At 50.8% G+C, this 48313-nt stretch carries 39 protein-coding genes; 19 read left to right on the forward strand and 20 right to left on the reverse strand.

Annotated elements, in window-relative coordinates; genetic code table 11:
• Positions 1-706: HAMP domain-containing histidine kinase (locus HOK28_12340; GenBank protein ID MBT6433879.1), on the forward strand; the 706-nt coding region annotated here is incomplete at its 5' end.
• Positions 707-710: 4 nt separating this feature from the next.
• Here HOK28_12340 and HOK28_12345 read toward each other — a convergent pair.
• The 3 genes from HOK28_12345 to HOK28_12355 are packed head-to-tail and all read right to left on the reverse strand — an operon-like array spanning position 711 to position 2497.
• Positions 711-1241, reverse strand: a complete 531-nt coding sequence (locus HOK28_12345; GenBank protein ID MBT6433880.1) for a hypothetical protein — start codon at positions 1239-1241, stop codon at positions 711-713.
• Positions 1238-1990 carry a hypothetical protein gene (locus HOK28_12350; GenBank protein MBT6433881.1) on the reverse strand — a complete coding sequence of 251 codons (753 nt, stop codon included), beginning with the start codon at positions 1988-1990 and terminating at the stop codon, positions 1238-1240. The genes HOK28_12345 and HOK28_12350 overlap by 4 nt, the downstream gene beginning before the upstream one ends.
• A 27-nt stretch (positions 1991-2017) precedes the next feature.
• A complete protein-coding gene (locus tag HOK28_12355) occupies positions 2018-2497 on the reverse strand; it encodes a PspC domain-containing protein (GenBank protein MBT6433882.1) in 480 nt (159 codons plus the stop codon).
• A gap of 139 nt (positions 2498-2636) precedes the next feature.
• Between HOK28_12355 and HOK28_12360 the strand changes: the two genes are divergently transcribed.
• The 5 genes from HOK28_12360 (at position 2637) to HOK28_12380 (ending at position 9338) form a co-directional block, all read left to right on the forward strand.
• Complete coding sequence (locus HOK28_12360; GenBank protein MBT6433883.1) at positions 2637-2954, forward strand: hypothetical protein; 318 nt, start codon at positions 2637-2639, stop codon at positions 2952-2954.
• Positions 2955-3148: 194 nt separating this feature from the next.
• Positions 3149-5254 carry a dehydrogenase gene (locus tag HOK28_12365; GenBank protein MBT6433884.1) on the forward strand — a complete coding sequence of 702 codons (2106 nt, stop codon included), beginning with the start codon at positions 3149-3151 and terminating at the stop codon, positions 5252-5254.
• Positions 5255-5457: 203 nt separating this feature from the next.
• Entirely contained in the window at positions 5458-7485 is a 2028-nt protein-coding gene (locus HOK28_12370; protein MBT6433885.1) for a serine protein kinase, read from the forward strand.
• Positions 7486-7543: 58 nt separating this feature from the next.
• Positions 7544-8209, forward strand: coding sequence for a hypothetical protein (locus HOK28_12375; protein ID MBT6433886.1), 666 nt, complete (start codon positions 7544-7546; stop codon positions 8207-8209).
• A 16-nt stretch (positions 8210-8225) separates the two neighbouring features.
• A complete protein-coding gene (locus HOK28_12380) occupies positions 8226-9338 on the forward strand; it encodes a DUF444 family protein (protein MBT6433887.1) in 1113 nt (370 codons plus the stop codon).
• 31 nt (positions 9339-9369) lie between these two features.
• Here the strand turns inward: HOK28_12380 and HOK28_12385 are convergent, their stop codons facing one another.
• From HOK28_12385 to HOK28_12415, 7 genes are all read right to left on the reverse strand, one after another.
• Entirely contained in the window at positions 9370-11079 is a 1710-nt protein-coding gene (locus HOK28_12385; GenBank protein MBT6433888.1) for an aldehyde dehydrogenase family protein, read from the reverse strand.
• A 201-nt stretch (positions 11080-11280) separates the two neighbouring features.
• The gene (locus tag HOK28_12390; GenBank protein MBT6433889.1) at positions 11281-12054 is read right to left on the reverse strand and encodes a hypothetical protein; all 774 of its coding nucleotides are present in this window, start codon (positions 12052-12054) and stop codon (positions 11281-11283) included.
• A gap of 9 nt (positions 12055-12063) precedes the next feature.
• A complete protein-coding gene (locus HOK28_12395; GenBank protein ID MBT6433890.1) occupies positions 12064-13644 on the reverse strand; it encodes a LysM peptidoglycan-binding domain-containing protein in 1581 nt (526 codons plus the stop codon).
• A gap of 40 nt (positions 13645-13684) precedes the next feature.
• Positions 13685-15058, reverse strand: a complete 1374-nt coding sequence (gene rsmB / locus HOK28_12400) for a 16S rRNA (cytosine(967)-C(5))-methyltransferase RsmB (GenBank protein ID MBT6433891.1) — start codon at positions 15056-15058, stop codon at positions 13685-13687.
• Positions 15059-15095: 37 nt separating this feature from the next.
• The gene (gene pnp, locus HOK28_12405; protein MBT6433892.1) at positions 15096-17255 is read right to left on the reverse strand and encodes a polyribonucleotide nucleotidyltransferase; all 2160 of its coding nucleotides are present in this window, start codon (positions 17253-17255) and stop codon (positions 15096-15098) included.
• A 188-nt stretch (positions 17256-17443) separates the two neighbouring features.
• Complete coding sequence (gene rpsO, locus HOK28_12410; protein MBT6433893.1) at positions 17444-17713, reverse strand: 30S ribosomal protein S15; 270 nt, start codon at positions 17711-17713, stop codon at positions 17444-17446.
• 157 nt (positions 17714-17870) lie between these two features.
• Complete coding sequence (locus HOK28_12415; protein ID MBT6433894.1) at positions 17871-18692, reverse strand: hypothetical protein; 822 nt, start codon at positions 18690-18692, stop codon at positions 17871-17873.
• Positions 18693-18798: 106 nt separating this feature from the next.
• Between HOK28_12415 and HOK28_12420 the strand changes: the two genes are divergently transcribed.
• Both HOK28_12420 and HOK28_12425 read left to right on the forward strand, forming a co-directional pair.
• Entirely contained in the window at positions 18799-20226 is a 1428-nt protein-coding gene (locus HOK28_12420; GenBank protein ID MBT6433895.1) for an aldehyde dehydrogenase family protein, read from the forward strand.
• Positions 20227-20234: 8 nt separating this feature from the next.
• Positions 20235-22508 (forward strand): NADP-dependent malic enzyme, encoded by a 2274-nt coding sequence (locus HOK28_12425; protein MBT6433896.1) that lies wholly within the window; start codon positions 20235-20237, stop codon positions 22506-22508.
• Here the strand turns inward: HOK28_12425 and HOK28_12430 are convergent.
• A complete protein-coding gene (locus tag HOK28_12430; GenBank protein MBT6433897.1) occupies positions 22505-23953 on the reverse strand; it encodes a DUF2083 domain-containing protein in 1449 nt (482 codons plus the stop codon). The genes HOK28_12425 and HOK28_12430 overlap by 4 nt on opposite strands.
• A 161-nt stretch (positions 23954-24114) precedes the next feature.
• Between HOK28_12430 and aceB the strand changes: the two genes are divergently transcribed.
• Both aceB and aceA read left to right on the forward strand, forming a co-directional pair.
• A complete protein-coding gene (aceB, locus tag HOK28_12435) occupies positions 24115-25743 on the forward strand; it encodes a malate synthase A (GenBank protein MBT6433898.1) in 1629 nt (542 codons plus the stop codon).
• 43 nt (positions 25744-25786) lie between these two features.
• The gene (gene aceA, locus HOK28_12440; protein MBT6433899.1) at positions 25787-27061 is read left to right on the forward strand and encodes an isocitrate lyase; all 1275 of its coding nucleotides are present in this window, start codon (positions 25787-25789) and stop codon (positions 27059-27061) included.
• A gap of 92 nt (positions 27062-27153) precedes the next feature.
• Here the strand turns inward: aceA and HOK28_12445 are convergent, their stop codons facing one another.
• Entirely contained in the window at positions 27154-27687 is a 534-nt protein-coding gene (locus tag HOK28_12445) for a hypothetical protein (GenBank protein MBT6433900.1), read from the reverse strand.
• A gap of 175 nt (positions 27688-27862) precedes the next feature.
• Positions 27863-28843, reverse strand: coding sequence for a radical SAM/Cys-rich domain protein (locus tag HOK28_12450; GenBank protein ID MBT6433901.1), 981 nt, complete (start codon positions 28841-28843; stop codon positions 27863-27865).
• A gap of 145 nt (positions 28844-28988) precedes the next feature.
• Here HOK28_12450 and HOK28_12455 point away from each other — a divergent pair, with 145 nt between their 5' ends.
• Positions 28989-30650 (forward strand): mechanosensitive ion channel family protein, encoded by a 1662-nt coding sequence (locus tag HOK28_12455; GenBank protein MBT6433902.1) that lies wholly within the window; start codon positions 28989-28991, stop codon positions 30648-30650.
• Here the strand turns inward: HOK28_12455 and HOK28_12460 are convergent.
• Genes HOK28_12460 through HOK28_12485 form a run of 6 tightly spaced genes read right to left on the reverse strand, consistent with a single transcriptional unit; the run spans position 30647 to position 37176 of the window.
• Positions 30647-31786, reverse strand: a complete 1140-nt coding sequence (locus HOK28_12460) for a S41 family peptidase (protein ID MBT6433903.1) — start codon at positions 31784-31786, stop codon at positions 30647-30649. The genes HOK28_12455 and HOK28_12460 overlap by 4 nt on opposite strands.
• 6 nt (positions 31787-31792) lie before the next feature.
• Complete coding sequence (locus HOK28_12465; protein MBT6433904.1) at positions 31793-32830, reverse strand: peptidoglycan DD-metalloendopeptidase family protein; 1038 nt, start codon at positions 32828-32830, stop codon at positions 31793-31795.
• A complete protein-coding gene (locus tag HOK28_12470) occupies positions 32827-33729 on the reverse strand; it encodes an ABC transporter permease (GenBank protein ID MBT6433905.1) in 903 nt (300 codons plus the stop codon). The genes HOK28_12465 and HOK28_12470 overlap by 4 nt, the downstream gene beginning before the upstream one ends.
• Positions 33726-34382: a cell division ATP-binding protein FtsE gene (gene ftsE, locus HOK28_12475; protein MBT6433906.1), complete on the reverse strand. Its 657-nt coding sequence runs from the start codon at positions 34380-34382 to the stop codon at positions 33726-33728. The genes HOK28_12470 and ftsE overlap by 4 nt, the downstream gene beginning before the upstream one ends.
• Positions 34383-34410: 28 nt before the next feature.
• Positions 34411-35892, reverse strand: a complete 1482-nt coding sequence (locus tag HOK28_12480) for a hypothetical protein (protein MBT6433907.1) — start codon at positions 35890-35892, stop codon at positions 34411-34413.
• A 36-nt stretch (positions 35893-35928) separates the two neighbouring features.
• The gene (locus HOK28_12485; GenBank protein ID MBT6433908.1) at positions 35929-37176 is read right to left on the reverse strand and encodes a glycosyltransferase; all 1248 of its coding nucleotides are present in this window, start codon (positions 37174-37176) and stop codon (positions 35929-35931) included.
• Positions 37177-37261: 85 nt separating this feature from the next.
• Here HOK28_12485 and HOK28_12490 point away from each other — a divergent pair, with 85 nt between their 5' ends.
• Genes HOK28_12490 through asnB form a run of 5 tightly spaced genes read left to right on the forward strand, consistent with a single transcriptional unit; the run spans position 37262 to position 44048 of the window.
• Positions 37262-38080 carry an ABC transporter permease gene (locus tag HOK28_12490; protein ID MBT6433909.1) on the forward strand — a complete coding sequence of 273 codons (819 nt, stop codon included), beginning with the start codon at positions 37262-37264 and terminating at the stop codon, positions 38078-38080.
• An 8-nt stretch (positions 38081-38088) separates the two neighbouring features.
• Entirely contained in the window at positions 38089-39282 is a 1194-nt protein-coding gene (locus HOK28_12495; protein MBT6433910.1) for an ABC transporter ATP-binding protein, read from the forward strand.
• Positions 39279-40481 carry a glycosyltransferase family 4 protein gene (locus HOK28_12500; protein ID MBT6433911.1) on the forward strand — a complete coding sequence of 401 codons (1203 nt, stop codon included), beginning with the start codon at positions 39279-39281 and terminating at the stop codon, positions 40479-40481. The genes HOK28_12495 and HOK28_12500 overlap by 4 nt, the downstream gene beginning before the upstream one ends.
• The gene (locus HOK28_12505) at positions 40453-42147 is read left to right on the forward strand and encodes a glycosyltransferase (protein MBT6433912.1); all 1695 of its coding nucleotides are present in this window, start codon (positions 40453-40455) and stop codon (positions 42145-42147) included. Before HOK28_12500 ends, HOK28_12505 begins: the two co-directional genes overlap by 29 nt.
• A complete protein-coding gene (asnB, locus tag HOK28_12510) occupies positions 42147-44048 on the forward strand; it encodes an asparagine synthase (glutamine-hydrolyzing) (protein ID MBT6433913.1) in 1902 nt (633 codons plus the stop codon). Before HOK28_12505 ends, asnB begins: the two co-directional genes overlap by 1 nt.
• Positions 44049-44064: 16 nt before the next feature.
• Here asnB and HOK28_12515 read toward each other — a convergent pair whose 3' ends face one another.
• Positions 44065-45222 (reverse strand): glycosyltransferase family 4 protein, encoded by a 1158-nt coding sequence (locus HOK28_12515; GenBank protein MBT6433914.1) that lies wholly within the window; start codon positions 45220-45222, stop codon positions 44065-44067.
• A gap of 140 nt (positions 45223-45362) precedes the next feature.
• Between HOK28_12515 and HOK28_12520 the strand changes: the two genes are divergently transcribed.
• The 3 genes from HOK28_12520 to HOK28_12530 all read left to right on the forward strand — a co-directional run.
• Entirely contained in the window at positions 45363-46058 is a 696-nt protein-coding gene (locus HOK28_12520; GenBank protein MBT6433915.1) for a glycosyltransferase family 2 protein, read from the forward strand.
• On the forward strand, positions 46055-47356 hold the full coding sequence (locus tag HOK28_12525) for a DUF2029 domain-containing protein (protein ID MBT6433916.1): 1302 nt from the start codon (positions 46055-46057) through the stop codon (positions 47354-47356). The genes HOK28_12520 and HOK28_12525 overlap by 4 nt, the downstream gene beginning before the upstream one ends.
• Before the next feature lie 5 nt (positions 47357-47361).
• Positions 47362-48313, forward strand: a 952-nt coding sequence (locus tag HOK28_12530; protein MBT6433917.1) for an acyl-CoA dehydrogenase, incomplete at its 3' end; no start/stop codon positions are given.

Below are 48313 nucleotides of genomic sequence, written 5' to 3' on the forward strand. Positions count from 1 at the left end.
GAGTATTATCGGTTACGCCGAAATGCTACTTGATGGCCTCGCTGGAGATCTCAATCAAGACCAAGGCAAGTATGTTTCAACTGTTTTGGAAAAAGGCGAGAGCTTATTAGGGCTGATTGGCCAAGTTTTAGATTTATCGCGGATTGAGTCAGGAAATGTGGTTCTCAAGCGCGAGGTCAGCGATCCGCGGGAGATCATTGAGCGCAGTGTTTCTGATGTATTGCCGCAATCTAAAAAACGCGATTTGGATATTGCGCTGGAAATCGATGAATCAGTCTTGCCGGTTAATGTGGATAAAGACAAAGTCCGCCGTGTGGTAACAAATCTCTTGGGCAATGCTGTTAAATTTTCAAAGCAAGGCAGTACCATTGTGGTTCGCGCGCGCTCCTGTGAATTGGAGGATGCAGCCCAACCTTTTGACGTCTTTGAGCCCGAGCGAAATAGAGCCTTAGAGATATCCGTGACGGATGAAGGCATGGGTATCGCGAAAGATGCATTAGAGAGAATCTTTGATTCATTTTACCAAGTAGACAATACCTCAACGCGTGAATTTGGCGGAACCGGATTGGGCTTGGCGATTGTTCGCAACTTTATGCGCGCTCACGCAGGTGATGTGGAAGTGAGAAGTGAAGTTGGAGTGGGAACTACATTTACCATTCGCCTACCTTACAATCAGGAAGAGGCCGGCACTGTGGCCGGCGCATAAGGTTTTAAAGCTTATAGTTCTTGGCGCTTGAAGACGCGTTCGCTTCTGCTTGAGACGCCCAAATGATTTCACATTCTTTACGAAGCCGGTTTAGAAGATCTTCCTGAGGTTTAGACCCCGTTGCCTGAAGCTCGGGCAATGAGGCTATGAGTAACTCCAATTCTTGGTTGCTGTTTTTGTCTTGGTTGGTTTCAATTGCCATCCATGCTTGGCTCCAGATTTCTTGGCTCAGAACGGGATCGCCTCCTAGTTCCTCAAGTCGCCTTGTATATTTTAGCAATTGCATCAACTGTTTCTGCTCTTTCGTGTTGAGCTTTCTCTTGATGCCGTGATGCCTCTTTTCCTTTCTTAGAAAGAGTCTTTCTTCGGCATCAGGCGTTTTGTCGACGAATTGAATCGCTCGATAAATTCCATAGAGAACCAGTGCAACACCCAGCCCTAAGTAAACAGGGCGTAGAATGAACCAAAGTCCGACTCCAAGAGAAGTCAAAGTGGCAGGGCGCATCAGCGCGTATTGCCAAAGCTGGGCTCTCATGAGTGTACCTCTTGAAGCTGAATGCCCAGAGGCGTCTTAAAGGCCGGTGCAACCAGGAGCTTTGCGTTTTCTTGAGCTTGCATGGCCCGAAACTCTTCTTTGGCCTTCTCTTTATCTTGCTCTTTTCGAAGCGCCGAGATGGACAAAGATTCTACGGGCTCATGGATTGGCTCTTCAATAAGACCAGCCTTTGCCTCGAGCTCGTCAACGGCGTCGCGAACTCGTCCTAAAGCCGTTTCATCGATTCCCACTTTCATCTGGCCCTGCAGGGCTTGGGATGCCTGAATGCGGGCTTGAGCGTGCTTGCGCCGCGCCTCTATTTTAGCCTGTTCGGATTTTAGTTCCGTAATACTTTTGGCCAATTGTTGAAGCCCCTCTTTGGCTGAATCAATTTGCTGTGTGAAGCCGCGGCTTTCAACAGAGCTTGCCTGGATCCCACTTTGCAACGTGGTGCGTTTATCAAGCAATTCGATGCCTCTTTCCTCGTCGCCAGTTTTGGCGGCGGTCTTTAAGGCTGCCTCGACAACACTTAAATCTTCTTGAAGCGATAGACCGCGTGTGTCCGCTTTATTACGAAGAATAATGAGGCGACTCAGGGCAGTCTTTAAATCGTGGTGTTGTTTAACGCGGTCACGAATAGCGTTGTGATAAACAACATCTGTTCGACCAATTTCGGTTTGGTTCATTTTGACACCGAATAAACCTTGGCAATAACGGATTAGCCTTTGCATGATATTTCCTTCTTTCATGTCTCTTCTCCTTCTTTTTTTCTTTGTTTAAAGTTCGATTGGGTTTGCGTACTGACCGCTTTGCTCAAGAAGCCGGTCAGACGATGGGATAAAAATTGCAGCTGTTAAGTAGGCCATGAGCGCCAAGGGTCCCGTGAGGACGACCAGGCTCAAAGCACTTAAGCGGACAATGGTTGGATCCAGTTCCCAGCGTCTGGCGAGACCGCCACAGACGCCCAGAAATTTTCGGTCCACATCAGTACGCGCGAGCGGAGGATGCTTTTGGCCGTTGGGTCCGTCTATCCAAATCGTTGGTTCGAAGCTTGCGTCGTCGCTGCGTGGAAGAAGCCACCAAAGTGCAAGATAGAGCAGTGCCCCTGTTCCGAAAACGAGAGTGGAAACCAACCAGCCAAGCCGCAGGAGATTAGGTTCGATTGAGAATCTCTGACCAAGACCCTCACAAACCCCGCCGAGATAACCGTGGGATGAACGCGCGAGGCGTTGATTACTGAGAGCATTGTGAGTCATGGTGTGCGTCCTTTGTGTTTTGTTGTGTACTTATACACATGATGACACATCTATGCGGTTCGTCAAGGGTAATCATGGTGTTTACTTTCAATTTTGGATCAAAAGTGTGTATAAGTAGGGCGAGATAAGGAGTGTGCAAATGGAAGGTGGTTATAAGCGAGTCAATGTGATGATAGGCGAGGAGCAGTACCGAACCTTGAGCGAGCAAGGCCTGAATGTAAGCGGTTTAATTAGGGATTTGATTGGCGACCATCTCTCAGAGAACGTGATTACTCTTCAGGTGACAGAGGAAACCAAGCAAATTTATGACACTGTCATTTCGAATACTGGATCGGATGATCAGGAGCTGGAATCCCATTTGAGAGTTGCGCTGGCGAGCCTACTGGAAGAGAAAATCGCTGATATGCGGGCTCTTCATCAGAGGTTGGTCGTTGAGGGGAAAACCCCTGACGAATGATCAAAAATGTACGTACAAATCAAGGAATTGGTAACTCCAATTGTTGAGATTCTCCAAGCCCCTGACATCTAAGGCGCAATGGGGACGGTCACCTGAAAAATTCTTTATTGGCACTGCGTTGCGTCACATAATAGGCGCCGAATCGTGTTGTTTTACGCTAGCCCAGAGGACACCATAGAAGGTATGGAGCGCCCATGAGTAGCGTAAAATCAATCAAGCCGGTAACTGAGGGACTAACGGATGCTGAAAGACTCAGCTTATTCCGAACAATGCTCCTTAGCCGTCGCCTAGACGACGTAGAAATTCAACTAAAACGACAAAATGCCGTATATTTTCAGATCTCGGGCGCTGGACACGAAGCGACCCAGACTGCGGCAGCCATGACTATGCGTTCTGGCCACGATTGGTTTTTTACCTATTACCGTGATCGAGCTCTTTGTCTTGGGTTGGGTGTCACTGCGGAAGAAATGCTTTTCCAAAGCGTGGGCGCAGCGGCAGATCCAGCTTCTGGCGGACGTCAGATGCCGAGCCACTGGGGACACAAAGACCACAATATTGTGTCTTCCTCGAGCCCTACCGGTACGCAGTTCTTGAACGCAGTCGGTTGTGCTGAAGGCTTCGTAAAGATGCGTGACTTGGATCTCGGCGAAACACATGGCGACGAAGTCGTTTATGTTTCATCCGGTGAAGGCACGACCAGCCAAGGTGAGTTCTACGAAGCGATGAACACAGCTTGTCAGGATAAGCTCCCGGTCATTTTTCATATCCAGGATAATGGCTATGCGATCAGTGTACCTGTTGAGTTTCAAACAGCAGGTGGCTCTATCTCCAAGCTTTTCCGCGGTTATCCAAACCTCTTGGTATTGGAATTCGATGGCTGTGATCCAGAAGCAAGTTACGAGAACTGGCGTGAAGCGGTAGCCTATGCGCGAGAGCGTAAAGGTCCAGTATTGCTGCACTCTCACGTGACGCGACCTTATTCGCACTCTATGAGTGATGATGAGCGTTTGTACCGCAGTAAAGAAGAGATTGCTGAGCAGGCTGCGGCTGACCCGATTACGGTCTATCGCAAGCAACTCGTTCAGGACTTTGGCATCGATGATAACCAGCTACGAACCATCGAAGATGAGATCGAAGCGATTGTAACTGAGGCTAAAGAATCAGCGTTGGCAGCAGAGCCGCCGTCACCTGACACGGTTATGGATTACGTGTACTCGCACGATGCAGACCCGACCACTGATGATTTCGATACAGAAGACGAAGCTGATTTTACCGGCGATCCACGCACGATGGTCGATTTGATCAACGACTGCTTGCACACCGAGATGGAACGAAACCCGGGAATCGTTATCTTTGGCGAAGACGTAGCGGATGTTTCTCGTGACGAGAACATTGAGAACGTTAAAGGCAAAGGCGGCGTTTTTAAGGTTACAGCTGGTTTACAGCGTAAGTTCGGTTCGAACCGTGTTTTCAACTCTCCGCTGGCGGAAGCTAATATTATTGGCCGAGCAGTGGGTATGGCGGTTCGCGGACTCAAGCCCGTCGTTGAGATTCAGTTCTTCGATTATATCTACCCCGCGATGATGCAAATCAGAAGCGAGTTGGCGTTGATGCGCTGGCGCTCAAACAACAACTTTGACTGCCCCGTTGTTATTCGTACCACTTACGGTGGCTACTTAAAGGGCGGCGCTGTTTATCACTCGCAAACCGGTGAATCGATTTTCACACATATCCCAGGCTTACGCGTATGTTTGCCTTCGAATGCACTGGACGCCAATGGCCTTCTGCGCACGGCGATTCGTTGTGAAGATCCTGTCTTGTTCCTCGAGCACAAGCACCTTTACCGTCAGACCTACAATCGTGCTCCTAACCCGGGCGACGATTTTATGATTCCATTCGGCAAGGCCAAGCGCCTGCGCGAAGGTAAGCATCTTACTCTGATTACTTACGGTGCCTTGGTTAAGCGTTCGTTAGACGCAGTTAACCAGGCGGCTAAAATGGGTATCGAAGTTGAAGTGCTCGACCTAAGAACGATCAGCCCTTACGACTGGGAAGCTATCTCTGAGAGCGTGGCGAAAACCGGTAAAGCGTTGGTTGTTTATGAAGACTCATTGAGCTGGGGTTCAGGCTCCGAAATCGCTGCGCGTATCGGTGATGAACTCTTTGATTATCTTGATGGACCGGTACAGCGCGTTGCGTCGATGGATACTTTCGTAGGTTACCATCCAGGCCTTGAGGACGCGATTCTGCCACAAGTTCGCGACGTTTTAGCAGGCATCGAAAAACTCCACAGCTACTGAGTTTGATTCAGTTCCCCGACATGACAAAATCTTTGTGATCTCCTAGGATTACATTGCTTGCATCTACCTCTGATTGGCGGCACCGTAGTGTATGGGCCCGTGAGGGTAGGATAGTGTGCGCTGTGTCGGTAAGCGGATGTTGTTGTCCACCTTGTTGACCAGTGTTACCTTGAATATGTGCTAAGATGCACGATGGAGGGGTGATGGCTTCGCTGGTAGAAAAAATTGCTAAGTTTCACGATATGCAAGAGTTTCGGTCCCACCATTGGTCCGGCTCTTTTGAAGAGTATCTCGAACTCGTAAAAGAAGATCCCAAGATCACTCGCAACGCGTACGAGCGTATGTTCGATATGATTATGGGTTACGGCCGAGAAGAGTACATCGACGCCAAGAAGAAGCTTGTTCATTACCCCTTCTTTGATGATCCAGACAACGACGGCGAAGACGGCGTATACGGCCTCGATATTCCTCTTATGAGACTGGTAAATGTCTTTAAGAGTGCGGCCTATGGTTATGGTACTGAGAAGCGTGTCATTTTACTACACGGCCCGGTCGGAAGCTCCAAGTCTACAATCGCACGCCTTCTAAAAAAAGGCCTTGAAGCATATTCCAAGAAGGATGAAGGCGCACTCTACACTTACGATTGGGTTGACCTTCCGTTTGAACATGAAGATGTGATTCCATCTCCCATTAATCAAGAGCCTCTACATTTGATCCCGATCGCCTGGCGAGATGAAGCTCTTAAAGGGATTGGAATTGATCCCACAACGGTGAAAACCCGCGGTGAGCTGAACCCGGCATGTCGTTTCATTATGAAAATGCTCATGGAGCATTACGACGGCGATTTTAATTCTGTGTTGAAGCACATTAAAGTACGACGGTTGATTCTTTCTGAAAAAGACCGCGTCGGCATTGGTACCTTCCAACCTAAAGACGAGAAGAACCAGGACTCCACAGAGCTGACGGGTGATATCAACTATCGCAAGATTGCCGTTTACGGCTCTGAATCCGATCCGCGCGCATTTAACTTTGACGGTGAATTTCAAGTTGCCAACCGCGGCATCATCGAATTTATCGAAATGCTCAAGCTTGATGTAGCGTTCTTGTATGACCTTTTGGGTGCATCACAAGAGCACAAAATTAAGCCGAAGAAATTTGCTCAGACAGATATTGATGAAGTCATCATTGGCCACACCAACGAAGCTGAATATCAGAAGCTTGTGAACAACGAGTTCATGGAAGCTCTGCGGGATAGAACGGTCAAAATTGATATCCCGTACATCACGCGATTAAGTGAAGAGCAGAAGATTTACACGAAGAGCTTTTCAAAAGACCGCGTTCGCGACATTCACATCGCACCGCACACGCTTGAGATGGCAGCGATGTGGGCCGTGGCTACTCGCCTTGATAAGCCAACGAAGCAAAACCTTACACTTGTACAAAAGCTTAAGCTCTACAACGGGAAGACTCTTCCTGGCTATACAGAGGACAGCGTTATTGAGCTTCGTAAGAACAGCGTCGATGAAGGCATGAAGGGTATCAGTCCGCGTTATATTCAGGACAAGATTTCAAATTGCCTTGTTTCGGATAAGGCTGAAGGCTGTATCAACCCGTTTCTTCTCTTGAACGAGTTGGAGGCAGGTTTGTCATCGCACTCTTTGGTGAGCAAGGATAAGCACAAGGAAGAGTATAAAGAGATTATTGGTCATGTGAAACAAGAGTACGAAGACATCGTGAAGAGCGAAGTTCAGCGTGCGATTTCAGCAGACGAAGAAGCTCTTACAAAGCTATGCGCCAACTACATCGACAACGTGAAGGCTTACACTCAAAAAGAACGTGTGAAGAATAAATATACGGGACAATTTGAAGAGCCTGATGAGCGTTTGATGCGCTCGATTGAAAGCAAGATAGACATTGCAGAAAGTCGTAAAGACGATTTTCGCCGGGAGATTATGAACTACATTGGGGCGTTGGCAGTTGAGGGTAAAACCTTTGATTACCGAACCAATGAGCGCTTGCATAAGGCGCTTGAATTGAAGCTTTTTGAAGATCAGAAAGACTCAATCAAGTTAAGCACGCTTGTCTCCAACGTGGTCGACCGAGAAACTCAGGAAAAAATTGATATTGTGAAGCAACGGATGATTCGAAATTACGGATACGACGAAGTTTCAGCTACAGATGTTCTAAATTTTGTAGCGTCGATTTTCGCCCGAGGCGATGCAAAAGAATAACCCCATGAGGGTGCGGATTCGTTTGTAGATCCGATGAAGAGCAGCGCAGGAGCTTTGCGTGTCTCAGGTGAGTTTTCAGCCGGGGCGTCCCTCGGACAGCCTTGATGTTCTGCGCATGTATGCGATTGCGTCCAGAGTTGTCTGCGCTGAGCCCGGGAGTATGGAACTTGTTACCCGGTCTTTGGCCGCTATGGCCAGCCATTTGGTTCCGCCGGAGTCACTGGCGGCTGTGGATTGCCAAGACCTTTGGCGCGTTTTTGCCCGAGTGGCGAGTCACCCGAAACCGTTTTTACGTCAGGAAGCCAGCAAGGCGTTGTACCGTGACCTCGATAGTATCGGTCAGCGGCTGCACTTGGCCCCTTTGCCTCCATGGAGTCAGTTACCTCAAGAGTATGTTGAAGCAGGTGCTGCGGATTCCGAGGATACCCAAGTCGAAGGGATGTCTTTGGCGGCGATTTCAGAAGAGGCGCGGCGCTTACATCAAGGGTTGGGTGCCGGTGAAAGTTTAGAGGGCAAACAAGTCTTGGGGCTTTTGTCGCAGCTCCATGGTGCCGATATGGCTCAGCTATTGCGATTTCTACAGTCATCTGGACGGGTTAATCGAGGCGAGTTGAGCATGCTGGAACGAGCACGGGCGACTGGGCACCAGCTTTCTTCTGAGGATGAAATCTTAATTGAGGTATTGGAGCGCGTTGGGGTGTGGCTGGTTCAGCACACATCGTGATAGCATTTAGATAGATATGGCATTGAAGATTAAACAAGACCACTCTCGTTTTCGAGAAATCATTCGCGGCAAGATCAAGGACAACCTGCGTAAGTACATTACTCAGGGGGAGATGATCGGTAAGCAGGGCAATGATCAGATCTCGATTCCTGTTCCCCAGATTGAGCTGCCTCATTTTCAATTTGACCATCGTGATACCGGTGGCGTGGGCCAAGGTGAGGGCGATGTTGGTGATGTTTTAAAGCCAGGTAATGTACAGCCAGGTGAAGGCCAAGGTCAGGCAGGAAGTGACGGAGGCAGTCACTCGTTAGAGGTTGAAGTGACCTTTGCCGAGCTGGCCGAAATGCTAGGTGAAGCCTTAGAGCTACCGAACATTGAGCCTAAGGGTTCAGAGAAGATGTCGTCTGATGATCTCAAATACACGGGAGTCCAGACGAACGGCCCTGAATCGCTGCGCCATTTTAAGCGTACTTACAAACGCGCTTTAAGGCGCCATATTGCGCTGGGCAAATATACTCCAGACAACCCAGTGATTGTGCCCACGCGAGACGACCGGCGTTATCGAAGCTGGAATGTAACGAACAATCCTCAAACCAATGCGGTCATTCTCTATATGATGGATGTTTCCGGGAGTATGGGTGAGGAGCAAAAAGAAATCGTGCGAATCGAATCCTTTTGGATCGATACGTGGCTTCGCTCACAGTACAAAGGTCTCGAAACGAGATTTATCATTCACGATGCGATGGCTAAAGAAGTGGACCGCGATACTTTTTTTCGTACCCGTGAGTCTGGCGGCACGATGATTTCCAGTGCCTATAAGCTTTGTGCAGATATTGTTGAAGCCGAGTACCCCGTGGACCAGTGGAACATTTACCCTTTCCATTTCTCCGATGGAGATAACTGGTCAGCCGATGATACGCGCCTATGCCTGACATTGCTGCGTGATAAAATTATTCCGTTCTCCAATGTCTTTTGTTACGGACAAGTAGAGAGTCCTTATGGCTCAGGGCAGTTTATCAAGGATTTAAAAGAGGCGTTTGGTGAAGACGAGGAAGTCATCACGAGTGAAATTCCAAACAAAGATGCTATCTGTACATCGATTCAGGAATTTCTAGGCAAGGGCAAGTAGGCGAGGCTTGAGGCCCCGCCATCGCAGGTTTCTAGCCCCGCAGCGCAGGGGCAACCACTCCGGGTAATCTTAGTAAAGAAGGCGACGCTTCAAAGTTCGCCATCGCTCTACCTACGTCAGAGAGTGTGCGGTGGTCCGCAAACCACACCGGCGTTGGCCTGATTCTAAAGGGCGCCTTCACGACGCTCTTTTGTGGGTGGTCGAATAGGTATGTGTTGTGTACGACGCCTCGGCCAGACTCGATGTCTTCGAGTGGGTGGCCAGGGTAAGCACCCCAGGTGGTGACACATAGACCGTAGATAAGGCCAGGCCAGCAATTGATGCCGATACCGCCGTATTGAAGGTCAGAGATGGCACGCTCAAAAGCTGCGCCGTACTGCTTCTCAGTATTCGGATGAATCAGCATGCAGCAAGACAACGTTCCCCAGATATTGGCGTTCGCAAAAGCCACCGCTTTATCGAGAAATTCGTCGGCTTCGGTAGCATCAATAGCAAGGTCTGCAATGACGCCGCAAAATGCTTCATTCGTCAGAGCGTATTCACCTTTTTTACAAGCTACGTCTGGAATGAGCGTCCAAGGAACAATTTCAGCACCTTCTTCACCGAGCTTAAGCGACTCGGGGTACTTCTTCATGAAGGTTTCGTAGCGGCTTTCGGCTCCAGGGTAATATGCTTTACGAGGAGGTGTGCAGGCTAGAGTTTGCTTGACGCGGTGAATAAATTCATCGCGAAGCGGCCAGTTTTTAGCAGTGACGAGTACTTTAGCGGCGTTGCAGTTGAAAGAACCATTATGGGAAACCATCGCTGCAACTTGTCGCGCTTGATAGTCGAGTTCTGCGTCAGACCATGCACCAGGCACAACAAATACCGGTGTTACACAACCAAGCTCTGAAGTTACGGGGCGCTCATTGGTAGGCGTTCCGGTCTTCTTGCGCTCTTTGATTTGCTTCTTGTTGCCGCCCCAAACGATTGCGTCGTGGGTTTGGTCAGAACCTGTAATGTGAATGGTGTGGATACCATCGTGATCACATAGGTGCTTGCCAACTTCTGCTCCGCCGTGAACCACCGCGAAAAATCCGCGATTGATTAAAGGAGCGAATGCACGCTCAACCATTGGGCCGGTATAGGCGTTTACTGGGTTGGTCTTAAGAATGACCACTTCATCTTCTACGAAAAGTTTGTAGAGCATATCCATCGGTCCGATAGACGAGATATTGCCAGCGCCGAGAACGAGGCTTACTTTTCCTTCAGTCTCTTTGCCGTAACTCTTCTGACGATAAATATTTCCTTGAGTGGCAGGCTTACCCGGCTCAATCCATACATCCGCGGTAAAGCCAGTGAAAAGGATACGGTCGTAAAGGTCAGCTGGGAAAACTCGAGCTACAGTTTGTCCGTTGCTACGCGTCCACTGCTGCGGTGGTTTCGGTTGACCACCAGCTTTGAGGGTTTCGACTAAGAGGCGCATATTTCGAATGGTCGTTGTGGGACCTGCAAACCAAACTTCACCCGCGAGCTTACTGCCCTGCTCAATGCCTTTGGCACGGCACCCTGCTTCTACCCACTCATGACCCACGGCCAAGGTGTTTTCGATGCACTCTTCAAGAAGCTGAATACGCTCGTTGATGCTAACTTTTGTCCAAGCATCTTTATTGGCGTTGAGGGTAGCAACGTGTGAATCACACTTCTCAAGAGAAGTGGGGGTCATCGATGCAGGTGGTTCGGGAAAAGATGGTGAGGCCATGGAACTAGCTCCTTCGAAATCGGGTAACCAACGTATGAGGTTCTGCGTAGTGTTATCGCGCCGGCAAGATATGTTCAATGCTTAAGCGCAGTGCGTCAGAGCTATCCTCAGCGCTCAGCGGTCTCTGGCAAGGCCATCGCAGGCAATGGAATAGAAATAGAAGCATTTAGAGGCTTGATCGCTTCTGAGAAAGCGGCGGGATTAATTGGCCTTACAATATGAAACGTCGGTTCGCTCACCCAATTCAATGCACCGAGCGTCATCAGGGCAGGGATTGGTTTGGCCCGGCTGACACATCTGTCGACACACCACATTGAGGCAAATATTGCTTTGATAACAAGGGCTTTCGATGTTGTGGCAGCCAGGTTGTCCGCTCGTGGGCCCGTCGCTGTCACCGGCCGGGAGGCAGACTGGTACTAAATTTGTCCCCAGTGGATGGCAGCTGTGCTCCAGCCCGTCGCGAGGGGCACAATCGTCGTGGTAGATGCCTCCAGCAAAGCCATAAGAGCAGCCCGGCACACAGGCACCGGTATTGGTCGTAATGTGAACGCAAGACTCGCCAGAAGGGCATTGTGACCCGCTTGCGGAGGGATCGCATTCGCTGGGCTCACAGGTTCCAACCATGGTGCGCGCGCCTGTATCGTCTCTTACAAAGCTATGATCGACGGGCTCGCAGAATTCTCCGTTCTCGCAATCATCAACGCGGTAAACATCTGAGCAACCCGGGATACACTGAAAACCAAAGCAGAGCAGTCCTTCGCCGCATTGCTCTTCGTCTGTGCAGGTTTCGTCTTGGTTAATGCTTCCGTAAGGCACGCAGCGATTTCTCAAGCAGCTTTCTTGAGCGGGGCAATCGGAATTGTCTACGCACGGAAGGCTCTGACTAAGAATCTCCACGGGCCCTCCACAAGCTACGAGCGAGAGCATCCCCAGGCATAGTCCAATGAGGTGTAGAATCGGCTTCGATGCGTTCATGCAGGTGTCCTAGAAGACGTGCAAAACCTCACCAATACGAATGCGGTTGGTGCTACGTCCATTGAGCTTCTTAAGTTTAGTAACGCTTATTTGATGACGTCTGGCAATAGACCAGAGCGTATCTCCTGACCGGACCCGATAGGTGGTTGAATTGGCGGAAGTTTTACGAGGCAGGGCAGCAGCGATTTTGGTAACTGCAGGCCGAGTTTCTTTGCGTTTTTTGAGCCTATCGATGGCCTTTTGAGTTTTTGCGATGCTCTTTTTGGTAATCTTGCGAACCCCGGTCTTTGGAATCATCAGGTTTTGACCGAGTTTAAGAGCCCGTGCATTGCGAATTTTGTTTACGCTTTTAATCGCATGGGTGCTTGAATTGTAGGCGCGTGCAATCTCCGAGAGCGTGTCGCCGCTGCGAACCTTGTGCACCACGTAATCGAGTTTTTCGGTGGCCGGGCGAGTACTAAGCCAAGTTTGAGTCTCTTTGCCCATGCCTTTGGGTACGCGCATCAACGAGGTGCGTCCCGGCGGCGAGATAGCTTGTTTCCAAGAGGGGTTGAGGGTTGTCAGGGTATCGAGAGAGGTGCCAAGCACCTTCGCCATAATCCTCAGATCGGTTGGCTCTCTTACTTTAACTTCGTCCCAGCTTAGTGGGCTAAGGGGCTCAATGTTGTCGAAGCCGTAGAGTTTTCTATTTTTGGAAACCCAAGCTGCGGCTATAAGTTTGGGGACATAATGCTGGGTCTCTTTGGCGAGACTCTTTTTATGTTCGATGAGCGTCCAGAAGTCGTTGGTGTTGTACTTTTTGAGTGCGCGGCTGATGCGTCCACCGCCGGCATTGTATCCTGCCCAGGCCAAATGCCAGTTGCCGAAACGTTTGTGAAGTCTCGTTAGAAATCTCCCAGCACTGCGCGTCGCAAAAATGAAATCGCGTCTTTGATCGACCCAAAAGTCTTGCCGCAGATCATAGCGCCGGCCCGTGGAAGGAATAAATTGCCAAAATCCGGAGGCGGCGGCACTTGAATATGCTTTGGCAGAAAAGCCGCTTTCAATCATCGCAAGATAAATGGTGTCTTCCGGTAATCCCATTTCACGAAGGATTGGCTGCATGATGGGCTTATAGCGGTCGGCTCTGGCGAGCCAACGTCCAAAGAACTTGCGGCCCCGTCCAGTAAAGTAGTTGATGTAACGGTCAACAAGTGGGTGAGACCGCATGGGGATATCAAAAACGGGCCCGGTTTGTGCCGTTTCAAGCATTTCAGAAACGCTCGGCTTATTGAGCCAGGCAAGATTGGCCTCAAGTTGGCGTTCGTATTCGGGATCGATGAGTTGATGGGTTTGAGGTGGAAATTTAAACAATCCAGCAACTTGGGTTTCAGCGCTTGGGGTATGAGCAAATTGCTTTGGAAGAATATCGTGTAGGACCAAATCAATTTGGTGCATCCTCACACTGATAAACTCTTCTTCTTCAGGCTGGGTGAGAATCGCTTCGAGCGTATCATCACTTTGATTTGCCCAGGCTTGAGAAGCGGAGAGTAGGCAAATGAGCGCTGCGCCGAGATAAAATCGTTTTATGATAAAGTTATGCCAATCCATGGGTCTCTAAAAATAATTCAGTTAACCACGATGAGCAAAATTACGGCTTTTTTCTTAGCTGCATCGCAAAGAAGCTATCTGCGCCATGCTTGTGGGTTAAAGTTTGCAGAACCGTTTTCTCGCCCAGTTTCGAGTCGGATACGAATGGAGCGAGCACGGGGTTTGTAAGGGGAACTGCCTGGAGGCTGGAATCATTCCCAATAAGTTTTTCAATTCGCGCGATACCCTCTGCTTGGGTCATGGTGCAAAGCGAATAGGTGAGCGTGGAGCCGGGACCCATGAGCTGACTGGCGGTAAGTAGAAGCGCGTCTTGCAGCTCGCAAAGCTCTTGGATGCGGGCATCTTCTTTGTAGCGCAGCTCGGGGTGGCGTCTGAGGGTACCCAGGCCTGAGCAAGGCGCATCCAAAACGATATGGTCAACATGCTCTATCTTGGTTCGCTCAAGCACTTTTTTCATGGAGGCGAGCTGCGTTGCATCCGAGAACTGAGGAATCACATTCTTAAGGCCGAGCCGATTGGCGTTGTCTTGAATAAGGTTCATCTTATGTTGATGAACATCCACGGCCACCACTTTGCCCGTGTGCTCAAGCATTTGAGCCAGGTGAAGTGATTTTCCTCCAGGAGCTGCGCAAAGGTCTAGAATATTTTGGCCTTCTTGCGGAGACACGAGGTAGCCCACAAGCTGTGCTGCAGGATCTTGAACAATGAAAGCGCCGTCGGCAAAACCAGGCAGTGCGGCAATACTGCCAGCAGGAGCAAGCTCAAGCGCGTCGGGAAACAAAGGTAGAGCAACGGCGGCTATTTCAGCTTCCTGAAGTTGCGTAAGCAACTCATCCCGGCTGCTGACGTGCGTGTTGACCCGAATGTTAAGGGGCGCAGGGTGGCTGTTGGCTTCAGCCCAGAGATTCGCTTCCTCGGGTCCAAGTTCCGTATGAAGCAGTTTCATCATCCAGAGCGGGAGGCCGTAGTGAACAGCTTGAGCTTGAACTGGATCTTTGATCTCTTTAAGAGGCTCAGGAACCTTTTCTTGCTCTTTAAGGCGTACAAGGTTTCTTAAAACGCCATTGACGAAGCCCCGAAGTTTTTTACTGTCTAGCAGGCTCACGGCTTGGTCTACAGCAGAGTAATCTGGAGTTCGTAGATTCAGGATTTCATAGGCGCCAAGGCGCAGGGCCGCGCGAGCCGAAGGTGTTACTCTTTTTAAAGGGCGCGGGAGAAATGACTGAATGATGTAGTCGAGAGAATGGCCAGTTCTTAAAACGCCGTAAACAAGCTCTGTGGCAAGTCCGGCGTCTCTTGAGTCTGGCCGCGCGCGCTTGATAGCGGCGTCTAAGGCATGACGAGCATACGCTGCGTCCTCCTCCGTACGAAGGAGAACGCGATGTGCGATTGCTCTGGAAACTGAAGTGGTCATAGAGCTGGCTCTTTCATTCCTTCAGCTTCCAAGAAACTTAAGCTTCAGTTTCGGCCGGTGCTTCTGCTTCTTCAGCAGGTGCATCAGCTTCTTCTTCTTTTCTCTTCTTCTCGTCAGCGATGGCTTCTTTACGTGAAAGACGAATACGGCCTTTTTCAACACCGATGCACTTCACAAGAACTTCATCACCTTCTTGAACAACATCTTCAACTTGCTTCACGCGACGATCAGCGAGTTCAGAGATGTGGCAGAGGCCGTCTGTTCCAGGGAAGATTTCGATGAATGCACCGAAGTCTGTAACCTTACGAACGTTACCGAGGTAGAGCTTGCCTACTTCAGCTTCTTGAGTGAGGTCTCTAATCATCTTCACTGCGCGTGATGCAGATTCGCCGTCGGCGCTTGCAACATTTACAGTACCGTCGTCATCAATGTTCACCTGGCAACCCGTGCGAGCAATGATGTCTTTGATAACTTTTCCGCCCGGTCCGATAACGTCGCGGATGCGGTCTTGGCTGATCTTGAAGCTTGTGATGCGAGGTGCAAAGTTGCTCATCTCTTCGCGAGTATCGCCAAGTGTCTTGGCCATTTCTTCGAGGATGTGCAAGCGACCTTCACGTGCTTGAGTCAGTGCAGTTTCCATCACTTCACGGGTAACACCTGTGATTTTGATGTCCATCTGGATAGCGGTGATGCCTTCGGCAGTACCAGCTACTTTGAAGTCCATGTCGCCAAGGTGATCTTCGTCGCCGAGAATATCGGAGAGAATCATCATCTTGTCGCCTTCTTGGATAAGACCCATGGCGATACCAGCGCATGCTGCTTTCATTGGAACACCAGCATCCATCATGCTCATTGAACCACCGCAAACTGTTGCCATGGAAGATGAACCGTTGGACTCAGTGATGTCACTGAGAATACGAATGGTGTACGGGAAGTCTTCACCGAACTGTACCAGCTTCTTCAGAGCGCGGTGAGCAAGGCTACCGTGTCCGATTTCGCGTCGGCCAGGGCCGCGCATGAAGCGAGCTTCACCTACAGAGTATGGAGGGAAGTTGTAATGCAGCATGAAGTTTTCAAAGCTATCACCAAGAAGACCATCAACACGTTGCTCATCCTGCTTCGTACCGAGGGTACAAGTTACGATGGACTGTGTTTCACCGCGGGTAAACAGGGCTGAACCGTGTGTACGCTCGAGAATGGTTGTCTCAGTTGAAATGCCACGAACATCTGCAGGGCCTCGGCCATCGATACGAACGTTCTCAGCAACCATCTTCTTACGAACGAGGTTGTATTTGAGGTCGCCGAAAATCGAGCTGATTTCGCCTTTGCGAGCAGCCATGGTTTCGTCTTGCTCAACGAGCTTAGCAACGAGGTCTTTTTTCGCTGCATCAAGAGCTGCGTAACGAGCAATCTTTTCTTTAACGCTGTAAGCGTCGGTTACTGACTGAGTTGCAAGGTCTGCAACTTTAGCAGCAAGGTCAGCGTCTACAACTGCTGGAGTTACAACGCGCTTTTCTTTACCGCATGCTTCACGAAGTTCGTTTTGCATTGCGATAACCGCTTGTGCTTGTTCGTGAGCGAAAAGAAGTGCGTCAATGATGTCTGATTCAGATGCTTCGTCTGCACCGCCTTCAACCATCATGATGGCGTCTTTGCTAGATGCTACGAAAAGGTTGATGTCAGCATCTTGCTGCGCTTCGTGGCTTGGGTTTGCAACCAAGTTACCGTCGATGCGGCAAACACGAATACCTGCAATCGGTCCTAAGAAAGGAAGATCAGAGATGTGCAATGCGGTTGAAGCACCAATCAGTGCCAGTGCGTCAGCTGGATGCTCTGCATCGGCTGAGAATACTGTTGCAATAATTTGTGTTTCAGACTGCCATCCGTCAGCGAAGAGCGGGCGGATAGAGCGGTCAATAATTCGAGAAGTAAGGGTTTCGTTTTCACGAAGACGGCCTTCACGCTTAAAGAAGCCACCTGGGATTTTACCCGCGGCAGACATCTTCTCTTGGTAATCGACGGTTAACGGCAAGAAGTCGATATCGGGTCGAGCGTCTTTTGAGCCAACAGCTGTAACGAGAACTGTTGTTCCGCCCGCTGAAATCATAACTGAGCCGGAAGCTTGCTTTGCAACCTTGCCGGTTTGGACGGTGATCGTTGTTTCACCAACCTGAACTTGTTTTTCTACCATAGTCATTTCTAATTCCTCTTTTTCCTACTGACTAATACCTACGTTGCGGTTTGGACAGCACACGTGACAACCGCTTGTTTCCACTGCGGAAACTTAGTCCACATACAAAAAAAGACCGACCACCCGTGACCCGACTACAATAGCCAGGCTGGGTCAATCGGTCTTTTGTCGTATGGTCTTCACTGACTCTAGACTTACTTACGTAGTCCGAGTTCTTTGATGAGCGTACGATATCGCTCAACACTGCGACCTTTCAGGTAAGAAAGGAGTCGCTTACGCTTTGAGACCAACAAAAGCAGCCCGCGGCGGCTATGATGGTCTTTTTTGTGAGCTTTAAAATGGTCAGTCAGGCCGTTAATACGCTCTGTAAGAAGCGCTACCTGAACTTCAGGAGAACCAGTGTCTCCGTCATGAGTTTTAAATTTCTCAACAATTTCAGCTTTCTTTGTGGTTTCCAGCGCCATGATTCACCTCATATATGTTAGCGTTCCCCCCCGGCGTGGTGGAGGAGCCGTCATGAAGGCGCTACCTCTAAGGGATCCCTGCTAAGTAGTCAAGATTATGGGGAAAAGCTTTGCACTGAGCGGTCAAACTTCGATCTTTGGCCAGCGGCTGATTGCTCTAGAATTCACCGGCGAGGCCAATGGAATTTGGGCCAAGGAGAATTTGGGTGGATATGGCCTCTGAATCTTTCGGACTTGGGGCTTTGGTTCGGATCTCTGGGTACAAAATATAAGAAAAGCCGACCACTAAGGCCATGAGCCCGGCAGTTCCGGTAATCAGCGCATATTGTCCGGTTCTCGCTTCATCTTGTTTCGTTAGCTGAGTCACAAAATAGGCAGCTGCCCCAATCCCGGCCGCTCCTGTTCCGAGGGCAACCCATGCTCCCTGTGAAATATGTGCTTCGGTCTCTACGGTCATCGGAGGCAAATCAGCCATCTTAACCGCTGCGGCCTTTGTGGTTTTGGCTGTGATGGGCTCGGGAGCTGGCTTTTCTTCCACAGGTTGGGGCGCCGGTTCTTGAGTGAGTGGCTTCACCTCGGCTGTTTCGGCTGGCGACTCTTGGACATTGGGCTGAGTCTGCGCAATGACCGGGGTTTCTACTGGTGGTTCAGGCTCAGTTGGTGCGGGTTTGGGTGTGCACAGTTTTTTGAGGCCTTGGGGCGCTGCAAAGGCAATCTTTCCCTCAACTCGAATGCGGACCCACACCCGGTGGTATCGTACGATCTCAAAGGTGTCGCCCTGACTCAGTGCGGTGATTTTTATATTTCTTCTTTGGGCTTTATTGCGAATATTGAGGTTGCCCTGGAGTGTACAAACACTGCCGGGCTTTAATTGCGAGCTGGTCTTAGAGGCGGCTTCAGCAGATTGGCAGCCAAGGGTTGCCAGCAAGCAGATCCAGGTGAAGTGTATCCAAACCCAACTGCTATTTTTTTCAACCATGATTGCTCTCTTTAATCTTAACGCGTGAGGATGACTTGGTGCCTCACGATACTCGCATCTAAGTCCCTAGCAGTGTTACAAATACCATTAGAAACGAGGAGATGCCATGTTTCGTGAAGAGTATGGTTTGGCCGTTCCTGGCTTTACTGAGCACAAGCCCGAGTGGCACGAGGTTAAAGAGCCATATTCTGGCAACGTGATGGGCAAGGTTGAGCTCCTAAGTGAGGAGGGCCTCAACGCAGCCTTGGATATTGCGGGCGCAGCTTCTGCGCGGCATGCCCTTGCTCCTTATGAGCGCGCGCGTATTCTCAAGGCCGTTTCTCAAGCCATTGCAGAGCGAGCTGAGCACTTTGCCCTCTTGATAGCACGAGAAGGCGGTAAGCCTTTGCAGGATGCTCGGGTTGAAGTTGAGCGTGCTTCGCAGACCTTACTCTTGTGTGCGCAAGAGGCCACGCGAAACTCTGGCCGAGAGATACCTATGGGTTCGACACCTCGGTCGCATGGACGCTTGGCCATGACCACTCGAGAACCGATTGGCGTGGTGTTGGCTTTCAGTGCCTTCAACCACCCTTTGAACCTTCTCGCTCATCAGGTTGGACCGGCCGTTGCGGCAGGTTGCCCTGTGTTGATTAAGCCGGCTCCCGCCACGCCCACATGCTGCATGGCCCTTGTTGAATTGTTCCGAGAGGCCGGGTTGCCGGATGAACTTTTAATTCCAATTCCCTGTACCAATGAACAGGCCGCTCAGTTGGCCAGTGATTCTAGAATGGCGCTCTTTAGCTTTATTGGAAGTTCGAAGGTGGGCTGGAAATTGCGCAGTACACTTGCACCAGGTGTTAGGTGTGTACTCGAGCACGGTGGCGCGGCTCCAGTGATCGTTCACGAAGATGCCGATTTATCGAAAGTAGTCCCCGCCCTCTTAAGAGGCGGTTATTACCACGCCGGACAAGTCTGTGTGAGCGTGCAGAGGGTATTTGCTCATCACCAGATTAAGCGTGAACTTGTAGAACGCCTTAATGAGGGCGCCGCCCAACTTATTGTTGGAGATCCAACGGATGAGAAAACCCAGGTGGGACCTCTTATTCGTGCGCAGGAAATTGAGCGAATCAATGCATGGGCCGGCGAGGCGGATAAGCAAGGCGGCGAGATTACATGCGGTGGACGAGGCTTGGCCAATCAATGCTATTCACCCACGGTGATTGTAGATGCACCAGGCAGCACGAAAGTAATGAACGAAGAGATTTTCGGACCTGTTATTTGTGTTAACGGTTATCGAAAAATTGAAGAACCGATTCAATGGTCCAACCGCTTACCATGGGCTTTTCAGGCTGGCGTATTCACCAATAGTCTCAATATAGGACTGGCGGTGAGTAAGGAGTTGGCCGCGGCCGCCGTGATGATCAACGACCACAGTGCCTTTCGAATTGATTCGATGCCGTTTGGTGGTCACGGAGAGTCCGGTCTTACGCTGGGCGGTGTTGCAGATGCAGTTAAAGAGATGTCCCGCGAAAAGATGATCGTCTTTAAATCTTGAGGTGAACAATGGCAAAGGATCGCAATAAGGACCGCAGTAAGATGGCCCTCGACTACCACTCGAGAGCGCCTGCGGGTAAAATCGAAGTGGTTCCGACCAAGCCATGTTCTTCTCAACGAGATTTGTCGTTGGCGTATACTCCAGGTGTTGCGGTCCCTTGTTTGGAAATTCATAAAAACCCAAAAAAGGCTGCCGACTACACCGCGCGGGGAAACCTTGTTGCGGTTGTGACCAACGGAACAGCTGTCCTTGGCCTTGGTGATATTGGGCCCTTGGCAAGCAAGCCTGTGATGGAAGGCAAGGCGGTTTTATTTAAGCGGTTTGCAGGAATCGATGTTTTCGACATTGAAGTGGATGAGAAAGACCCTGAAGCGTTTGTGAAGATTGTTAAGGCGCTTGAGCCAACTTTTGGTGGGATCAACTTAGAGGATATTAAAGCCCCTGAGTGTTTCTATATTGAGAAAAAGTTACGCGAGTTGATGAACATCCCGGTCTTTCATGATGACCAGCATGGCACCGCAATCATTGCGTCTGCCGCGCTTCTCAACGCAACGAAAATCGCCAATAAAGAGTTGAGTGATTGTAAGATAGCCTTTTCAGGGGCAGGTGCAGCCGCGATTGCTGTGAGCCGCCTGCTTTGCCTTTTTGGTGCGCAGCGAAGCAAGATCATTCATTGCGATAAAGACGGGGTGATTTACACCGGGCGTGACGGGCTTGATGAAGTCCTCACTGAGATCGCAACTGATACAAAATGCCGAAGCCTTGCAGAGGTCATGGAGGGCGCCGACGTTTTTATTGGTTTGAGTGTTGGAGGGCTTGTAAGCCAAGACATGGTCCGGTCCATGGCCAAGGATCCCATCGTATTTGCTCTTGCTAACCCAGATCCTGAAATAGGTTATCCGGAAGCAAAGGCTGCAAGAGACGATGTGATTTTGGCAACGGGGCGCAGCGATTACCCCAACCAAGTAAACAATGTTTTGGGTTTCCCTTACATCTTTCGAGGTGCTCTGGATTGCGGTGCGACCACAGTCACAAAAGAAATGGAAATGGCGGCTGCCCGGGCAATCGGTGAACTCGCCCGAGAAGATGTGCCGGATTCTGTTCGCGAGGCCTACGGCGGTGAAGAGATAAAGTTTGGTAGAGATTACCTCATTCCAAAACCCGTCGACCACCGGGTCTTACTTTGGGTTGCTCCAGCGGTTGCGGAAGCTGCTGAGAAATCAGGGGTAGCTTCGCGGCCTATCTCCAGCATGAACGATTATCGCCAGCATCTGGCTTCATTTTTGGGGCGTCGCCGGGAGGTGATGAGCCAAATCAGTACGAAGGCGCGTTTAAACCCGAAGCGGCTTGTTTTTCCAGAAGGCCATAAAGTGCGAATTTTGCGAGCTTGCCAAGAACTCGTACAAACAGGGATTTGTCACCCTGTTGTTTTGGGCGAGGAGTCGTTGATTCGGGCCAAGGCGGAGGCCGTGGGTATCAGTTTAGACGGGATCGCTCTCGTTGATCCCACCAAGAGCCCTGAGCACGAAAAGTACACCGATATCTATTATAAATTACGGCAACGAAAAGGAATTCATCTTAAGCAAGCTGCCCTCGATATGTATGACCCTGTCCATTTTGGGATGATGATGCTTCGAGGCGGTGATGTCGACGGGTTGGTAAGTGGCGTGTCGATGAATTACGCGGATACGATTCGGCCAGCGTTGCAAATCATTGGTTTGCGTGAAGACGTCAAAAGCGTAGCCGGCATGTATGTGGTGCTGCAAAAAGAGCGAACCCTATTTTTTGCCGACACCACCATCAATATTGAGCCAAGTGCTGAGCAAATGGCTGAGATAGCCCGGCTTACGGCGCAAGAGGTTAAGCGCTTTGACCTGGAACCTCGAGTGGCCATGATCTCATTTTCAAACTTTGGCTCAAGCCCTCATCCTTTCGCAACAAAGGTGAGCCACGCTACGGAAATCCTGCATGCGATCGATCCTACTATGATTGTCGATGGGGAAATGCAGGTTGAGTATGCCCTAGATCCCGGAATTGCCAGCAGCGAGTTTCCGTTTTCAAATATTCAGGGTGATGCCAACGTTCTCATCTTCCCATCTCTGGAATCGGCAAACGTTGCCTATAAATTGATGGAGCGAATCGGCGGAGCAGAGTGTGTGGGGCCCATTGTTCTGGGAATGAATAAACCGGTCAATGTGTTGCCGAGAGGATCTACCGCTGAGGCCATTTACAATATGGCAGCGTATACGTGCGTTGAGGCTGAGGACTTTAACGATTCTTAATCGGGCAGCCGCTTGTTTTCGCCAACAGGTGCAAAGAATGATGCACCTCGAACATTCTCGTTGATTTGCAGTGGGTGCTGAAGAGGTGGGAAAGCTCTTTGTTCACAATCCATGCGCTCGCAAAGCCTACAGGTGATTCCAACCTTCAGGCTGGCTTCATCGCTCTTCAAGTCCACTCCGTCCGAATAAACAAGGTCTTCAGCGAAACGCACATCGCAGCCCATTCCAATGGCCTGGACGTGATGCTCGCTTTTATAGCCGCTCACACTCTTTTCAAGTGTTCTGGCAATGCAGAAAAAATTTCTACCGTCGGGCATGGTCGAAAGCTGAATCCGTATCATACCAGGCGTGGTAAATGCTTTGTGAACGTTCCAGCGCGGGCATGCAGCATTGTAGCGTGCAAACCGTAAGCCGGAAGCTGTGAATCGTTTTGAGATGTTGCCGGCAATATCAATCCGAACCAAGTGAAAGGGAATACCTTCAGCACCTTTTTTCCGTAAGCTCGTAAGGCGGTGACAAACCTGCTCGAAGCTTGTTCGAAAGCGGTGACCGAGGAGTTCGATGTCATAACGTTCTGCGCGAGCAGCCTCTAGAAACTCCTGATAGGGCATCAGCACAGCGCCAGCGAAATAGTTTGCTAAGGCCACTCTGCAAAGTGCGCGAGAGTCATTGTTGGTTAAAATCTCATTTTGACTCAAACGGGTTAAGGTCTCCTCTTGAGTCATAAGGCCGATTTGGTGCGCAAGCTGGAAGTTACGACTTCCGCGTCGCAGGACCTCGGATAGATAGAGAATACGTTTACTGGTATCAAAGCGGCGAATGGCGCCCTTCATTGAGCCGATCTTCTTAATTTTGACCCGAACACCGTGATAGTCGTCGAGATAGCGCGATAAACACGTAAAGAGGTCCTCATGCTCGATGCTCGCTTCACGGCGAATCTTCTCTGCGCCGGCCTCTAAGTCAGGGAAATAATTACTATTTCTTTGAACGAAATCACTGACTTCTTCGGTGGGTAAGTGGGTTGCGTCCATCGTGGGGCCGCTTCGCCCATCCGATAGATGGGTGGCGAGGCTTTGCACAGATTCACGCGATTCTCGGTAGGAACGGTACATTCCGAGGACCGCACGGCCCACGGAAGGGTTGTGGCTGGCGAGTTCACGTACGTCGTTGCCGCTTAATTCATAGGGATCAAAGATCGGATCTCCGAATACTTCCATCAGTTCGGCCAGGAGTTCGCCCTCTTCGTCGCTGGCAAACGTCTGTAAATCGACCTGAAATAGCTGTGCAAGTTTGATGAGAACGGGGGCAGAAAGAGGCCTGCGATTGTTCTCAATCAAGTTCAAGTAACTGGTGGAAATGCCCAGATTTTCAGCTAATTTTGCCTGTGTGAGTCCCTGTCGCCTGCGTAAACTACGCACTTTTGAGCCGAGCCGTGATTCTGCCATTTTGTGTCCTAAGTGAGCCGCTTGTAAACTTTTTACAAGTTTACACTGTAACATTTACAAAATGCAACACCTGTAACTAGCTGAATCAAAGAAACTTATTGACCAGAATGGAATAGTCAGTAAATTTACAATGCATAGCGTCAATCACCTGGAGGTCACGCATGGGTTACACAACTGAAACACTTCCAACTCCAAACGGCGTTGAATTAACTGGCACCATTGAAGAAGGCTATCAGCATATCTTAAGTATGGATGCTCTTGAATTCATCGCATCACTGGCACGGACTTACACAAGCCGCGTCGAGGAGTTACTTGATCAACGTCGACTGCGTCAGGCACGTTTCGATGCCGGTGAACGACCTGGTTTTCTCGAAGAGACCAAGACGATTCGCGAACGCGATTGGAAAGTTGCAAAACTTCCTGAAGATCTCTTGGACCGACGGGTTGAGATTACTGGCCCAGTTGACCGCAAAATGATTATCAACGCTCTGAACTCTGGCGCGAGCTGCTTTATGGCAGACTGCGAGGATTCATCGGCGCCAACATGGGCGAACATGGTCGAAGGTCAAATCAACCTTCATGATGCGGTTCGGCGTACCATTGATTTTCACGACCCGAAAAAGAACAAGAGCTACAAGCTCAACGACACCATCGCCACTTTGATTGTTCGCCCTCGCGGCTGGCACTTGTGGGAAAAGCACCTCAAGGTTGACGGCCATGCTGTACCTGCAGGACTTTTCGATTTTGGTCTCTATTTCTTCCATAACGCCAAAGCGCTTTTAGAGCGTGGTACTGGCCCTTACTTCTACCTGCCAAAGATGGAGAGTCACTTAGAGGCGCGTCTCTGGAATGACGTCTTCTTGTACAGCCAGAAGTTCGTAGGAATCCCTAAGGGCACCATCAAGGCGACTTGCCTGATTGAAACTCTTCCAGCGGCTTTTGAGATGGACGAAATTCTTTATGAACTTCGTTGCCACTCAGCAGGCCTTAACTGTGGACGCTGGGACTATATCTTCAGCTACATCAAGACCATCCGTAACTCAGACAGCTGCGTGGTTCCTGACCGCGGCCAAGTTGGTATGACTCAGCACTTTATGCGTAGTTACGCACAGCTTGCGATTCAAACCTGTCATAAGCGCGGTGTTCATTCCATGGGCGGCATGGCCGCTCAGATCCCAATCAAGAATGATCCAGAAGCCAACGAGAAAGCCTTAAACAAGGTTAAGAATGACAAGCTACGTGAAGTAACGGATGGCCACGATGGTACATGGGTTGCACACCCGGCGCTTGTTCCTTTGGCAAAGGAAATTTTTGATGCGCACATGAAGACTGCGAATCAAATTGAGAAGACGTTAGACGATTTGAAGGTTGAAGAATCAGATCTGCTCCAGCATCCAGAAGGTACGCTGACAGAGACTGGCCTACGCGAAAATATCAGCGTGGGTGTTCAATACATCGAATCATGGCTTCGCGGCGTAGGCTGCGTTCCGCTCTACAACTTGATGGAAGATGCGGCGACCGCTGAAATCTCCCGCGCTCAGCTCTGGCAGTGGATTCGCCATGGCGCGGCCTTGGAAGATGGACGAACCGTCACACCGGAACTTTTTCGGGCGACGTTAAGTGAAGAAATGAAGAAGGTAAGCGAAGAAGTCGGCCAAGAGCGATTTACCAGCGGTAAATACAGTCAGGCACGTGCTTTATTCGAAGGCCTTTCGACCGCTTCCCATTTTGAAGAATTTTTAACTCTGCCAGCTTATGAGCAGCTTATTACGACGCAAGCGTCGAACTAGACCCAAATAACTAGTACCCCCTTAAGGAGTCCCTGAGATGTTGATGCCTAAAGATCAAACAGAACTGACCACTGAAGAGCAAAAGTTTCAAGAAGAGCGTTGGGCGGGAATCACCCGTGACTACACTCCTGAAGACGTGGCTCGTCTTCGTGGAACCGTAGATATCAAGTACACACTTGCTGACCTTGGTGCTCGCCGTTTGTGGGACCTTCTCCACACTGAAGATTATGTACACTCACTCGGTGCCATGACTGGTAACCAGGCAATGCAACAAGTTCGCGCTGGTCTTAAAGCAATTTATTGCAGTGGTTGGCAGTGTGCTGCGGATGCCAACATTTCCGGTCAAATGTACCCGGATCAAAGCTTGTACCCAGCAAACTCAGTTCCTCAGCTCGTCAAGCGAATCAACCAGGCGCTTCAGCGTGCTGACCAGATTGAAAACGCTGAAGGCGAAATGAGCAAGCACTGGTTCGCGCCTATCGTGGCTGATGCTGAAGCTGGCTTTGGTGGCCCGCTGAACGCTTTTGAACTCATGAAGGGTATGATCGACGGCGGCGCAGCAGGCGTACACTTCGAAGATCAGCTTTCCAGTGAGAAGAAGTGTGGACACTTAGGCGGTAAGGTACTCGTACCGACTCAGCAGTTCATCAAGACTTTGACTGCAGCGCGTCTTGCAGCCGATGTTTGCAACGTACCAACTCTTTTGATGGCACGTACCGATGCAGACAGCGCACGTCTTATCACCAGCGACATCGACCCACGCGATCATGAATTCATGACCGGTGAGCGAACTGCTGAAGGTTTCTACCGTATCAAGGGTGGACTGGATCAGGCGATTGCCCGCGGTCTTGCATACGCTCCGTACTGCGACCTCATCTGGTGCGAAACTTCAACGCCTTGCCTTGAAGAAGCGAAGAAATTTGCTGAAGGCATTCACGCGAAGTTCCCGGGCAAGATGTTGTCTTACAACTGCTCTCCATCGTTTAACTGGAAGTCTAACCTTGACGATGCAACCATCGCTAAGTTTCAGCGTGAACTCGGCGCCATGGGATACAAGTATCAGTTTGTTACACTTGCAGGTTTCCACAGCCTCAACATGAGCATGTTTGAACTTTCTACTGGCTACCGTGACAACGGCATGGCTGCTTACTCTGCGCTTCAGCAAAAAGAATTTGCAAGCGAAGAAATCGGTTACACTGCAACCCGTCACCAGCGTGAAGTTGGTACAGGTTACTTTGACGCAGTAAGCACTGTAATCAGCGGTGGTACTTCTTCAACACTTGCTCTTGAAGAGTCTACTGAGTCTGCACAGTTCTAAAGAAGGGGAGGGGGCTCCCTAACTTTCAGTGCGCAAGCTTGTAAAAAATTAGAATCGCGGTCTCACCTTTATCAGTGAGGCCGCGTTTTTTTTTAATTTAATGCTAAGATTAAAATGAAAAAACAAATCACGGTACAAAACACAATACCGATAGCATGAGTAGACTGAGCTGCTGGCGCTATAGGTCTACCTTGTTCCCCGGTATTGGCTCGACTCAAAATTCTATTGGTCAGCGGGTCAATCATAAATTCTACGATGAGCACGGAGTAAAATGCCGTGAGCAGCGCAACGGCCATGGCAGGGCCAATGGAAGACCGGTCATCTAGTTGTTCTAGCATTTGTATCAATCCGATAAGGGTGCCAGCCACACCACTGCCGTAGGTGGTCTTACGAAGCGTTGCCAAGACAGAGATATCTTTTTGCAGGTTGGGTGATGGCTCGCTTCCCAGAGCATTTTGGATGGCCGCTTTGATATCGCCAGCGTCGTGATGCGCCAAGCTGAAGCAAACCATTCCGCCGATGACGATCAGGATCGACGGGATATTAAAAAACATCCACAGACTCGAGCCCAAAAACATTGCCGCAAGAATTAAAGCGGTTCCAATAATCGCAAATAACAGTTTCATAAATTTCCCCTTTTCATGTGGTTTCAATCTGCAGCAATCAAAACCCACCTATCCCCTCGCCGATGTTAGACCCGTCTAATTTACCAAAGGATCTCGAACTGAGATCGTGACGTGGATCACGCTCGGAGCGAATCTAGATGTAGGTGTTGTGGAATTTAGAGAGAAAAACGTACGATCAGGCCAGAGATCCGCCGCAGCTCGATCCCGCACCGGCGGTGCAGCCATAGCAATGGTTTTCAACTGCTATAGGACCTCGGCTCAAATCAGAGAGTGATTCGATATCCCAAATCGTCGGTCTGACGGCCAGCTGTGTGGACGTTGGTATGTCTAACATTTGGTTGAAATCGCAATCATAGAGATGACCCTGCCAGCCTACGCTGACTTGAAAGCGGCACATGAGATTTTCTAAAGTGCCCTCATTATAGTTCTCTTCTAGGAGCTGCATGTAGCTTGGGAGTTGCCCACCGCGCTCAAGGCTTTTTCGAAACCGGCTGATTGGAAGATTGGTGATGGTAAAAAGGTTGTTGAATACGATCCCGAAATCTTCCATGAGCTTGTCTTTGTAAGCGAGTTCGAGCTGAGCTTGGGCGGGAGGTAAAAAGGCGCCGCCGGGGTTGTAGACCAAGTGGAGTTCAAGACCGCTTCCGGGCTTGCCGTAGCCGAGCTGGTTGAGCAGTTGAAGGCCCCGAATACTTTTGTCAAAGATACCTTTGCCGCGCTGTTTGTCGACATTTTCTTGGCTGTAGCAAGGAAGGCTTGCTGTGATTTCGACCCCTTGATCTGCAAGGAACTCAGCCAGAGTTTCTTGGCCGGGTTCAAAGAGAATGCTGAGGTTGCAGCGGTCGATGACCTTTTTGCCCATTTTACGTGCGGTTTGGACGAGGTAACGAAAGTTGGCGTTGAGCTCTGGTGCACCGCCGGTGATATCGAGGGTGGTTGTTTCAGGAGACTCGCGAAGAAGCTCTACCAATCGCTCGGCTGTCTTTTCGTTCATCTCTTCTTGCCGCTTAGGTCCGGCATCAACATGACAATGGTGACAGGCTTGATTGCAGCGTTTACCCAGATTGATCTGTAAAACCTCAACATTTGCCCGCTTGAGTTCACCGCGTGGGTTTTGGGCTACTCGCTCGCCAAAATGGGCTTTGTAGGCTGGGATGGGTTCAATGATGGTCAGGCTTGAGGTCACGACTACTCCATGTGTCTCTATCTTTTAGCTCATAGCCTCTCTTTTTGTCACCTACAAGGCCGATGTGGAGCGGCGGCAGCTTGAGATGGTCAGACTGTAGGTGTAGATCTTCGGCATGAAAAGTAAGTCACTCAAATGGATATTCGCCGTTGTTTTGGTTTTAACCTTCGGAACGAGCCTTGCTTCGGCGGCTCCCACGTCAAGTTGTGCAAACCCACATGACGCCGTGAAGACTCTACTGGATTGGTTACAGCCAGAAAGTTACGACCCCAAAAAAGCAGCCCTCTGCCTGAACCTCACAGGCGAGCAAGACAAAGGCATCGCGGCCAAACGCGCTCAGCAAATCATCGAAGTTCTAGATGCGAAAGGTATTTTCGTAAAGCTTGAAGCCTTGCCAACGGTGACCGACTTTAAGGCCGAAGACGGAAAATCCCGCTATCTTCTCAGCCCAGCTGAGCCGGATATGTTTATCGAACGCATTGGCGATGATTGGTTGTGGAGCGCCCGCACTGTGGCACGGATTCCTGCGATTTACCGCTCCGTGTTTGTGATTGATACCCATGGGTTTGTCAGAAGCCTACCATCTTGGATGCAAGTGAAGTTCTTGGGCGCCGCTGTTTGGCAGTTTGTAGCTCTCTTGGCTTTGTTATTTCTTGCCTTGGTGACGCGGGTGATAACCCGGGCCATTTTTAAAGCGCAGGCAAGCTTGACCATGCGAAAATTTAAGATGGTTGTAGATGACACTTTGTTAATCCAAGTGGGTAACCCGCTTGGGACTTTGGTTGCTTCGGGGCTGGCTATTTTTGTAATGCCTCTTTTGCTGCTCCCGGTGAAGTTTAATCAACTGCTTCTTTTGGGCCTAAGGCTGGCTTGTGCCATTTCGGCGGTGGTGGCGCTTTACCGCGTTGTTGACTTGCTGACCGCTTGGCTTGAGCAGCGCGCTAACCTCACCGACACCAAACTCGATGACCAATTGGTGCCGCTTGCCCGCAGAGCCATGAAGATCTTTATCGTCAGTATCGGTACGGTCTTTATCCTACAAAACATGAATTACGATGTGGCCTCGTTAATCGCCGGCTTGGGCATCGGTGGTTTGGCCTTTGCTTTGGCAGCTAAAGACACCATTGCCAACCTTTTCGGCTCTGCCACTATTTTTGCCAGCCGGCCCTTTCAAATTGGCGATTGGGTCAGTGTGGGCGGCAGTGAAGGTGTGGTGGAAAGCGTGGGCTTTCGCTCAACCCGTATTCGTACATTCTACAACTCGCTGATAAGCATTCCTAACTCTCGGGTGGCAGATAGTGTGGTTGATAACTTCGGCGCCCGGGAATTTAGACGTTTTAAAACGATACTCGGGCTGACCTACGATACGACGCCCAAACAGATGCAGGCTTTTGTTGAAGGTATTCGGGCGGTTTTAAAGAATAACCCCGTCGTCCGTCAGGAGTATTACGAAGTACATTTCAACTCCTTTGGCGACAGCTCACTCAATGTATTGGTTTACGCGTTTTTTAAGACCGATAGCTGGACCACAGAGCTTACCGAGAAGCACAATCTTCTCCTAGACATTATGAACCTTGCCCAAGAGCTTGGTGTGAGCTTCGCGTTTCCGACCCAAACGCTTCATCTTGAAAGTGTGGCAACCCCTCAGAACTCTACTGAGCGAGTTTCTCATGATGATGCAGCATTGGCGGCGGCAGTTGAGTCTTTTGCTCCGGGCGGTGCAAAAGGTGAAGCAGATCGCTACAAGCTAACGCACGGGTTTTGGCCCGAGGCTTAAAGCTGGCTCTTCACCCACCTCAAAGATGCCTCTAAGGGCTTATCTCGCTTGGCTGATGCTTTGACCTGCACGTCAGGCTTAATACCTCGGCCTTCGATGCTTCTGCCGTTTGGGGTGAGGTAGCGCGCTACTGTCATTTTGAGACCGGCTCCATTTGAGAGGTCGATGATATTCTGAACCGAGCCCTTGCCGTAGCTCACTTCTCCAAAAACGCGAGCACGCTTTTGGTCTTGTAAGGCGCCTGCCAGTATCTCCGCGGCCGAAGCACTCTTTTGATTTAATAATATCGCCACAGGCGCGCGCGTTAGAGTACGGCTCGATTTTGCTTGACGAGATTCAAGAATGACGCCGCCGCGGCCAGCCGCACTTACAATGGTTCCATCACTCAAAAACAGATCGGCGGCGGCCACGGCCTCATTAAAGAGACCGCCGGGATTGTCTCGTAAATCGAGGATGACAGCTTTGGGCTGGTCGGGGCCCAATAAATGAGCCTGTAGGTCTCGGGCGACACCTCTACTGAAAAGCTCAATGTGAATATAGCGAATACCAGGCTCGATATCCTGGACTTGCAGTGCGGGTTTACGAACCCACTGCCGGGTGAGGGTAAAATTCCAAGGCTTGATAAAGCTCTCGCGCATGACACTGAGTACGAGCCGGGTATCGACTGGGCCGCGCAATAAGTCGCGAAGCTCCAGGGTTGAAAATTGACTGATGGGTGTACCATCGACGGCGACGATAACGTCTTGGGGCTCAAGCCCCGCATCTTGAGCTGGGGAATGATTTAAAACGCGCACAATACGGTGTTGCGAATTGATGAAGGCAAGTTCAAGCCCGACGCCGCCATATTCGCCGCCCGTTGTTTCGAGAAGTTTACGAAAATCTTGAGGACTGTAGTACTTGGAGTTGTCGTCGAGCTTGCTAAGAAGGCCCCCGATGGCTCCTTGAGCTAAACTGTCCTGAGATAATACTTCCACATATTGATTTTCGATATGCTCGAGTACTTCGGCAAACACGGTGAGCCATGCGTATACGGCATCTTGCTTGACGACTTTAGCCGCCGCGGGCAAACCCGCTCCAAGTAAAAGCCCTAGAAGAAGGTAGATGATTCGATTTTTCCAGAGACGTTTGAGCTTCATCGTCCGTTATCGCCTTAACCAAAGCACAGGGTCTTGAGCTTGGCCTTGGCTGCGGATTTCAAAATAGAGCCTCGTTCCCGTCCATGATCCCGTGTCGCCTGCGGTCCCGAGGGTTGAGCCTGTTTTTATGATTTCCCCAACCTCGACTTCAATGGTGGCAAGGTGGCCGTAGAGACTGTGGTAACCGCGCCCATGGTCAACGATGGTGAGCTGCCCATAACCGTCAAGCCAGTCGGCGTAGACGACGGTCCCGTCGAATACAGATTGCACCGGGGTGCCCGAGGCGGGTTTAAGCAGGAGCCCAAAATTGGTGAGCCGCGTACCATAGGCAAGTTCTCTTACCGTTCCATAGCCCACTTCGACGGGTGCGATGAGAGGCCAGGGCAATGAACGCTTATTTTGAGAAAATATTCGTGACAGACCGGTGGCAGGTTTTAATTTACGAAAGGTGTTCTCCAGCCTTTGGTAAGCTTGGCGATGGGCACCTGAGAGAAGTTCAAGGTGGCTTGCATTGCCCAATAGGGTTTGGGTGGTTTCAATTCGGCTTCGGCGCTGAAGCCCCAGGTTCTCTCGCCTGCTTTTAATATCCGCAGATATTTCAGAGAGAATGTTTAAGCTTGATTGCCTTTTGTTTTTAAGGAGCTGGGTTTTATTGGCTTCTTCTTGGTGCTGACTTTTCAATTTTTGGTCATGGTTGGCGACCCAGCGAAGCATGCGGGAAAGCTCCAAATAATCTTTGAGAGAATTGGCCTGCCCCAGGGCAATCATCCGTGCACCGCCCGGCATGTTGTTGAGTGCTCGCACTCTTTTCTTTAGGTCAGCTCTAACTCTGACCTGCTTAAGTCCGGTTTCGCTCAGCGCAACATCAAGGCTCGCTATTTGCTCTTGCAACTTGCCTTCTTGGCTTTTCAATGTGGCCAATTCGCCTTCAAGTTGGACCAGTTGCCGGTCTAGGCTTCGCAGGCTTTGAAGAAGAGCGCTGGGATCTTGCGAGGGCGCGCTAAGGTGCAGGGTACAAAATACTGCGACGAGAACTGGGTTCATGCGTCGGCGTCCAGAAAACGGCGCACGGCCATGGCGCTTCCAAAGGTTCCGAGAACAAGCCCCGTGGCAACCAAAGTGAACGCGGTGGATGTGCTGAAGAGCACGATGTCCATTCCGGAAAGGGTGTCTGCGAAAAGCAAGCTGAGCTGAGGAGCCACAACTTGTTGGCTTGCCCAGAGCAGAGCCGAGGCCAAGAGCCCGCCGGTAAGGCCCCAAAAGGCTCCCTCTAAGATAAAGGGCAAACGAATAAACCAGTGGGTCGCACCCACGAGTCTCAAAATAGAGATTTCGTCACGGTGAGCATAAACGTTGAGGCGAATGGTGTTGGCGACGATGAGGGAGGTCGCTAGAAAAATCAGCAGACCAATACCAACTCCGCCATAACGCAGACCTGCAACTAAGTTTTCAAGTTGCGCAAACTCGTCTTGCCCGTAATCGACTTCGTCGATGTTGGACATCGTTTGAATCTGTGCTGCAAGATTTTCGATGGCTTCAAGTTCGGCAAAACCAGTGGCGAGTGTAATTTCGATGGTACTGGGTAAAATATCCGGCGAAACGCCTTCTACAAGCTCGGCGGCTTTGGGCCCTCGAGCCTTGAAACGAGTTAATGCTTCTTCAGGACTGACGGGATGGGTTTTTGAGACACCAGGTAAAGTGCCGAGTTCGGAATCCAGTGTATCTTGAGCTTCAGGGCTCAGACCGTCGGCGAGCACTACCACGATATTGGCGGAGCGCCCCCAGACCAAGGTGAGGCTTTCTAGGTTTTGCAGCGTGGTGACGTAAAACGCGGGAATCAGAAGTGCCAAGCAAATGGTTGAGCTTGTGAGCAAGCTACTCCATGCAGAGCGTTTGAGCGCGCTGAAGGTTTGCCCAACAAAATATCGCAGGTTTGCCATCATCCGTTGGTAAGCCTTCCGTTTTCCAAGCGAATCACTCGGCCGCGGTGACTTTCTAAGAGCGTTCGGTCGTGGGTGGCAAGCAGCACTGTGGTACCTCGGCTGTTGGCGTACTCAAGAAGGTTTAAGATTTCTTTGGCGCGTTGAGCATCGAGATTGCCAGTGGGCTCATCGGCGATCAGAATTTGTGGGTCACCGACCAGCGCCCGCGCAATCGCAACGCGCTGTTGCTCGCCGCCGGAGAGGCTATCGGGGAGTTCGTTCATTTTGTGACCCAGTCCAACCTCTTTAAGGATATTAAACGTGCGTCTATGAACTTCTGCAGGGTCGCGCCCAAGGATTTGCAGGCTGATGGCTACATTTTGTGCCACGGTCCGCCTGGATAGGAGTTTAAAATCTTGAAAGACAACACCGATATTGCGCCGGAGGTATGGGATGGAATTACCGCGCAGCCGGCTGGTGTTGTGGCCGTTGACCATGACTTGACCACTGGTTGGCATCTCCGCGCAGAAGAGTAGCTTTAGGAAGGTTGATTTCCCGGCTCCAGATGGACCTGTTAAAAATGTGAATTCACCTTTTTCCACCTCGAGGGTGATATCGGCCAAAGCATGTTTGTCCTTGCCGTAGGTTTTATACACATGAAAAAGCTGAATCATGGACGTTTAGCCTTTGGGCTTCTGGTGCTTAGCGGAGAGGAGGCTTTCCCCATGACGACTGAGTTCGACGACGTATAACGAAAAAGCTCAGTAACATGAGCAGGGTCCACAGAGATTCTCCTTGGGCAGCTTGGCATCCTCCCTCTTCACTATCAGAGGGATCTGACGCATCCGTGTTGTCGCCGGTTGCGGGATCTGAGGAGCCGCTGTCCGATGGGTCAGATTCCTGTGGCTCGCTGGGCTGGTCGCTATCTATGGTTTGGCTTGGGTCGGCGGCATCTGATGCGTCTGAGGGATCGGATGTGTCGGTAGCTTCAGAGGCATCCGATGGATCATCGAGGCTAGGCTCAGCGGCGTAGGCAGTCGAAGCTTCTGGCCACACGGGATGGCTCCCGCTTACCTTACCGACATCCCAAAACATGACCCCGCCAAGGTCATAAGACTCAATGAGTTCAAACTTGGCGCGCATACTCTCAATATCTTCGCAAAAAAGCTGAGTCGGGACATCACCTTCCATATAGAGTTTGTAAGGTGTGCTGGTCGTTTCGTCCCAGAGCTTACCGGCAACAAAAGATTGGTCACAGCCGGCAAGGCTTAAGGCCGGGCCGGTTGCGGTTCCGGTTCCGGGGACATTCAAATCTGTGCTGGGCCAGCTTCGCCCGTAGAGCGGTAAGCCGAGAATAAAACGGTCTCTGTTTTCTTCCCCGCCATAGGTAAAATAATCTTCAATGGTCCACGTTAAGCTGTGCTGGCCCCAGATTCCGCCGCCCACAATAGGCGCCAGTGGACCGGGGTTCCCGCCTGACCAGTGGTAGCCATAGCCCATGATCATGAGACCATCGGTGCTTAGAGCCAAGGCATCGTAGTCGTAGGTTCCGCCCCAATCGATGGCCGGCGTGGCAAGGCTTACGTGACTGTTGTCGATGGCCGCGTGAAAAGCAGTCGTTAAGTCTTGCATGAAGGTTACGAAGTTTTCTTTTGGACTCGGACTCTCACCGGCTTGTGGGGCTGGGACAAATTCAAAATCTATATTGATTCCCTCGCCGCCCGCGTCTTGAACGAGAGTCAGCAGGTTTTGGATGGCGCGGTCTCGGTTTTCTGGAGTTGAGAGAACCTCCCGGATTTCATCGCTATCGAACATGGTTACGGTGAGGACCACCTTAACGCCGTGGCTTTTGCCCGCTTCAACGAGTGCAGCGCCTCGAGTGCTCCAATTGTGGTCATTTCCCAGTGAACCGTCTGGGTTTAGACTGACGCTGAAAAAAGCCAAGTGCGTTAAATGTTCCCATGGGATGCTTTCGTCGTGGTCGGCCCAGTAGGGGTAATAACCGTAAATGATTCGGTCAAAGCGCTCCGCGGCGCTTTGAGGCATCTCACCATCACGGAGGTAGAAAGTCTTACGGTCTAATACTGAGCGTTGGGTGCTGTGCTTTTGAGCGTCGATGGCGTGCACGGGCAGGGCAAAGGGCTGAGCCGCGAGGATAACTGGGAAAAGAAGCGATGCAATCATGATGACACCCGTGAAACCATTGAACCCTCCAGGGTTTTATTGAGAGGTCAGGGCTTCAGGCCCCAAGCGTAACGAATCTAAAATATCGCGTAGCACAATACTTCGCTTTTCAAGCGAATCACGCTCAAGGACCGTTTTCTGGGCATTGTTTCCGAGAGCTAAGCGAGCCGAGGTATTTTCTATGAGTAATTGTAGATGGTCGCGCCAATCGACATCGCTTTGAGCAATCAGTCCATTTTTCCCGCTTTCGATGGCGTTTAAGTAGGCGGGCATCGGCGATGCAATGGTGGGCACGGCAACCAGAGCTGCCTCCATATGCTTAAGCGCACTTTTTCCTTTGGAGAAGACTGAATCCTGAGAGAAGGGTGCAAGATTGATGTCGATGTCTCGCAGCCGTTGCGGCAAATCACTCCAGTGGACAAAAGGCCGCCGCTGCACCCGTGAGCCAAAGCCCGAAAGAGAATGAGGCTTGCGAATATAGCCCATCAGATGAACGTGAACCTGGCTGTAGCGCTCAAGGGTCCAAACCAGGCCTTGTTCAATGACTTGTAGGTCACGGTCGTGGGTGGGGGTGCCACTTGCGTATCCAAGGATGATTTGTTCCTTGCTTCGCCGCATCCGGGTGGCCTCTGCGGATTGCAGCATTTGCGAGGAGAATCCATTACGCAGGGTGGTCGCTGATAAGCCCAAAGACTCCACGCGAGACTTTAAGAAGTCTGTTGAGGTCATAACCATTTGGCAGGCCTGCATCGTTTTAAATTGTTCGGCCACGGCTTGGCCTTTACCGAACCGCCCCACGCCTTTGTCTTGGCTTGGGTCTTCTTGAACGTCAAAGACCAGGTCGTCGGTATCGAAGATTAGAAACTTCTTAAGCTTTTTGGCCGATTCAACCAGAGCTTGGATTTGCGGACTCCAGGCAGCTCGGTGAAAAACAATGCCTTCAAGGTTGCTGAGCATATTGGCAGCATCTGCGGGAAGACTTTGCTGAGCTTCTAAGATGATGCCGTCGCCCCCGAGGATTTGAAGGGTTTCAAGCAGGTGCTCACACCGGTAGCGGCGGCTGTCGCCCCCACAACCACTTACGACGGCTATTCTGGGTCTTCGCGTCGAGCTCACAAGATGAATCCACGAGTCGGCGTTTTGGCTGCCCCGTCCGCCCAAGAGGGTCTTGCGCGCAAAGCCCAAGGCTCGCCGAGGGAGGCTAAAGGGCGGCAAAACCCCATCTAACGCGAGTCTGCGTGTATCCTGCCAGATTTCCCAGTGACTGCGGCTGTCGCTCCCCATAAGGCAGACCATAGGCTCTAGGGACAAGCTCTCGCAAGAGGTAGCTGAATTGGAACCCAAAGAAAGCACGTGCTATTCAAGATGTATGTCACGCGTAGAAGAACATGATGCCCTGGGATTTTGGGGCAAACGTTTGCCCTGGTTTTTCGAGGGGAGAACACGGTTTGTTCTGTGGCACTTGGCATTAAAAGACTTGAAGGCGAAATATAAGAACGCCTACCTTGGGTTATTATGGACCGCGCTCCAGCCTCTACTCACCATGGTGGTTTTGAGTCTCGTGTTTTCATATGTGATGCGGATAACCGCTACGGATTATGCGGTTCTGGTTCTGTCTGGGCTCGTTGCTTGGCAGTATCACAGCACGGTGATTCAATCGGGGACCACGGCCTTTGTGGATAACTGTAACTTACTCAAAAAAATCGCTTTTCCTCGAAGTGTGGTGCCAGCATCGGTGATTGCTACCAATATGCTGCACCTTTTGGTGGCAATCCCTGTTTATGTGTTGGTGGCGTCGTTTTTAGGTTTTCAGCTCAGCTGGCATTTCATCTTTATCTTTCCCGCGGTGGCTCTGCACACGCTTTTTCTTGTCGGATGGATTTTTCTAACAGGCAGCCTGCACGTTCATTTTCGCGATATGAAATACATTATGCAGGCGCTGCTTCAGGCCTGGTTCTACCTCTCGCCAGTTCTCTATCCCCTCTCGATGATTCCAGAAAAGTGGCACGGCCTTTACAATCTGAACCCGGCTGCGAATATCGTCGAACTTTACCGTTGTGCGCTCTACAGCCATACGGTTCCTGATTTAACCCAGGTCGCAAATCTCAGTGTTTGGACAGTGGGTTTACTCTTGGCCGGTAACTATTTTTATAAGAAATTCTCACCGAATTTCGCAGACCATGTTTGAGGCATCGGATGGCTATGATTGAAGTACATCAGTTGCAAAAAGAGCATCGTCTGCTAGCCAGCTCGAGGTCATTGCTGAAGACCATTTTAGAAATTCCAGTGAAAGGTCTAAGGCCGGGCCCAGCCTTTCGCGCGCTGGATGATGTCAGCTTTGAAGTAGGTAAGGGCGAAATTATTGCGCTCATTGGTGCCAATGGATCCGGGAAAAGTACTTTGCTCAAACTCATCACGGGGGTGAGTCAACCCACGGCCGGTCATGTAAAAGTGCAGGGCCGGGTGGTTGGACTTTTGGAGCTTGGAGCGGGCTTTCACCCCGATTTAACGGGCCGTGAAAATGTGATTCTCAATGCTGCACTTTTGGGCCTTTCACCCAAGGTCGTTCATGAGCGGCTCGACGAGATTTTTGCTTACGCCGATATCGGTGAATTCGTCGACCAACCTGTGAAAAACTATTCGTCGGGAATGTATGTACGTTTGGGTTTTGCAGTCACCGCCTATTCCGATGCTGACATCTACATCTTTGATGAAGTTCTCGCGGTAGGGGACGTGGCTTTTCAGCAAAAGTGCTTGGACACGATTCGAAGTTTTGTAAAGCAGGGCAAGACGATTTTTTTCGTCTCTCACAATCTCGAGATGGTCTACAACCTATGCCGAAGAGCGCTTCTTTTACACGAAGGCCGATTGATTGCCGATGGACCCGTGGCGGAGGTTATTCCGAAGTATTGGCAACTGATTGCCCCTGCCCCAACTGAGTTAGAGGGTTCGGATGACGTGAAGTCATTTATGGCCGTTGACCTTTTTGAGGTTCAAGGTAACCAGCAAGAGAGTTTACCGGAATTCGAAACCGGATCCGCGATGACGCTTCGATTTCGGATCAGCGCTCTTGAGCCCTGCCCTCATCCTCGCATTCAGTTACATCTGGGCTTCATCACCAGTCAGTCAGGTCACCTTTCAGCAGAAGTTACCCATGGGATGGATTGTCCGGGAGAGCCTTTTGAGTCTTATCAAGAGGTGCGAATCGACTATCTACCGTTTATGCCGGCCGAGTTTAAGTTGCGTATCCGTCTGAGCACGCCCGAAGGCGAGGCTATCGCCGTTCAAGTTGAAGAATCCCCGAGTTTTCGGGTGAACCGATTCGAAGCCCCCCTGGAATTTGGCACCCATCCGCTTCATGCCCGGTTCATCGACCTGGAAATGCCATGACCGGTCTTCGCATTGCGATGGTGGTACCCGATTTTCCGAGAGTAGGCGGCTATGAGCGCCAAGCAATGGGACTATGCACTGAGCTTTTACGACAAGGTCACCATCCCTACTTGGTCACCAATGCTCGACCGGGAAAATCTTACCCAGCGATGCAAGATGGTCTCGAATTGGTGGTTCTCACAGAACGGCCTCGATTTCGGCAGCACCCCTTTTTATTTATGCGTGCCTTTTTGTACCATCTAAAAACTCGGCAGGTCGATTGTGTACACGCGCATGCAATGGCCCCATTTTCTTCGGCGGCTATTATGGCCGCCCAAAGTCTATCCATCCCGACGATCCTTAAACTTGCAGGGATAGGCGACAAGAAAGCTTTTTGGGCCGGCAGCGATTTGAATTTTAGGATGGCGCGGCGCGGGCCTAAAGTTGCCAGCCACACCGTTGCCCTCTGCGAGGCGATGGATGATGTAGCCATGTCTTTTGGTGCGCCGAAAGAGCGTATTCTTCGAGTGCCCAATGGTGTTGATACGGCCAACTTTCAGACAACGGACGAACAAGACGTTGCTGCTCTTCGCGTTTCTTTGGGCATCGGGGCTGACCAGAGGGTTCTTTTGTATGTTGGGCGCTTGTCCACTGAAAAGGGGCTCCAGACCTTATTCGATTCAGTTTTGCCTCTCCTAAGGAAAGATCCCAGCTTACGACTGTGCTTGGTGGGGGACGGGCCGATGTGCAACGGCCTTCGAGAAGAGGTGCAATCTAAGGGTCTCGAAGCTTCGGTTATATTTGCAGGGTTTCAAAAAGAGACCCGAGCTTATTACGCTATGGCCGATCTTTTCGTTTTGCCCTCGTATGAAGAGGGGATGTCGAATGCTTTGTTGGAAGCCATGGCCAGCGGCTTGCCGGTGGTGGCAACAGATGTTGGCGCAGCAAGAGAAATGCTAGGGCAAGAGTACGTGTTGGCGTCTCCGGGCGAGAGTGTGGAATTAAGAATTCAAATCGAACATCGTTTAGCGAAGCTTTCGCAAGGTGAAAGCGAGGGAGCGCTGCTTCAGCGGCGGTGCGAGGAACTTTTTTCCATGCAGGCGGTAGCCCAGCGATATGCGTCACTTTATGGAGAGTTGGTTAGCGAACCGAAACCGAGTGCTTTACCCTCAGTGGTTCAGGCCACCGGGCATGCTATGGCTGCCCTTTGGAGTCGTTAAATTCACGGTTATGCAAAGTCCTAAGATTCTCATAACAAGAACAAGCCCCGAGCTTGATTTAGAGCCGCTGCTTAGCGTTGCTTCGCGTTTGTTTAAAGACTCGGTCATTGATGTCCTTAAAGGCAGTCATGAACCGAATTTACGAAGCGAAGCGGGCCGGGTGAACGCGTACCTGCATTATGAGGGCACGTCGTGGTCAAAAAAGGCTATGTCGGCAAGCTTGAAGGGCAAAATTAAATCTTCTGGCTACGACATCTTAATTTTTGGGGTCGGAAGTGAGTGGCGTGACCGTGCGCTGAGCCTGAAACTGTTTACCTGGCAAACGGGCATCGGTTCCATCATTCTCATGGACGAGCATGGCGAGACCAAAGCTTATGACAGAATACCCTGGCTCTTTAGAAGCCTCTATGTGGAAACCGTTTGGCGTGTGGGCTACCGGATTCTTGTTGAGCAAGATGAGAAGCTCACGCTTGCTAAGCTTAAGCTCGTACCTTTGCAGCGAAAGCTGAGTAAGCCCAACCGCTCAGGAAAAAAACGTGTTGCAGTGGTCACCTATTCGCTTGGTGTGGGCGGTGTTCAAAAGCAGATCGTAGAGCTTGCTCGGGGACTGAACCCTCATGATTATGAACTCCGGGTCTATCTCTTAATCAAAGAAGATGCTTTTTTTGAGCCGGCACTGCGCGCGCTGAATATTGGTGTCGAATACCTTTACGAAAAACCCCAGCCCATGCTCTTGTATCGAACGATGGCTAAGCTTTTGGCTGAGAAATTATCTTCCTTTAATCCCCATGTGATTCACAGCTATATGAATTATCCTTCGGTCGTAGCTTGCTTGGTAGCGGCGAGGCTGAGGCCTGAAGTGCTTATTACCAGTGTGCGAACTCTCACGGGCCAGGGAGCAAGTTTCTATACGTGGAATGGGGAGAATTGCCGTCAGTTAGACCGTGGTATGGTGGACGCAGCCGATGTGGTGATTGGTAATTCACACGCTGTATTAAAGGACTACGCTCAGTGGACCGGCTGCTCTCAAGATAAAATGCAGGTGGTTTACAACGGGATCGATAAAGCTCTTTATGAGGCGGTTACCGCCAAAGAGGTGCAGGCACTCCGAAAAGAACTGGGCCTAAAAAAGGCAACACCAGTGGTCTTGGTAGTGGGTCGCTTATCGCCTGAGAAAGAGCAAGCGACGTTTTGCCGAAGTATAGAACGAGTTCAAAAAACGGTGCCAACAGTATGCGGTGCATTGGTCGGGGAAGGTCCATCGAAGCCGATTCTTCGGACTGATTTCAAAAACCTAGAAGACACAGGAACTCTCGTTTTCGCGGGCAACCGAAAAGATGTGCCGGTTTGGATGCATATGGCGGATGTCGTGGTTTTAACATCAGCCGTCGAGGGCTTACCCAACGTTCTCATTGAAGCCGCATTGACCGCAACGCCTGTAGTAACGACGGCATGCGGGGGCGGCGAAGAGGTTGTTGAAGATGGTGTGACCGGATTTGTAGTACCGGTTGGTGATGACGCGATGGCGGCTGAGAAAATCACCGAGCTCCTTGAAAACCCAAAAACTGCCAAGACAATGGGAAAAGCTGCAAAACACAGGGCCCTGACGCTCTTTTCTCCCCAAAAAATGGTCGAAGACACAACTGCTTTTTATGGTGAACTTTAATGTGCGGCATTGTTGGAATCGTAAACATCGGCGGGGACCTTAACCCGCAAGAAGTATGGCATGGTGTGAAGCTCTTGCAGCACCGCGGTCCCGACCATCAAGACGTGTATGTAGACAGCGATATTGGTTTTGGCCATGCGCGGTTGTCGATTCTTGATGTGTCAGAAGATGGTCACCAACCGATGCAGAGTGGCTGCGGCCGCTACGTGATGGTTTACAACGGTGAGATCTACAATTTCAGAGAGCTACGCCGCGCCCATTTAGGTGGACATCGTTTTCGCGGCTCCAGCGATTCGGAAGTTCTGATTGAACTTTATGCGAGGTTAGGGCCAAGCTGCGTAGACCAATTGCGGGGAATGTTTGCCTTTGCAATTTGGGATAAAAAAGAGAAGCGACTCTTTTTGGCGAGGGACCGAGTTGGCCAGAAGCCTCTTTATCTGCGCCGGCGGGGAGACACGCTGATTTTCGCCAGTGAGGTACGAGCGCTCCGGGCCTTCAAAGGCTTTGACTGGGAAGTGGCGCCGCAAGCGGTTTGGCATTACCTCACTTATCAGTACATTCCCTCGCCGATGAGCATTTATCAAGGCGTAGAGAAGCTCCCACCGGCGACGACGTTGACCTTTGAAAAGAGCAAAGTAAGACAAAACCAATATTGGCAGCTTGATTACCGAAACAAAATCGAAGTGTCTGAAGAAGAAGCTCAAGAGATGTTTCGAGAACGTGTGCAAGAGGCGACGCAGATTCGTTTGGTCTCAGATGTTGCTCTGGGGGCATTCTTGTCGGGCGGTCTCGATAGCTCCACGGTCGTGGCGGCTATGGCTCAGAGCCTTGGCGATCCCGTGAAAACGTTTACCATCGATTTTCCAGAAGACGGATACAGCGAAGCGGCGTGGGCGCAGAAGGTCGCACAACGTTATCAGACAGATTATCACAGTGAGGTGGTTGACTATGATGCCATCCACATTATCCCATGGCTGATTTGGCATTACGGTGAGCCGTTTGCAGATAGTTCGGCAATACCGACTTGGCATGTTGCGCGCTTAGCACGGCGTGAAGTGACGGTGGTTCTCAACGGCGATGGCGGCGATGAGGGGTTTGGCGGTTATCCGCGTTATGTCTTGGGGCCTTTACTTCATAAACTTTATCAGTTGCCGGCAAAGATTCGCCGCCGAGTGATGCCAGATCTTTATAAACTTTTCCCGGCGGACAAGCGCTTAATCTGGCGAGCCCATGCAATGCTTCGTGAACACGCGACTCCACCCGAGCATGCATATATGGAGAAAATTGCCTATTTTACAGACGATGCGAAACGCTCTCTTTGTGGCCAAGATTTTCTTGAACATGCTGGGGGAAAGACGAGTCAGTCTCTTCTCAACGAGATGTTTGATAGTGCCCAGGTGGGTAATTTAACAGATGGTCTTCTCAGCGTTGATACGCGGACCTATCTTCCTGATGACTTGATGACCAAGGTTGATGTGGCGACCATGGCGGAGGGGCTCGAGGCACGGTCACCTCTTTTGGATCATAAGCTGCTTGAGTTTGCGGCGAGCTTGCCGCACGACTTTAAGGTTCGTGGCAAAGAGACCAAGTGGCTCATGAAAGAGGCCACCGCACCATGGCTGGACCGAGATATTCGTTACCGTTCAAAAATGGGTTTTGGCGTACCGATTGATTCTTGGTTTCGCGGACCGTTGAGCGAGTATCTCGGGGACACCTTATTAAGTCAGGCATCCCTTGGACGAGGTTATTTCAAGCCGGATGCGATTCGCTCGCTGGTGGATGGCCATGTGTCGGGCCGCAGTGATCATCGCTATCGTCTTTATGCACTGCTCACCCTGGAGCAATGGCACCGTATGTTTATGGATGATGGAAGCTTAGAGAAGCCGGCGAGGCCGAGCTGATTGAGCTAGCGAGCAGCTATGGCTGGGCAAGAAGTCGCTCATAAAGTTCAATGTGCTGGGGAACAACATGCTTGATATGGAAACGGTCTAAACCTTCTAGCGCGTTTTGCTGAAGGACCTCTAGCATTTGCGGCGCACGAAAGAGTTTGACCACTTGCTCTGCAGCTGAGGCAGGTCTGCCGGGCGGTACCAGCATCCCGTGAACACCTTCTTTAACGGCTTCCGGGTTACCACAAATCCTGGTGACGATGCATGGCAGCTCAGCAGCACGCGCTTCGATGATGGCTCGTGGGAGGCCTTCCCAGAGGCTTAAGAGGGCAAAAACATTTGAGGCGGACAAAACATCCACCACTCGGTCCGTCCAGCCTAAGAAATGAAAGCAGTCTTGGAGATTTTGGGAGCATTGGATCTCTTCAAGAAGCTCTTCTTTTAAGTCGCCGTCCCCTACATAAATAAAGTGTGCTTTGGGAACGAGTTCTTTTACACGCCTGGCAAATCGCACGAAATCAAGCGGGGCTTTTTGCGGTTTGAGGCATGCGATGGTGGAGGTTACCGGAGCGTCTTCTGGAATGTTGAGTTCCCGGCGAAGTTCTAAGCCTTTTCCAGAATCTCTTGCGTGGGCGTCGAGGTCGACTCCGGCATGAATGATTGACGTGTTCTCTTCTTTTAAAAGTCCGTAGCGTACCCCGAGACGAAGGTCATGCTCGCTGACGCAAAGATTCCAGTCGGAAAGCTTCGCACTTCGTTTCTCAACAACTTTGAGTAAGCGTTTGCTAAGCTTTGTTTTTCCCGCGTGAAAACCAAATCCATGGACTGTGTGAACCCGGGCTTTTACATGACTCAGAGTTGCCCCTAAACGGCCAAGGACCCCCGCTTTTGACGAGTGTGTTTGAACGATGACCGGGCCATCTTTGAGCCCTTGGAGCCGAGAGCGAATTTCGTAAAGTGCTTTAAGGTCTTGGGCTGGTCCTATGCTGCGCTGTAGCGCTTGAATAGGCCAGTGTTCAACACCTTCTAGGGTCTGAGCGTATGAATCGAGGTAGCCGCCTGGGCCATAGGCCAAAATAACTCGGTAGCGATCTTTGGGTAGGTGTTCCAGGATGTGCAGCGCATGACGCTGGGCGCCGCCATTTTCTAGCTTGGTAATTACATGGACGATGGTCGGGCGATTCATTGTTTGAAAGCCTAGCCTAAAATCTTACGGCGAGCGAGGGCGCCGTTTCACACTCTCCACGGCCCGGCGGCTTATCGGGGTAGAACTCATCGCGCAAGCAAGCGCTGGCATCCTTTGATGCCTAGGGTTATGGGTGCGCTATGATTGTAGACGTGGTGATACCCGCCTTGAATGAAGAAGGTGCCATTGCACAAGTGGTTCAAGGCTTAGTGCGCACGGATTTAATTCGTGATGTTTGGGTTGTGGATAATGCCAGCACAGACAACACAGCTTTTCTGGCACGTGAGGCCGGTGCTCAGGTGGTCTATGAGCCTAGGCGAGGTTACGGCCAGGCTTGCCTCCTTGGACTTGAGCAGCTTGCGCCCGGAGCGGATGTGGTGGCCTTTATCGATGCTGATGGATCGGATGGCCCTGCAGAAATTGTTCGTGTACTTGAGCCCATACTAAAAGGCCGAGCCGACTTTGTGGTGGGTTCCAGGGCGCTGGGCCCTAAAGAGGCCGGGTCCATTACGCCTCAGCAGGTTATTGGCAATGCGATTGCTTCGGCCTGGCTACGCTGGAGGTTTGATCAGCCGGCTACAGACTTAGGCCCTTTTAGAGCCATTCGAAAAGACAAGCTCGACGCACTTCAGATGACCGATACGAATTATGGTTGGACCATTGAGATGCAGATTAAGGCAGCCCGTCATCATCTTCGGTATGAAGAAGTTCCGGTGAGCTACGCGTGCCGTGTGGGCGAGAGCAAAGTCTCGGGAACGGTGCGTGGCACATTCGGAGCAGCGTATAAAATACTAGGACTTTTGGCTCTCTACGATTTTTGGAAGCGAAGCGAATGAGAGCGTACCACGGTTTGTGTGTGCTCTTCTGCTTGGTTACGGCAAGTGCCTATGGCGTCGAAGCCTCGCCTGCCGGTACTCGGGGGCTGCGCTACATCGGTTTGCATCTTGGGCTTTCGTTACTGATGTTTGGCATCGCGTGGTTTGCCAAAGCAAACCCTCTCAAAACTTTCCAGTGGGTTTTAGTCACCGGCATCCTCGCGCGGCTTCTGATGGTGGGGGTCTCGCCTTTCAACACTCACGATGTTGACCGTTACCTCTTTGATGGGCGTATGGTTTTGGGCGGGATCGATCCCTACACGAACAACCCTGATGCCGAAGTGTTTTCGAATATTTATGCCGAAGGATTTTATGTTGCGCCGGAGCACCGAGCGTACCGAGCGATTTATCCACCGGCGGCCTTAGCAGTATTTACGGTCTGCGCGGCGTTGGGTGCGACCTCAGGGTTTTGGCTGTGGAAGTGTCTACTTACATTGGCTTCTGTAATCAGTGTTTTTCTTATTGCAGCGGTTTTACGCGAGCGAGGTAAACATCACTGGTTGGTGTGGCTTGCTCTTTCACCGGTGGCGATTCTCGAAGTTGGTGTTGGAGCTCATGCAGACGGCCTCTCCATGCTCGGCATCTCGCTTCTTGTGTGGGGACTTCATCGGGGTCTTTCTTGGGTGGCGGCTGCTGGATTATCATTTGCTATTCTCGCTAAAATTATTCCGGCTTGGTTATTGTTGGCCGCAGGTTTTAAACCAAAGCTGCGGATGGTTTTGGCTGGGGCGTTGTTACTCACGTTGGCAGTTTACGGCTTGATGATGATGCTGGGCTTTGAGCCACTAGGCTCACTGGTTGAGTTCGCCAGGGTCTGGCGTTTTGGTTCCGTCCTTGCTTCGCTCTTGGGTATTTTTGACGTGGCGCATTATACGCTGATTTATCCTGCGGTGATGTTTGTAGGTTGGATGATCTTGACGCAGCGCCTCCAAAAAAAATCCAATGAGATACTACTGGCAGCGATTCTAGCCTGGGGATTGGCCACTTCACCGGTTCTCTTTCCATGGTATGCCTTATCGGTTTTACCACTCATGGCAGTGGCGCCATCGGGTATACTTTTGGGGTGGACGTCTGCCCTTCCTTTTACCTATGAGGTCATTGACGCGTTCGACCTGTCAGAGGTATGGGCGCCATCTATATGGCCGCAAGTAATACTGGTCCTGTGTGCGGGACTGGGTGTGGTTATGGATGAGATCAATGAACGTCAGGTCGTGTTGGGCGACCGCGGGCAATCTCACAACAGTACAAACACGGAGTAACGGGTATGTCAGTTCAGCAGACTCTCGACACCATTATGGCTTTGGAAGATCTCTTCACAGATGAAGAGAAGGCAGTACGCGATTCAATTCGCGAATGGGTAACAGGACGTTTCCTACCGCAACTTACAGAGCATCATCGTGCGGGAACTTTCCCCACTGAGCTTTTGAGTGAAATCGGCGAAATCGGTGCCTTTGGAGCCAACATCGAAGGCTACGGATGCGCTGGGTTAAACAACGTCTCTTACGGGCTTGTGATGCAAGAGCTTGAGCGCGGCGACTCTGGCCTGCGTTCACTTTGCAGTGTGCAGGGCGCCTTGGTCATGTACCCCATTCTTACTTTTGGTAACGACGATCAGAGAAACAAGTATCTGCCTAAGCTTGCCACAGGCGAGATGGTCGGCTGCTTTGGTTTAACTGAGCCCAACGCCGGTTCCGACCCTGCCAGCATGAAAACATTCGCGGTAAAAGATGGCGACCATTACGTTCTCAATGGCGAGAAGGCTTGGATTACAAATTCTCCAATTGCTCATGTAGCAGTTATTTGGGCCAAGGATCGCAGCGATGGTGACCGTATCCGCGGCTTCATTGTTGAGCGCGGCACCGCAGGTTTTGAAACACCTTACGTTGAGGGTAAGTTTTCTCTACGTGCCTCGCCAACCGGCGAAATTGTTTTAAACGATTGCCGGATTCCAGCTGAGAATGTGTTGCCTGAGTCCAATGGACTTAAGAGCCCGCTCATGTGCCTCACACAAGCTCGTGAAGGTATCGCTTGGGGAATCACAGGGCCAGCACTCGATTGCTTTGAGACAGTCCTCCAGTATGGCATTGACCGCATTGCGTTCGATCAGCCCATTGCAAACTTTCAGCTTTATCAACACAAACTGGCTGAAATGGCGACAATGATTACAAATTCACAGTTGATGAATTTACATTTCGGTCGCCTCAAAGATGCTGGTA

It is taken from the genome of Deltaproteobacteria bacterium, from assembly GCA_018668695.1.
Lineage (GTDB): Bacteria > Myxococcota > XYA12-FULL-58-9 > XYA12-FULL-58-9 > JABJBS01 > JABJBS01.

Excerpts from the sequence above, each read along its gene's own strand:
- HOK28_12345 (MBT6433880.1), bottom strand. The coding sequence starts at position 1,241 with ATGAGAGCCCAGCTTTGGCAATACGCGCTGATGCGCCCTGCCACTTTG.
- HOK28_12350 (MBT6433881.1), bottom strand. The coding sequence starts at position 1,990 with ATGAAAGAAGGAAATATCATGCAAAGGCTAATCCGTTATTGCCAAGGT.
- HOK28_12355 (MBT6433882.1), bottom strand. The coding sequence starts at position 2,497 with ATGACTCACAATGCTCTCAGTAATCAACGCCTCGCGCGTTCATCCCAC.
- HOK28_12360 (MBT6433883.1), top strand. The coding sequence starts at position 2,637 with ATGGAAGGTGGTTATAAGCGAGTCAATGTGATGATAGGCGAGGAGCAG.
- HOK28_12365 (MBT6433884.1), top strand. The coding sequence starts at position 3,149 with ATGAGTAGCGTAAAATCAATCAAGCCGGTAACTGAGGGACTAACGGAT.
- HOK28_12370 (MBT6433885.1), top strand. The coding sequence starts at position 5,458 with ATGGCTTCGCTGGTAGAAAAAATTGCTAAGTTTCACGATATGCAAGAG.
- HOK28_12380 (MBT6433887.1), top strand. The coding sequence starts at position 8,226 with ATGGCATTGAAGATTAAACAAGACCACTCTCGTTTTCGAGAAATCATT.
- HOK28_12385 (MBT6433888.1), bottom strand. The coding sequence starts at position 11,079 with ATGGCCTCACCATCTTTTCCCGAACCACCTGCATCGATGACCCCCACT.
- HOK28_12390 (MBT6433889.1), bottom strand. The coding sequence starts at position 12,054 with ATGAACGCATCGAAGCCGATTCTACACCTCATTGGACTATGCCTGGGG.
- HOK28_12395 (MBT6433890.1), bottom strand. The coding sequence starts at position 13,644 with ATGGATTGGCATAACTTTATCATAAAACGATTTTATCTCGGCGCAGCG.
- rsmB (MBT6433891.1), bottom strand. The coding sequence starts at position 15,058 with ATGACCACTTCAGTTTCCAGAGCAATCGCACATCGCGTTCTCCTTCGT.
- pnp (MBT6433892.1), bottom strand. The coding sequence starts at position 17,255 with ATGACTATGGTAGAAAAACAAGTTCAGGTTGGTGAAACAACGATCACC.
- rpsO (MBT6433893.1), bottom strand. The coding sequence starts at position 17,713 with ATGGCGCTGGAAACCACAAAGAAAGCTGAAATTGTTGAGAAATTTAAA.
- HOK28_12415 (MBT6433894.1), bottom strand. The coding sequence starts at position 18,692 with ATGGTTGAAAAAAATAGCAGTTGGGTTTGGATACACTTCACCTGGATC.
- HOK28_12420 (MBT6433895.1), top strand. The coding sequence starts at position 18,799 with ATGTTTCGTGAAGAGTATGGTTTGGCCGTTCCTGGCTTTACTGAGCAC.
- HOK28_12425 (MBT6433896.1), top strand. The coding sequence starts at position 20,235 with ATGGCAAAGGATCGCAATAAGGACCGCAGTAAGATGGCCCTCGACTAC.
- HOK28_12430 (MBT6433897.1), bottom strand. The coding sequence starts at position 23,953 with ATGGCAGAATCACGGCTCGGCTCAAAAGTGCGTAGTTTACGCAGGCGA.
- aceB (MBT6433898.1), top strand. The coding sequence starts at position 24,115 with ATGGGTTACACAACTGAAACACTTCCAACTCCAAACGGCGTTGAATTA.
- aceA (MBT6433899.1), top strand. The coding sequence starts at position 25,787 with ATGCCTAAAGATCAAACAGAACTGACCACTGAAGAGCAAAAGTTTCAA.
- HOK28_12445 (MBT6433900.1), bottom strand. The coding sequence starts at position 27,687 with ATGAAACTGTTATTTGCGATTATTGGAACCGCTTTAATTCTTGCGGCA.
- HOK28_12455 (MBT6433902.1), top strand. The coding sequence starts at position 28,989 with ATGAAAAGTAAGTCACTCAAATGGATATTCGCCGTTGTTTTGGTTTTA.
- HOK28_12460 (MBT6433903.1), bottom strand. The coding sequence starts at position 31,786 with ATGAAGCTCAAACGTCTCTGGAAAAATCGAATCATCTACCTTCTTCTA.
- HOK28_12465 (MBT6433904.1), bottom strand. The coding sequence starts at position 32,830 with ATGAACCCAGTTCTCGTCGCAGTATTTTGTACCCTGCACCTTAGCGCG.
- HOK28_12470 (MBT6433905.1), bottom strand. The coding sequence starts at position 33,729 with ATGATGGCAAACCTGCGATATTTTGTTGGGCAAACCTTCAGCGCGCTC.
- ftsE (MBT6433906.1), bottom strand. The coding sequence starts at position 34,382 with ATGATTCAGCTTTTTCATGTGTATAAAACCTACGGCAAGGACAAACAT.
- HOK28_12480 (MBT6433907.1), bottom strand. The coding sequence starts at position 35,892 with ATGATTGCATCGCTTCTTTTCCCAGTTATCCTCGCGGCTCAGCCCTTT.
- HOK28_12485 (MBT6433908.1), bottom strand. The coding sequence starts at position 37,176 with ATGGGGAGCGACAGCCGCAGTCACTGGGAAATCTGGCAGGATACACGC.
- HOK28_12490 (MBT6433909.1), top strand. The coding sequence starts at position 37,262 with ATGTCACGCGTAGAAGAACATGATGCCCTGGGATTTTGGGGCAAACGT.
- HOK28_12495 (MBT6433910.1), top strand. The coding sequence starts at position 38,089 with ATGGCTATGATTGAAGTACATCAGTTGCAAAAAGAGCATCGTCTGCTA.
- HOK28_12500 (MBT6433911.1), top strand. The coding sequence starts at position 39,279 with ATGACCGGTCTTCGCATTGCGATGGTGGTACCCGATTTTCCGAGAGTA.
- HOK28_12505 (MBT6433912.1), top strand. The coding sequence starts at position 40,453 with ATGCTATGGCTGCCCTTTGGAGTCGTTAAATTCACGGTTATGCAAAGT.
- asnB (MBT6433913.1), top strand. The coding sequence starts at position 42,147 with ATGTGCGGCATTGTTGGAATCGTAAACATCGGCGGGGACCTTAACCCG.
- HOK28_12515 (MBT6433914.1), bottom strand. The coding sequence starts at position 45,222 with ATGAATCGCCCGACCATCGTCCATGTAATTACCAAGCTAGAAAATGGC.
- HOK28_12520 (MBT6433915.1), top strand. The coding sequence starts at position 45,363 with ATGATTGTAGACGTGGTGATACCCGCCTTGAATGAAGAAGGTGCCATT.
- HOK28_12525 (MBT6433916.1), top strand. The coding sequence starts at position 46,055 with ATGAGAGCGTACCACGGTTTGTGTGTGCTCTTCTGCTTGGTTACGGCA.